This window comes from Aquimarina discodermiae, from assembly GCF_040786235.1.
GTDB lineage: Bacteria > Bacteroidota > Bacteroidia > Flavobacteriales > Flavobacteriaceae > Aquimarina.
Genome location: NZ_JBFMKP010000008.1, coordinates 57,672 through 115,342, shown reverse-complemented (window position 1 = coordinate 115,342; position 57,671 = coordinate 57,672). Strand labels below are relative to the sequence as shown.

The 57,671-nt window shown below is 34.2% G+C and carries 31 protein-coding genes and 1 tRNA gene (2 of these 32 cut by a window edge); 22 read left to right on the top strand and 10 right to left on the bottom strand.

The features are described from left to right. Window positions 1–247, top strand: the end of a protein-coding gene (locus ABW636_RS06940; protein ID WP_367589236.1) for a T9SS type A sorting domain-containing protein. 3,467 nt of this gene lie to the left of the window's left edge; the window shows 247 of its 3,714 coding nt (coding positions 3,468–3,714); its start codon lies beyond the left edge, outside the window; its stop codon occupies window positions 245–247. 933 nt (window positions 248–1,180) lie between these two features. Here ABW636_RS06940 and ABW636_RS06935 read toward each other — a convergent pair. The 4 genes from ABW636_RS06935 to ABW636_RS06920 all read right to left on the bottom strand — a co-directional run bounded on the left by ABW636_RS06935 (window position 1,181) and on the right by ABW636_RS06920 (window position 14,362). Further along, window positions 1,181–6,205: an Ig-like domain-containing protein gene (locus tag ABW636_RS06935; protein WP_367589235.1), complete on the bottom strand. Its 5,025-nt coding sequence runs from the start codon at window positions 6,203–6,205 to the stop codon at window positions 1,181–1,183. 503 nt (window positions 6,206–6,708) lie between these two features. Then, entirely contained in the window at window positions 6,709–8,895 is a 2,187-nt protein-coding gene (locus ABW636_RS06930) for a polysaccharide lyase (protein WP_367589234.1), read from the bottom strand. Between the two features lie 157 nt (window positions 8,896–9,052). Further along, window positions 9,053–10,858, bottom strand: a complete 1,806-nt coding sequence (locus ABW636_RS06925; protein WP_367589233.1) for a polysaccharide lyase — start codon at window positions 10,856–10,858, stop codon at window positions 9,053–9,055. A 105-nt stretch (window positions 10,859–10,963) separates the two neighbouring features. Next, the gene (locus ABW636_RS06920) at window positions 10,964–14,362 is read right to left on the bottom strand and encodes a cellulase family glycosylhydrolase (RefSeq protein WP_367589232.1); all 3,399 of its coding nucleotides are present in this window, start codon (window positions 14,360–14,362) and stop codon (window positions 10,964–10,966) included. Between the two features lie 591 nt (window positions 14,363–14,953). On the opposite strand from ABW636_RS06920, the gene ABW636_RS06915 reads away from it, so the two are divergent. Next, window positions 14,954–18,994 (top strand): hybrid sensor histidine kinase/response regulator, encoded by a 4,041-nt coding sequence (locus ABW636_RS06915; RefSeq protein ID WP_367589231.1) that lies wholly within the window; start codon window positions 14,954–14,956, stop codon window positions 18,992–18,994. 186 nt (window positions 18,995–19,180) lie between these two features. Here the strand turns inward: ABW636_RS06915 and ABW636_RS06910 are convergent. Continuing rightward, window positions 19,181–19,262, bottom strand: a tRNA-Leu gene (locus ABW636_RS06910). Window positions 19,263–19,409: 147 nt separating this feature from the next. On the opposite strand from ABW636_RS06910, the gene ABW636_RS06905 reads away from it, so the two are divergent. The 6 genes from ABW636_RS06905 to ABW636_RS06880 all read left to right on the top strand — a co-directional run bounded on the left by ABW636_RS06905 (window position 19,410) and on the right by ABW636_RS06880 (window position 25,239). Then, on the top strand, window positions 19,410–20,351 hold the full coding sequence (locus ABW636_RS06905; RefSeq protein ID WP_367589230.1) for a ribose-phosphate pyrophosphokinase: 942 nt from the start codon (window positions 19,410–19,412) through the stop codon (window positions 20,349–20,351). Between the two features lie 23 nt (window positions 20,352–20,374). Beyond that, on the top strand, window positions 20,375–21,001 hold the full coding sequence (locus tag ABW636_RS06900) for a 50S ribosomal protein L25/general stress protein Ctc (protein ID WP_367589229.1): 627 nt from the start codon (window positions 20,375–20,377) through the stop codon (window positions 20,999–21,001). Between the two features lie 371 nt (window positions 21,002–21,372). Further along, a complete protein-coding gene (gene pth / locus ABW636_RS06895) occupies window positions 21,373–21,996 on the top strand; it encodes an aminoacyl-tRNA hydrolase (RefSeq protein ID WP_445012681.1) in 624 nt (207 codons plus the stop codon). Between the two features lie 169 nt (window positions 21,997–22,165). After that, on the top strand, window positions 22,166–23,098 hold the full coding sequence (locus tag ABW636_RS06890; RefSeq protein WP_367589227.1) for a bifunctional riboflavin kinase/FAD synthetase: 933 nt from the start codon (window positions 22,166–22,168) through the stop codon (window positions 23,096–23,098). Further along, the gene (locus ABW636_RS06885) at window positions 23,095–24,432 is read left to right on the top strand and encodes an HTTM domain-containing protein (protein ID WP_367589226.1); all 1,338 of its coding nucleotides are present in this window, start codon (window positions 23,095–23,097) and stop codon (window positions 24,430–24,432) included. The genes ABW636_RS06890 and ABW636_RS06885 overlap by 4 nt, the downstream gene beginning before the upstream one ends. Window positions 24,433–24,570: 138 nt before the next feature. After that, a complete protein-coding gene (locus ABW636_RS06880; protein WP_367589225.1) occupies window positions 24,571–25,239 on the top strand; it encodes a lipocalin family protein in 669 nt (222 codons plus the stop codon). 172 nt (window positions 25,240–25,411) lie between these two features. On the opposite strand, the gene ABW636_RS06875 is transcribed toward ABW636_RS06880, so the two are convergent. From ABW636_RS06875 to ABW636_RS06865, 3 genes are read right to left on the bottom strand one after another with little or no spacing between them, the layout of a single operon-like run. After that, window positions 25,412–25,798, bottom strand: coding sequence for a YchJ family protein (locus tag ABW636_RS06875; protein WP_367589224.1), 387 nt, complete (start codon window positions 25,796–25,798; stop codon window positions 25,412–25,414). Next, entirely contained in the window at window positions 25,795–25,956 is a 162-nt protein-coding gene (locus tag ABW636_RS06870) for a hypothetical protein (RefSeq protein WP_367589223.1), read from the bottom strand. Before ABW636_RS06870 ends, ABW636_RS06875 begins: the two co-directional genes overlap by 4 nt. Before the next feature lie 40 nt (window positions 25,957–25,996). Beyond that, the gene (locus tag ABW636_RS06865) at window positions 25,997–26,614 is read right to left on the bottom strand and encodes a DUF2293 domain-containing protein (protein ID WP_367589222.1); all 618 of its coding nucleotides are present in this window, start codon (window positions 26,612–26,614) and stop codon (window positions 25,997–25,999) included. A 363-nt stretch (window positions 26,615–26,977) separates the two neighbouring features. On the opposite strand from ABW636_RS06865, the gene ABW636_RS06860 reads away from it, so the two are divergent. From ABW636_RS06860 to mgtE, 7 genes are all read left to right on the top strand, one after another. Next, window positions 26,978–27,154, top strand: coding sequence for a hypothetical protein (locus ABW636_RS06860; protein WP_367589221.1), 177 nt, complete (start codon window positions 26,978–26,980; stop codon window positions 27,152–27,154). Between the two features lie 190 nt (window positions 27,155–27,344). After that, window positions 27,345–27,518 (top strand): hypothetical protein, encoded by a 174-nt coding sequence (locus ABW636_RS06855; protein ID WP_367589220.1) that lies wholly within the window; start codon window positions 27,345–27,347, stop codon window positions 27,516–27,518. Window positions 27,519–27,851: 333 nt separating this feature from the next. Beyond that, the gene (serS, locus tag ABW636_RS06850) at window positions 27,852–29,123 is read left to right on the top strand and encodes a serine--tRNA ligase (protein ID WP_367589219.1); all 1,272 of its coding nucleotides are present in this window, start codon (window positions 27,852–27,854) and stop codon (window positions 29,121–29,123) included. Window positions 29,124–29,474: 351 nt separating this feature from the next. Then, window positions 29,475–31,268: a tetratricopeptide repeat protein gene (locus ABW636_RS06845; RefSeq protein ID WP_367589218.1), complete on the top strand. Its 1,794-nt coding sequence runs from the start codon at window positions 29,475–29,477 to the stop codon at window positions 31,266–31,268. Between the two features lie 127 nt (window positions 31,269–31,395). Then, entirely contained in the window at window positions 31,396–31,710 is a 315-nt protein-coding gene (locus ABW636_RS06840; protein WP_367589217.1) for a DUF4286 family protein, read from the top strand. Then, a complete protein-coding gene (rsmA, locus tag ABW636_RS06835) occupies window positions 31,703–32,563 on the top strand; it encodes a 16S rRNA (adenine(1518)-N(6)/adenine(1519)-N(6))-dimethyltransferase RsmA (RefSeq protein ID WP_367589216.1) in 861 nt (286 codons plus the stop codon). The genes ABW636_RS06840 and rsmA overlap by 8 nt, the downstream gene beginning before the upstream one ends. A gap of 133 nt (window positions 32,564–32,696) precedes the next feature. Further along, window positions 32,697–34,052: a magnesium transporter gene (gene mgtE / locus ABW636_RS06830; RefSeq protein ID WP_367589215.1), complete on the top strand. Its 1,356-nt coding sequence runs from the start codon at window positions 32,697–32,699 to the stop codon at window positions 34,050–34,052. A 75-nt stretch (window positions 34,053–34,127) separates the two neighbouring features. Here the strand turns inward: mgtE and ABW636_RS06825 are convergent, their stop codons facing one another. Next, window positions 34,128–34,319, bottom strand: coding sequence for a hypothetical protein (locus ABW636_RS06825; RefSeq protein WP_367589214.1), 192 nt, complete (start codon window positions 34,317–34,319; stop codon window positions 34,128–34,130). Between the two features lie 56 nt (window positions 34,320–34,375). Here ABW636_RS06825 and ABW636_RS06820 point away from each other — a divergent pair, with 56 nt between their 5' ends. The 3 genes from ABW636_RS06820 (at window position 34,376) to ABW636_RS06810 (ending at window position 38,471) form a co-directional block, all read left to right on the top strand. Continuing rightward, a complete protein-coding gene (locus ABW636_RS06820) occupies window positions 34,376–34,813 on the top strand; it encodes an acyl-CoA thioesterase (RefSeq protein WP_367589213.1) in 438 nt (145 codons plus the stop codon). 16 nt (window positions 34,814–34,829) lie between these two features. Next, a complete protein-coding gene (locus tag ABW636_RS06815) occupies window positions 34,830–35,195 on the top strand; it encodes a cupin domain-containing protein (RefSeq protein WP_367589212.1) in 366 nt (121 codons plus the stop codon). Between the two features lie 660 nt (window positions 35,196–35,855). Then, window positions 35,856–38,471, top strand: a complete 2,616-nt coding sequence (locus ABW636_RS06810; RefSeq protein ID WP_367589211.1) for a M4 family metallopeptidase — start codon at window positions 35,856–35,858, stop codon at window positions 38,469–38,471. Between the two features lie 1,366 nt (window positions 38,472–39,837). On the opposite strand, the gene ABW636_RS06805 is transcribed toward ABW636_RS06810, so the two are convergent. After that, window positions 39,838–47,535: a BspA family leucine-rich repeat surface protein gene (locus ABW636_RS06805; RefSeq protein WP_367589210.1), complete on the bottom strand. Its 7,698-nt coding sequence runs from the start codon at window positions 47,533–47,535 to the stop codon at window positions 39,838–39,840. 187 nt (window positions 47,536–47,722) lie between these two features. Here ABW636_RS06805 and ABW636_RS06800 point away from each other — a divergent pair, with 187 nt between their 5' ends. The 4 genes from ABW636_RS06800 to ABW636_RS06785 form a co-directional block, all read left to right on the top strand. Continuing rightward, window positions 47,723–49,399, top strand: coding sequence for a 7TM diverse intracellular signaling domain-containing protein (locus tag ABW636_RS06800; RefSeq protein WP_367589209.1), 1,677 nt, complete (start codon window positions 47,723–47,725; stop codon window positions 49,397–49,399). Window positions 49,400–49,702: 303 nt separating this feature from the next. Continuing rightward, entirely contained in the window at window positions 49,703–55,387 is a 5,685-nt protein-coding gene (locus ABW636_RS06795) for an immunoglobulin-like domain-containing protein (RefSeq protein ID WP_367589208.1), read from the top strand. A gap of 394 nt (window positions 55,388–55,781) precedes the next feature. Next, complete coding sequence (locus ABW636_RS06790; RefSeq protein WP_367589207.1) at window positions 55,782–56,426, top strand: hypothetical protein; 645 nt, start codon at window positions 55,782–55,784, stop codon at window positions 56,424–56,426. 342 nt (window positions 56,427–56,768) lie between these two features. Beyond that, window positions 56,769–57,671, top strand: partial view of a DUF8740 domain-containing protein gene (locus ABW636_RS06785; RefSeq protein WP_367589206.1) — the 5' portion only. Its footprint extends 258 nt past the window's final position; the window shows 903 of its 1,161 coding nt (coding positions 1–903); it begins with the start codon at window positions 56,769–56,771; the stop codon falls past the right edge of the window.

Below are 57,671 nucleotides of genomic sequence, written 5' to 3'. Positions count from 1 at the left end.
CGCTACGGTACATCCTAATCCTTCTCAAGATCAGTTTGTTTTCAATTTTGGGCTTAACGATTTGCCGAAATCAGGAGGAAAAACTACAGTTAAGATTTATAACAGTGTGGGAAGATTAGTACAGGTCAATTCTGATGTTAATTTAAGAGATGGTTTTGTTTGGGATGCTTCAAACTTTGCTTCTGGATTCTATTTTGCAAAATTCTCTGGTGATATGACCGGTGTAATTAAGCTATCTAAACAATAGTAGTGTATACTAAAGCCCTGCACTTTAGTGCAGGGCTTTATACGATTTTTGGATGAGAATTTCGCATAAATAATTACAATGATTTTTTGCTAGATTGATGAATCGAATTAAGCTATGCTAACAAACATTATAATGAACTGGTTTAAACTTTTTTCAATTCGCTATAAAAATGCCCTTTTTCACCCAATTTTCATATTTTTCTTACTTCGTAGCACTGCTATGAAGTGCAAAAAACATTTCAATTACCAAAAAATCATCGTTTTTCGCATGAATCAAAAAAGTTTAAACCAGTTCAATAAGGAGTATAGCTTTTTTCTAAAAATAGTTCCTGTTTATTTATGGGTATTCAGAATTAAATAGATATAGCTAATTAAGATTTATGTAATCTCAATAACTTTATATATTTCGAGTTATTGGGGTTATTTTTTATTTAAATATACAAATCAATTATATAATGTCATCCCAAATCAGGTTTGTGGTCTTTTTTTCTGTATGGTACAGATTTTAATAAGATGCTGAATCGAGTTCAGCATGAACAAATACTATAGATTTAATTATATAACAATTTTTATTACACTTGAAATCTTCATAACGAAGTTCTAATGTATAGTACGGGTTAAAAAACAAAAGAGGCTGCCTGAAAAAGCAGCCTCTTTTGTTGAATTTTTTGTTGTTAAACATTTACATTGTTCATAGTAACTACAATCAAAAAAGCTACCCTGAAAATATTTGTTAGCATCCTATCTGGATGAATTTTATAAATGAAACTCTATTTTAAAAAACTGTGTAGCAATGCCGTCAAAATAGATAGTTGAACTAATCCCGCTTTTTCAGCGGGATATCTTTTACTACCTCGAAGCGAGCTTCGGAACTTTAAAAATTATTTTTGTTGAATGTCTCACGGGTTTGCCTCGAGGATTATTTATCTCATTTTTACTTTTTAACAAACAATAATGATTTTTTAAACCTCACTGCTTTTATTTGCAAAATATAAGATCCAGATGGTAGCTCTGAAACTTCTAGAAGTTCCGTTTCATTTTTACTCTTTATCTCTTTTATCACAACTCCATTCAGATTTATTATTTGCAGCGTTTTTAGTTTTGAAGGCATCCCTGATACCATGAATGAAGAGGATAAAATCGGATTTGGAAATACTTTGATTTGTACCCAATCATTTTTTGATCTTTCATGATTACAAAGAGGTGCTTTGACAGAATTGCTGAAGTAAATAGTGAAGTTTTCATTTTTAGAAACTAATGCAAGATTGTCTCCATCTTTTGTCACCCAGTACGATCCATCTAATTTTTCAAAACCAGTATTGCTTAACATAATTTCTGGTTGTGGCTTCTGTAACTGGAAAGTCATGGAGTTTTTAAAATTTACATACCAGCCTGGAGATCCATTATTAGTATGAATGGCAAATTGATATAGTCCATTGTTCTGCGGAGCCCAATCAATTGTGAACTTTTTGAAATTGCTCAGTTTAGGCCCGCCCGTTCCTAACACATGCACGTTATTATAAGTTACTTGAGTCAGAGGGCTAAGAGCACTATTTGATGGTGTTCCAAATCCGCAATGGTTAGTAGTGTCTTTATTATTTTTGACTATCACAGTTCTTGATACTTCTTTAGACAACCCTTCTTCATCAAAAGCTATTGCTCTTATGGTGTATGTCCCGACTTTTGTAGGTGTCCAAATTGTACTAAAAGGTCTTGTATGATTTTGCTTAAAGAGAGCACCATTTATATTGAAATTGACGTAGTCTAAATTCCCGTCAGGATCAAAAGCATTTGCAGTTAGGGTAATGACTTGTCCTAAAGTAAATTCTTGATTCTCCTGAGATGGATGTATCAAAGAGATACTTGGTTTCTGATTGCTAGTTCTACCAGTAACAGTTATTATAAATGATGTACTGGCTTTTGCTCCATCATTGTCTGTTGCGACTGCTTTTAAAATATAAGTTCCTATAGCAAGATTTAATAATGCAGTATCATTTTGACCAGAATTTGCTGTACCCCATTCATAAGGAGCTACGTTTTCTTGTCTTACTAATACATTATTAATATATAGTTTCACATTTGTTATGGTTCCGTCAGGGTCTGAAGCATTAACCACTACACCCAAATTATCACCTTCAATAAATTGACTGTTATTGGGTTTTTGGAAACTAATAATAGGTGCGACTGGTTCGGTTCCATTTACTGTAATGATTTTTGTTTTAGTAACTGGTGCCCCTTGGTTATTTGTTGCAACAGCTTTTAATACATAAGTTCCTGCTGCTAAATTTAATAAGGCGTTGTCTTCTAGAGATGTATTTGCTGTACCCCATTCATAAGGAGCTACGTTTTCTTGCCTTACGAATACATCATTAATATATAGTTTAACATTTGTCACGGTTTTATCAGGATCTAAAACATTAACCACTACACCCAAATTATCTCCTTCAATAAACTGACTGTTATTGGGTTTTTGGAAACTAACAATAGGAGCCACTGGTTCGGTTTTTTCTACTCTAATGATTTTTGTTTTAGTAACTGATGCTCCTTGGTTATTTGTTGCAACAGCTTTTAATACATAAGTTCCTGCTGCTAAGTTTAATAAGGCGGCATCTTCTTGAGTTGTACTTGCTGTACCCCATTCATAGGGGGCTCCGTTTTCTTGTCTTACTAATATATCATTTAGGTACAATTTAATATTGGCGACATTTCCACTGCTAACGGTAACTACAACCCCTAGACTGTCACCTTCTTCTATTACCGTATTAGTAGGTCTGGTAAATACAAATTCTGGTATTTGATTACATGGTTCATCAGATGCATCTGGACCATGAATATAATCAATAAACGTGTGCCTTGGTGCAGATGTATCTGGTGGAAAGTCTAATCGAATTTTTGTGATTGTTTTCTGCATCCAAGTGCTGATATTACTCATGTCAAATACAAGTTCTTCGAAAACATTTGTGCTTTGTGGGGTTACCGTTACCGATCGATTTGCTGCAAAATCTGGTTGATCTGTTGTTGCCCAGAATACCTGAAAAGCACCGGCAGCTTCAGATTTAGCCCTAATCTTTAATTGTGGCACTTGATTTCCCTGAAATTTTAGACCACTTCTTACAATATACGGATCATTAGAATTATCTGCTCTTATCAACCAATATACTTCATTGTTTGTATTTGCTGCAGCGGTATTAAACTGTTGAAAATTTTCTGAAGTTTTATGAAACCCAAAATTAAGATCAGAAGCATTGTTTGGGTCACTACAGGTATCGATTTCTACAATGTCTGGTCTTCCATCGCCATCATTATCAGCCGCAGTAACTCCATTAAGGTCATTGGTTGTGCAAGGCAGGGTTGTAGGCTGAAAACTTCCGTTGTGGTTCCAGTTTAATGTAATATTTACTCTGGTGTCGCCGTCGGCAGCTCTAAATTTTATATATACATCACCGTTTCCTGCAATAAAATAGGCATTATTCGTGGCATTTTCTACCGCCGCAATAGAATTCAAACGTGGAACCCCATTTACTCTAAAATTACCAAGTTTTCCTAAACCTTTAAAACGTGCATATCCAAGATCGCCAGCATCCCCTCTGTTCCATATGAGTAGTATACTTTTATTTGCTGGTGCTTTATCGAAATAATAAGTATAAAGAAAACCTTCGTTGACAATCATTGGGAATTTGTAGGTTCCCGATGAGCTATTTCCAGACTCGTAAAAGCAAACATCCTCTGTTCCAGGTTTAGAACGAACTACAGATAACCGGACTCCGCTTGAATTAATTCCGGCAAACCATAGTCCTGCAAAGTAATAATCTGAACGAGCAGCATTTCTCCAGGAAGGATCTCTGTACTCATGTCCATCTCTAAGAAAAGCAATATCTCTAATTATGGTAGTATGGGCCTTACCTGTTAATCCACCATCATAATCTTTAAAAAACTGTCCTATTTTTCTTGAACGTGTAGCATCTGTATTAGGTAATGGGAAAAATCTAAATGGGAAAGATTCAGAAAAACCTTTGGTTGTTCCTCTAAAGGTTGGGTTGAAATTCTCTGTAGCTCCTCCTCCTGTAATCTGTTTAATCATCTCGGTATTTGATCGGTTCCATCCTTCAAAATGACAATCGATATGTCTGCCGGGGCCATCATAAAATCTAAAAAATTCACGTACGCCATTAAAAACACCAAGTTCTGTATCTGCATTAAAAAGACTGTTCTCTATGGTAAGATCACCAGCAAGCATAGAACCTGTTTTGTTATCACTGAAAACACAATTGTAAAAAACGGTGTTTTTATTTGTACCACCAACGCCTAGTCCACAGTATAAAGCTTGATCATTTCCATAAAACAATCCGTCTTTTATAAGTTGTCTGTTATTTACATCCCATCCAAAATTAGTTTTTATAGAATGATCTGGATTTAATTGATCAAATACATCCCAACCCGTCATACAGGTATGTGCTACAAAACCTTCAAATCGCCCTAATGGTTGTTTGGTAGGATCCTGACCTTGAAAATACGGTAAATCTCCAGATTTAAAGAGTGGTTTTTTGGGAAAAGCAAACCAGAAACCTGTTCCTTCAGTTCCTGCTGCAACATTATTTTCAAAATAATTATTCGGATTAGTTATCCAATAAGAAGCTGGTGTTCGGTTTTGGGGAGCATTAAACTGGTTATCAGAAGGGGTTAGTTCTTCACCAGATTTTGGTCGTCTTGTTACAAATACCACGTTGTTTTTGATCGTATTAAAACGTTCACCACCATCTTCTAAGAAAATACCATGGCCGATATGATCATAGGCAAAAACGCCATCTACTGTTACATAATCTGTGCCATGAATGGTAACGGCTCTATTAAAAGATTTATGTACACTACTGTTTCTTAGATAACTGCCTTGTGCTTTATCTTCGTTTAAATGCCAATGAAACGGATATCTTCCCAAAATTGCTTTCTGTCCCATTTTATACAATTCGATGTGTTCTGCATGAGCAATAGAGTTTTTCATTAGCATAATATGTCCTCCAAATCCTGTCTGTTCATTATTCCCATCCATTTTACCTTGGATCTTGATATAATGCGATAATAAACCTACTTCTCCCTGTATATTCACATCCCAGGTTTTTCTATCTCGTGCTCTGGTATATGATTTTGTTCCTCCTATATGTTTATAATTTAATGGAGATTTTAGGGTAAGTGTTCTTTTATTACTACTAATAGCTATAATCTCGGTTACATCCACATTGTTCCAGGATTTTGTCTGGCCACTGGCTAAACCTGTAGCAGTTAATGCAATTTTATCTCCTACTTCCCAATCAACAGCCTCTTTTAAGGTGATTTGAGTTGCACCAACATTAGCTGTATTAGAAAGATTGGTCCAACTCATTTTTTTCTTTCCGTGAAGCTCTAAACGACCTCCGCCCATTACCATAATAGCTTTATAGGATGCAGGAGCATTGTTTATTTTATTACCGGTAAGTGTAATTTGGCATCTAATACCACTAGGGGACTTATTAGCAAAATATGGCTGGTCTTCAGTCCCGATTTCCATATTACCGCCATTAGACACCATAATACTACGTGCCTCTAAGTCGATCCAAGTATTTTCTGCTTGCCAATTTACTGCACTCAGCTTTCCTTGTACAGTAATATTATTTGCCCTGCACACACCAACCATAATTAAGTTAATTCCTGGTGGGACAATGACATCATCGTTTACTGTTGGTTTTGTACCATTGGGCCAGGTAGATGCGTTGGTCCATAAACCTGAAGTAATGGGTCTAATCGTAGCAAAGCTCTTATAAGGGGCACAATCATATGAAGAAGTGACCTTGGGTGTAGGAACAGTATTGGTAGCAAAAAGTCTACCAACGCAAAACATTAGGACTATTAGTATCACTACCGTTACGAAACTATTTCGTTTTGAAATACGTTGTAATGCTATTATTGATTTTGTTAGTTTTTTCATGATTTTTGTGTGTTAACGATTTGATATTTATGTGTCAATTATTTGTGTAATAATCTGATTTATTCAGGATACAATAGCTTCTCCTGATGGGGTTTAGACTAAAAAACCGTCAATTCGAGTAATTTTTCGTGGTAACCTCTCGACAACGCTCGAGATGATGTAGAGAAAAATTGTATCGGTCTTTCGACAGTGCCTGTCCTGAGTTTATCGAAGGGTTCAAGATGACAAAGTTTTCAGAACAAAAATCCGAGCCACCTTAAGCCTGTCGAAGGACAAGACTCTTAACAAAATTTCATGCCAAATAAACCATAAAACACTACTAGTTTTGTTGCTCTTTTCTTCCCTTATTTCATTGTAAAAAACTTACGTTACTATAGCCATGCAAGAATTTTACAGTTTTATAAGAAAAGAAAGCAACCAAAGATCTTATGTCGCATTTTATAATTCGTTTGGTATCGAACTGACGCATTTCAGATGAATCAAAATTCAGATTAAAACTATAATTATTGCTTTGTGAAATACAATGATTTGTTTATTCCATTGCTTGTTATTTTTAAAATATAATTACCTGTTTTTAATGTTCCCACTGGTAAGTTATAGGTGTTCATTCCTTTTGCTGTTTTAGATAAAACTCTGCTTCCAATCAAACTAAATACTTGTATAGACACTCCTTGATTTTTAAGTCCTTTGATGGACAAAACATCATTTTTAATCGGATTAGGGTACAGTACTATATCTTGAAAATCATCTTTTGAGACAGGAGGAGCACATTGTGGAGCCTGAGTGGCGTTACTAAAATAAAGTTTGAAATCCTGATTTTTAGACACTAAAACCAAGTTATCACCATCTTGTGATACCCAATATGATCCATCTAATCCATCGAATCCAGTATTAACTAAAGTCACCTCGGGCTGTGCATCTTTTAATTGGTAATTCATTGTTTCAGAGAAGTTTACATACCAATTTGGAACTCCATTCTTCGTGATGATTGCAAATTTATATAGGCCATTATAGGTAGGGTTCCAATTAATGGAGAATCGTCTTAAGTTATCAAGACTGGGACCACCTTGTCCTAAAACATGGGCATAAGTATATGATACATTATTCATTGCAGAAATACCATTCGCAATTGGTGTTCCGAAGGAACAGTTCTCGTCGTTGCCACCTCCGTCATTACTTTTTACGGTTAAGGTAAATGTACTTTCACTTGTATTACCATCATTATCAGTTGCTACTGCTCTGAAAGTATAGATTCCTTCAGAAAGCCCATTAACTTCTTGTGGATTGGGTGATCCGACATGTCCCCATGTGTATGGAGCGATACTTTCTTGTCTTACTAAGGTTTTATTGATATATAATTTGATATTGTTTATCGTTCCATCATCATCTGTAGCATTGGCTTCAACTTCTATATCATATCCTTCTTGTACCGTTAAGTTTCCAGAAGGACTTATAAAAGAAACAACAGGATTTGTAGTTTTACCTCCTACTTTCAAAGTAAAAGTTGTTTCGGCTTTTGCTCCATCATTATCGGTAGCTTCGATTTTTATGATATGGTTACCTACAGACAGGCCTAGTAATTCGCCTATGTTGTCTCCATTACCCCAGGTATAAGGAGCTACATTTTCCTGTCGAACCAGGGTTTCATCAACATATAGCTTTACATTACTTACAGAACCATCGCTATCGGCAGCATTTGCGGTTACTTCAAAACTTGTGTATCCTTCTTGAACTGTTGTATTGCCTAATGGACTAGTAATCGATACTGTAGGAGATTGATTGCCTCCTCCACCAGAACCAGAGCAATTGGTCCATACCTTAAAATCATCAAAATATGCGTAGTCATTTTGAGGAGAATGCCATACTGGATCTGTGCGATTACCTCCTCTATAGGTATGCATAACAATAGAATTAATTTTAACACTTCCTTTTCCTGATAATCGAAATAATACATCGTCTTGATCTAGTAATTTTTGACCATTAACATACATTTTTAAAATACCATTTCTTCGACCTGGTGTGTTTAGTTTGATATATTGTTTTATGGTATACCATTTATTTTTTTGAAGGGTTAAATTCCCAAGTCGAGTATTACCTCCACAACGTGTTTGTCTATTTGGTAAATAGTCATAGAGAATAAGATATGGTGCTTGTGTGTGTGTTCTATTGGATCTCCACATTAAGCGAGCAGAGAATGCATTCTTAATTGTGTTTTGATTTTGAGTGCAACCAGCGGGTTGTGCTCCATTTGACGTAGAAGCTCCACCAAGCCCTGGAAGTTTTCCTCCAGTGGCCCAAACAAAGTCGTTGGCAAATTTTACCCTATACTCAAGGGTGGCTTCTTCAACACCATTAAAACTGTTGTCAAATACAAATCCTCCACTTCTACCACTAGCATCATTTTTAGTGTATTCTGCACGTAACTCTCCGTTAATTACTCGATTTCTTTGTGGGAAATGGTTACTTAGTCCTCTAACATTACCCCCAGAGGTTCGACCTGCAATTCTTGGAAAATCATTATTCGCTAGACTACGAGTGTATTGTTTATTTTGTCCATTATATTGATTAAAATTTTGATCGAAGATTAATCTATTGTTATTGCAGTTTTGTGCTTTGGCTCCAGAAATTATAAATAGTATGAGTACTATCATAATTCGCCAGCTATTGATAACTAAATGCTTTGTTTTCATAGTGAGTTTATGTTAAAATTCTGAGTGTTTCTTTTATATAGTTTATTGCTAAAAAATTGTTTTCTTCTAGATATTATTTTATAATGGTTTTCAATTATCGAGTTGACGACAAGACAGTTTTATAGATTATGTAAGTCATTTTAATAACCTTTGGGAGCTATTCGTTTTTTACAAATTTTGTCTTGAGTGCTTCTTGATGATGAGCATGAACTTTTAAGAAATAAATACCATTAGGTAATTCATTCACGTTCACATCGAGGTGCGATTGTTTTGCTGAAAGCGACTTGGAAAGAATGATATTTCCGCCAAGTGAATATACATCTAATTGATATGCCGATACTGGTAAATGTTTTATGGAAAGGACATCTTTTACTGGATTTTCATTTATCAAGAGCTTTTGTGAATTATGAACGGAAATAACTTTTTGGTTTTTTCCTTGCATACAAACAGGAGGTTGAGAAGAATTACTAAAACAAATTAATGTTTGACTATTCTTAGATTTTAGAACTAACTCGCTATTATTCATGGTAACCCAATAACTACCATCTAACCCCTCAAAACCTGTGTTTCTAAGAGTGATCTCTGGATTGGCTGCTTTAAGTTGAAAGACTGCTGTTTTACTAAAATCTGCATACCAATTAGGAGTGCCATCATTGGTTTGAAAAGCAAACTTAAATAAGGCATTGTACTTAGGATTCCATTTGGCCGAAAAATTCACAAAGTTTCTTAAAAACCGAGGACTCTTGGCACCTGTTATATGTGCATACTTATATAGTACATTATCTAGAGGCTGAAGCCCTTTGGTATCTGGAAATACAAATAAGCAATTGTCGTTGGTTTTAACCGTAAGTCTGAAGGTAGCTTCTTCACTTTTACCCTTGTTATTAGTTGCTACTGCTTTAATAATATATTTACCACTTAAAAGACCATTCAATTCTTTGGGGTTGGGTGATTCTTGATGACCCCAGGTATAAGGATATCTTCGTTCTCTTCTTACAAAATTATCATTAATATATAATTTAACTTCTCTGATAGAACCCTTATTATCCTTTGCGTCAACTTCAACTTCTAGATCATAACCTTCTTCGACTGTAAGATCTTTGGACGGTGTTTTAAATGAAACGCTAAATGTCGGATTATTATCTTCTCCAGAATCATTTCCTATTCTGGTTTTTGATACTATAAAATCATCAAAATAAGCATACAAATCTTTAGTAGGTTTGTAATCATTGCTACTTCCTCCAAAAAAAGTAGATAAATAGATGTTATTTATGCCGATATCACTTTGACCATTTTGACGATAATCTTCGTTATTGGTTATATCTATAGCCAATTTTCCGTTGAGCCAGCCCCGCATAATCCCATCTCTTTTTCCAGGAGTATTCAATTTGTGATATACTTCTATGTGGTTCCATGTACCTTTTTTCAATTTTGCCTGATCTGGTTGTGGTCCTCCTGGCTCTTCATAAGGATCTAATAAACTCCAATTTACAGATGCCCTCCAGCCATTCCATGTTGGTCTAGTTTCAAAATGATTATAAAATTCTAAAAGTCCATCTTTTCTCCACATCAAACGAAGAGACATGTTTTTGTTTTTTGTTTGATAGGCCAAACCCGGTAATTTAGCTCCTGCTCTAAATTCAAAATCTTCTGGTATATATACGTTATAACTAAAGTATAGTTCATCAAAAGATTCATAGCTATCCCAATAGACTTTGGTATGCATACCGCTATCATTGGTTTTTACTTTTCCCTTAGGATAGTTAACTTTTAAAACGTTTCCTCTATCTCGAAATTCAGTAATAAAAACTCGACCTTCATCTGCTCCTTTACAAAAATGAGCTCCAAGCGCTTCTTTAATTTCTTCCTCATTGTATTGTCCTACGGGCAAATGATCAAAGTTGTTTTGATATATTCTATTCTGCTGAGCAGAAAAAGTAATGGTTACGAATAATAAAACCATTGACATTAGGTTTCTTTGTGTGAAAAGAGTCATGTTTTGAATGTTAGGAATATTGTAATGGGGCAAATATATTTCACCCCCTTTTTTTAAGATATTCGGCAGATTTTATTTCTTTAAGAGACGTGTCACCTTTTTGTATATACGCCCTTTAATGACAATTAGATACAGCCCAACTTCTAGAGAAGAAACATCAACAGAAATTTCTTTATCAGGAACTAACTTATTAATTATAGTACGCCCATGAACATCCAAAATCTCAAGAGTAGTTTTTGACTGTTCTATATTAGAAATCGTAACTATATCACCATCAACTGGATTAGGAAATACTTTTATATTACTGGCGTTACTTTTTGGTGCTAAAACTCCTATTTTATTAGAACAATTTGGTGCCGTTGTCGAGTTATTAAAATACAATGTAAATTTTCCTGTTTTAGAAACCATCACGAAGTTATCGCCATCTTTTGTTACCCAATAGTCACCATCTAATCCTGTAAAACCAGAATTAGAGATGGAGACATTGGGATTGTTTGTGTTGAAACTATAATTCATAGAATTTCTTAAGTTTACATAGTAATTGGGAACACCATTATTGGTATTAAAGGCAAATTGATATAATCCATTTTGAGAAGGGTTCCAATTAATCCTAAATCTTCTAAAATTGCTTAAATCGGGTCCATTAGTTCCTAATACATGAACATTACCATAAGAAGCTTTGTCCAAGGCGGGTAAGCTATTAGATAATGGTGTTCCAAAACTACAGGTATTTGGATTGGGGTCAGGATCACTTTCTTTAGTAATTTTAAACCAATTAATATTCCAACTCGGTCCTGTAGCAAAAAGACGAATAGTTTGATTTCCTCTGGATAACTCTACTGTAGTATCAATAGTTATCCAGTTTTGCCAATTACCAGTATTTGGGATTGCTGTTTTACCTTTGGAAGTATTATTTACTCTAAAATCTACTTCACCATTACCAAATTTACTTGCAACTCTATACTCAATTTTATATAATCCTGATTCGGGTATATTCAATCTATAATCTATATAATCTCCAACATCAATCCAACCTACATTAATACCTCCTCCGACGTCTGATGTTTGTTCGGTTCTAACACCTTGCATACCGCAGTAATCTTCTGCCTGGATAAGCGGTGTGAATGAGTTTGCACTGCCAGTGCACTCCTGAACTGGCTCTTCTTCTACCACAATATTTACTTCTAAAGAGTATTTATCAGCTCCATCATCATCAATAGCTTTTGCTTTTAAAGTGTAATTTCCTGTAGCAACATTATTAATTGTATACTCATAAGGAGATGAGGTGTCTTCTCCAATTTTTATATCGTTTCTAAAAAATTCAACTTTGACCACATTACCATCAGCATCAGAAGCATTTGCTTTTATTACAATGTTAGAACCAACTGTAAAGTTATCTCTATTAGAAGGAGAAGTGATACGAACGTCAGGAACTTCATTTTCTTCACCTCCCTGACAAGGAATAATATTCCAACTTGGACAAGATTGCGTTACATAATTTAAGGTTCCATCAATTATCGGAAAATCAGAGCTATTGGGATTTCTGGTATTATTCCATACATGAATTTCTGAAGGGTTTCCTTGTTTTTTTCTTGCAGTCTGAATTTGTGACCCTCTTCCTTCAAGATAAAATGTATTATCAAAAATTGCATTTCTATACCCAGTGTTATATCCAGTACCTCTATCCAAGAAATCAATACCAGCTTTAATAATGGTAGATCCATCAAGATTAAAGGTGTTGTTATATACAAATGCGTATGATCCCTTAAGGTCTATAAAGGCATCTGCGCTATTTTCTCCTGATATTCCTTTGGCAGAAAATGTACAATTTCTGATGATGGTATTTTTAGTGCCTTCTTTTACATCTACACCTTCTGCAGTTACATTTGGGCCAATTACACAGCCTTCTATCGTATTATTATTACAATCCCTATTATAGTCATCGTGTTGACCTTTGTCAGATCCTACATAAAGTCCTTCTCCAATACCTGGTTTTTTAAGACCCGTATTATATACTTTACAATCCTTAACCAAATTATAGCTGGAACCATCTCTTAAGTGAATTCCTTCTTCTCCAAGTTCTCTGACTATTACATTTTTAATAACTCCATGATTCGCATTATCAAAGACCAAACCTTTTGATCCTTCTGCTAAAATAAGATCCTCTATTTTCCAATAATCTCCTAAGATTCTCATCACATAACCATCGTATCTTCCATTAGGACCTTTAAGGATAGCTGGATTTGAGGGATTTTTACTTCTTATAACAATTGGTTTACCAGAAGTTCCATCTTTATCAGAGAAAAATCGAGCAGCTCTTCCGTTTGCCACAATTTTATCTGGAGCAGTATAAGTTCCTGGAGCTATAATAATTTCATCTCCAGGCTTTGCATTTTTCATTGCATTTAGAATACAATCAACAGTATTGCAATTAATCGTTCCGTTTGGGTTAGGATCCACGATATCATCTGACCAATTTTTGATAATATTTTTAATGAATTCACCCGTGTCTGTAAGTTGATTATTTACTAAACCAGATATTCCTGCACCACTTTTTACCGATGAAGCTCCTTCATTTTTATCACTGATTGCCCAATTTGCGTGGCTTATGTCATTTTCTTTAAAAAAACTCATCCACTTTTCTGTTTCAGAAATATCAGAAACTCCGTTACCATCTGCATTTACAGATCCCCATTCTGTAGCAAATAAGGCTATGCCATTATCCATAGCTCTTTTTGCTTTATCACGTAATCCTTGACTATGTGTCCCTGCATAAAAATGTAATGTGTAAGCAGTATTCGCATCATCAATAGGGTCATTTGATGCAATATCTACATCTTGCGACCAAGTGGAAGATCCAACTATTATCAAGTTATCCGGATCTTTTGATCGAATAGCTGATATCACCACATTTGCATAAGATTTTATTTCTGACCAAGATTGACGAATGGGTTCATTATAGATTTCATAAATAATATTGTCTTTATCGCCATATAAATCAGCCATTTCTGTAAAAAAAGTAATTGCCTCTGCCTGATATTTCTCAGCTTCATGCGTATGCCAATCGATAATCACGTACATACCATTAACTATAGCAGCATCTATTACTTTTCTAATTTTGGTTTTTTGAGCCTCTGGGCTATCGACATATCCGGTTCCTTCATCCCAACTTTCTTTGACTCCCATAGCTACTCTAATAATAGCACTATTCCAGTCAGAAGCAAGGTGATTTACCACAGTGGTATTATAAAAATCAGAAGTGTCACCTGCATTGCTCCAGAATAAACTATTGCCTGCAAGACTTGTGGGGATATTGTTTTTATTAACTATTTTGTTACCATTAACTCTTAGCTTACCATTTTTTTCTACGGGTGATTGAGCAAAAATAGCACAGTAGGATAGTAAAAAAACAAAGATTAATTGTTGAGTAACAGGTTTTAATGAAAGGTGTTTTACTTTTATTTTCATCATGTTGTGAGTTTATGATTAATTATAAAATGATTTATGAGCCCTACAAATAGTATCATTCAATTACATGAAATATTTTTGTATAGTTATAAGCATCCTTTTAGGAATTAGTAATGCAATAGCATAAGACTAATATTACATAAATAAGAAATATAGCAATCACCTTATAGATCAGGAAAGAGGAAGTTGAATCTTCTGGGTGGTGCAGCAAATAAATTTGTGCTATAAATGAATTTTTACAGACTTTGAGGTTTTCATAGTTTTCATAAGATTAGTGTTTTACGTTGTTGTTTATTTCTCTTAACTTTTCTGTTTTATACTATCAATATTTGAAATCTTACAAGGGGGTATTTGTAAATAATTTCCTGAGAACAATGTTATGTATTAAAAAGGTTATAAAAGTCCGATTCATGTAGTGTTTTTGTACAACTAATTGATTATCATGGTTTTTCTTGATGGTTTTTTAGTGGTTTTGTTTTTTTTGTTAAATTAATTTTGTAACAAAAAATGGCACAACCGTATTTCGTTTTATCATAATAATCTCTCAGATTAACGTTATATTTATAGTTGATCAATTATATACATACTCCAAATATGAAAAGAGCAATTATACTATTTGTGTTTTTTATACATCTTTTTGCTTTTTCTCAAGAATCTAATTTTAATAACTTTATTCATTTCTCTGTCTCTGAGGGGTTATCACAAAGTACTGTGATAGCTATAAAACAAGATCAGTTTGGTCAAATGTGGATTGGTACCCGAGATGGGCTTAATAAATATGATGGTGAAAAAATCACCGTGTATCGAAATATTTCATCAGACTCTACCTCTTTAAGTAATAATGATGTTTTATCCATACAAGAAGATAATAAAGGGTTTATTTGGATAGGAACTCATAATGGTTTAAATCGTTTTGATCCTAGAACCGAAACGTTCACTAGATTTTTGTATTCTTCAGAGAAAAATACCGTATCACATTCCTCTATTCGTGCCATAAAACAAATGAATGATCAAACATTATGGATTGCTTCTTCTAATGGGCTCTACATTTATGATCAAAAGAAAGAAAAATTAATAGACTATAGAAAAGATAATTCTTCTGGATTGATCGACAGTTTTATTATTGAAATTTTTCAAGATAAAAACGATATAGTGTGGATAGGAACCTCCTCGGGAATTCATAAAGTGATTGGCACCGATATATACCATTTAAAATTTGAAAGCCATATTGCTTCTTATCCTATATTTATTCAAGCAATCAACGAAGATGTTAATGGTAATTTATTGATTGGTACAAAACGTAATAGCTTATTCTTATTTAATAAAAAGAATAAAAATTTTATACCCTATAACCATCAAAAAAAAGATAAAATACCAAGTTCTGATATTCGAAGATTAGTATACGACCACAATGGTAATTTATGGATAGGGACTTATAATGGGTTATATATAAAAAAGACGAATCATAAAATAATTAAAATCGTTAATCAACCCGGTAATCCAAAAAGTTTAAGTAAAAATAGTATCAAAGAAATCTATACAGATGGTAATGGTTCTGTATGGATAGGTACATATTATGGAGGGGTAAATTTGTGGGACATTTATAATAATAATTTCCATACATTATATAAAATAAAGGGAGATCAAGCTTATCAACTAGAGATAGTAAGTTCATTCGTTGAAGATGCTAAAGGTAAACTTTACATAGGAACAGAAGGTAATGGAGTAAATGTTATTCATAAAAATGGTGAAACTTTTGAGGAGTTAACCGAAGCATTAAATACTAAATTATCTGGCGTCAATGTCAAATCACTACTACTGGATAGGCAAAACTTATGGATTGGAACACTAAAAAACGGGATCAAATGTTTTAATATTGCTACCAAATCTTTCTATTCATTAACTCACAAAGAACTACATACGTTATTATCTGACCAAGGTGTTTATTCAATTACAAAAATTGGTAATAATCTTATTATAGGGACTTTTGGTAAAGGAGTTATTGTTTATGACACGGTATCTCAAAAAATTAGTCGAATTGATCATAAGTTATGGAAAAAGAAATCCTTAACCAATAATAGTGTTCGATGTGTTTTTTCTGATAACAATGACAATTTATGGATTGGTACCGATAAAGGTTTAAATAAGGTTTCAAAAGATCAAATCAATGCTGATTATCCTCTTGTAGAAAGGTTTCTATTCGAAAGTAAAAAAGCATATGGACATAATATTACATGTATTTATCAAGACCATCATGGTCAAATTTTTATAGGAACCAAAGAGCGAGGTATTCTTAAACTAAACAATAATACTTTTGAAGAAGTTAATTTAAACTTATTAAATAGAAACCTTATAACTGCATATAGTATCGTTGAAGATAATGGAGATAATCTTTGGATAAGTAGTAATTTGGGAATGGTAAAATATAATCCTAAAACCAAAAAATCTATTATATACAATCAAACTGAAGGTTTTTTAAGAAATGAGTTTATCGGTAATTCTTATTTAAAAGCAAGTAACGGGAACTTGTATTTTGGGAGCGTCAAAGGGGTTACATTCTTTAACCCTATAGAGTTACAAAAAAATGATTATGAGTCCCGTGTAATTTTAACTGGATTAAAAATCAATGGTAAAAATCTTGACAAAAGTATTTCGTTTATGGATAAAATTGTGTTAGAGCACAATGAATCTTCATTTTCTTTGAATTTTGCAATTCCTAATTATCTAAATGCTGCTAATAATCGATATGCTTATCGACTTGTTGGGTTAAATAGTGATTGGAAATTTACCAAAAACCCTGAAGCTAGTTATACTATCCAAAAACCAGGTTCATATACTTTTGAAGTTAAAGATGCTAATAATAACGAAGCGTGGATTGAAAAGCCAACTAGATTAACCATACTAGTAAAAGCTGCTCTATGGAAAACGCCTCTTGCTTATCTCAGTTATTTTTTGATTGTTTTATTAATATTATACCAAATATTTACAAATGTAAAAGCAAAAATAATCCTTTCGGGGAAACTAAAATCTGAGCGTATAGCAAAAAGTAAACAGGAAGAAATTAATACATCTAAATTGGATTTTTTTACTAATATATCACATGATTTCCGAACTCCTTTAACGCTAATACTGGCTCCGCTACAGCAACTGATTGATAATTATACAGGTAATAAAGAAACTTATAAAAAATTACTCATTATAGAGCGTAATGCAAGCCAACTGCTCAAGCTTACTAATCAATTACTGGATTTTAGAACATTTGAGAATAAGCATTCTAAATTGCAGGCCAAAAAAGAGAACCTAGTCCCTTTTTTAAAAGAAGTATATCATTCTTTTGAAGAGTATGCCAGTATCGGAAATTATTCTTATTCTTTTGAAAGTAGTGATAATGAAATTTATATATTTTATGATCATAATAAACTAGAAAAGGTATTCTACAATATTTTGTCTAATGCTTTTAAATATACCCCAAAAGGAGGTGATGTAAAAGTGAAAATCTATCAAAAAGATCAAAACGTTCTAATCGAAATCTCTGATAATGGTAAAGGAGTCGATCCAGAATTCATAAGCAAAATTTTTGAAAAGTATTATGAGACTGCGAGTAAAATAGAGTATCAAAAACATTTTAATCAGGGGAGTGGGATAGGACTATACATAGCTAAAAAAGCAATAGAATTGCATAAAGGTGAGATTTATGTAGAAAGCAAGCAAGGTAATGGAACCAAGTTTATAGTCGAGTTAAAATTAGGAAAAAGCCATTTGAATGGCTATGAAATTGTTCAAGGGGATTCTATTCAAAAAGAGATTATTTCTTACAAAAATCAATTTAATTTTAAGGAGCGTTTTGAAAGGGTTGAGTTTGATAGCATCCAAAAAAGCGAAGACAGACCTACATTACTGATTGTTGAAGATAATGATGAGTTTAGAGGTTTTGTAGTGGATTTTTTGAAAAAAGACTATTCAGTACTACAGGCAAGCAATGGCAAAGAAGGCTTGAAAAAAGCATTAAGAACTCAACCAGATTTGATTGTAAGTGATGTAATCATGCCAATTATGGAAGGAACTGTTCTTTGTTCGAAACTTAAAAACGATAATCGAACCAGTCATATCCCAATCATTTTACTAACTTCAAAATCATCGGTAGCATATAAGTTTGAAGGATTGGAATCTGGCGCAGATGCTTATATCGAAAAACCATTTAATGTTAAAGAGTTTATTCTGATCATAAAAAACTTAATAGGTACTTCAAAACAATTAAAACAAAAAGCAAGTAAGACGGATGTTCAATCCAACGATATATTGTCATTAGAAGAAAAGTTATTGGAAAAAGCTATTAGAATTGTAGAAAATAATGTTAACAATGCTGATTTTGATATTCCTTATTTTTGTTCAGAATTAGGACTAAGTAGGACAATGTTATTTGTAAAAATTAAAGAATGGACTAATCTTACTCCCAAAGAATTTATAATTTCAATTAGAATGAAAAAAGCTAGTCAGCTTTTAGAACTTGGCGATCATAGTGTGTCCGAAGTTGGTTACAAAGTTGGTTTTAAAAACCCTAAATATTTTTCAAAGACATTTAAAAAATATTATAATAAAACTCCTTCTCAGTATGTCGAACAATTTTGGTCGTAATAATCACCAATAAAATATTGAGAACTTTGCATATGCTTTATTACCGCTGCTTCTTGTAGCACAAAACAAACTGGATACTTGATTAAACGAAAGAATCTCTATTTACTATAATTTCTTCATTATCAAATAATTTTAAAGAAAATAAAAACGAGATACCATCTAATAAAAAAGATGTATCTCGTTTAGTACTCGAGGTGGGAATCGAACCCACACTCCCGAAAGAACCGGATTTTGAATCCGGCGCGTCTACCAATTCCGCCACTCGAGCATAACAGGACGGCAAAATTAAAAAAATATTTGATTAGAACCAGCAAATAAGTAATAAAATAAGGGGGAGAGTTGAAATAAATTTATAAATTTGCACCTTGTTTTTAAGAAATTATATTTAACTCATTATAAAACAACATTTTACCCTATGCCAAATGTAGTTACAGAAGCAAAATTTTTTGCATGCACACAAAGTACCGAACTAGCAGAAAAAATAGTATCAGCCTATGGTGCTAAATTGGGTAATGTAATTACATCGACCTATAGCGATGGTGAGTTTCAGCCTTCTTTCGAAGAGTCGGTAAGAGGATCAAGAGTATTTATTATTGGCTCGACACATCCAAACTCTGATCACCTTATGGAAATGTTGTTGATGTTAGATGCTGCCAAAAGAGCTTCTGCAAGACATATTACAGCAGTATTACCCTATTATGGTTGGGCAAGACAGGATAGAAAAGATAAACCAAGAGTTCCTATTGCGGCAAAATTAATTGCTAAAATGTTGGAAACTGCAGGAGCAACCAGAATTATAACCATGGACCTTCATGCAGATCAGATACAAGGATTCTTCGAGAAACCTGTAGATCACTTGTTTGCATCTACGATATTTTTACCCTATTTGCAATCATTAAATCTGGATAATCTTACGATTGCTTCACCAGATATGGGAGGTTCTAAAAGAGCTTATGCTTATTCTAAAGCGTTAAGTAGTGACGTCGTGATTTGTTATAAACAAAGAGCTAAGGCCAATGTGATTTCTCATATGGAACTTATAGGAGATGTAACTGGTAAAAATGTAGTATTGGTAGATGATATGGTAGATACTGCAGGGACATTGACCAAAGCAGCAGACTTGATGATGGAAAGAGGAGCTAAGAGTGTAAGAGCTATTTGTACGCATCCAATCTTATCGGGTACTGCTTATGAAAGACTAGAAAATTCAAAATTAGAAGAATTGATCGTGACCGATTCGATTCCGCTAAAACAAAAAAGCGAAAAAATTAGAGTGGTAAGTTGTGCAGATTTATTTGCAGACGTTATGAAAAGCGTTCATCAAAATCAATCTATCAGTTCTAAATTCGTTATGTAAATTACTAATTTAATATATTTAAAATGAAATCATTAACAATCAATGCATCTCAAAGAGAAAGCGTAGGCAAGAAAGCAACAAAAGCCTTACGTAATGCTGGACAGGTACCTTGTGTTATTTACGGTGGAGACACTATTGTACACTTTGCAGCGCCAGAAATTGCTTTCAAGAACTTAGTGTATACTCCAGACGTTCATACCGTGGTAATCGCGTTGGATAATGGTAAAAATATCAATGTTATTCTACAGGATATTCAATTTCACCCTGTAACAGATAGAATTTTACATATTGATTTTGTTGAAATCTTTGATGACAAGCCAATTACCATGGAAATTCCTTTCAAAACAACAGGAAACTCTCGTGGTGTTCGTAATGGTGGTGTGTTACGTTTTAACTTAAGACGTATCAAAGTAAAAGGTTTAGCATCAAAATTACCAGATGTGATCGAAGGAGATATTACCAACCTTAAAATCGGTAATAAATTATATGTTACCAATGTAGCAAGTGATGATTTCACTATTCTACACCCAGATAACACTGTAATCTGTATGGTTAAAACATCTCGTACTGCGGTTGCAGATGACGACGAGGAAGAAGAAGAAGAAACTGCAGCAGCAGAAGGAGCAGAAGCTCCGGCAGCAGAAGCTTAATTTTGAAGTTTTTATAGAATACAAAAGCATTCCGTTCTTATTCGGAATGCTTTTTTTATTTTTACAAGCATTATAGGGTGTGATGTAATACGATTTATGCATAAGAAATTCGTATAAAGAGTTTGAATTATTTTATGCTAGATTAAGGCATAAAATTAAAGAATAGCCTTAGCTATTGTTGAATTTTATAACGCAGATATAGTGCAAAAGAAACTAACTATATGCGAAAGTTTTATGCGTAAATCGTATAATACCAATTCTTAAATGAAATTAGGGTAAACTGAATTGAATAAAAAGAAACAATTATAGTAGGTAATTTTATTTGAGAAATGGTATGAGGTTTATTCTCATTGCAAAATATTAGAAATTATATGCTTTCTGTTTTTAGAAAATTATTTTCAAAAGAAGAAGAATCAAAAGAAGATTTAATGAAAAAATTTTTGGTTGTTGGTCTGGGTAACATTGGCCCCAAATATCATAATACACGACATAATATAGGTTTTAGGATATTAGACGCGCTTGCAAAAGAAGAAGATCTTAGTTTCGAAACTAAGAAATTGGGGGATATGGCAACCTATAAACATAAAGGAAGAACGATTTTGTTACTTAAACCTAGTACTTATATGAATTTAAGCGGAAAGGCAGTACGATACTGGTTAGAGAAAGAAAAGGTGCCTTTAGAAAATTTATTAGTCGTTACAGATGATATCAATCTACCATACGGATCTATAAGACTAAAAGCGAAAGGCAGTGCAGGAGGACATAATGGTCTTAAGGATATCGAAGCGCAATTGCAAACGTCTAAATATAATAGATTTCGGTTTGGAGTAGGGGCAGATTTTGGAAAAGGCAGACAGGTAGATTATGTTTTGGGAGAATGGACCCTGGAGGAAGAAAGCATCATGCAAGAACGTTTAGAGAAGGGAATTTCTCTGATCAAATCCTTTGCCACTGCTGGATTAGCGAATACTATGAATACCTTTAACGGAAAATAAAGAAAGTATCCAAACAATTTTTTTATTTTTACACATACCTTAAAGCATACTTCTATAATTAAGCGAGACCAATTAAATTGATACCAACCAACATACCCACTAGAACGTTCACCATAATCCATGCGAAAGAACCTTGTCTGATGATTGAATATAAACCAAGTTGCAGCAGATGAAACGTTATACAGATGCCAAAACATACGATAACCAGATTCCATCGGTAGTTACTATTGGTACTTTTGATGGCGTGCATATCGGACATAAAAAAATAATAGAAAGACTTGTAGAAAATGCAAAAAGAAATGATCTGGAATCGGTTATTCTTACTTTTTTTCCACATCCAAGGATTGTATTGCAACAAGATTCTGATATTAAACTAATCACTACGTTGGATGAACGAATACAAATATTAGAAGAAACCGGTTTGTCGAGTTTGGTGATTCATCCATTTACCAAAGAATTTTCGAGATTGACTGCAGAAGATTATATTCAGGAAATGTTGGTGGACAATCTTAATACCAGACATGTGATTATAGGGTATGATCATCGTTTTGGCCGTAACCGTAATTCTGATATTACAAGCTTGGCCCTGTTTGGTCAACGACATAATTTTACAGTAGAAGAAATTTCTAAGCAGGACATCGATGATGTAGCAGTAAGCTCTACAAAAATAAGAGAAGCACTTTTTGATGGAAATATAGATAAAGCCAATGCATATCTTGGGTATGAGTTTATGCTAACTGGTACCGTGGTGCAAGGAAAAAAATTAGGACGTAAGTTAAGTTATCCTACCGCCAATTTGTATATAGAAGAATCCTATAAGCTTATTCCGAAGAACGGGGTATACATCGTAAAATCTCTTATAGATACCAAAACCTATTATGGGATGATGAATATAGGAACAAACCCAACCGTAAATGGTACTCAGCAATCGATAGAAACTCATTTTTTTGATACTTCGTTTAATCTGTATGATAAAAAAATACAGATTAAAATGTTAAAACGTATTCGTGATGAAAAAAAGTTTGAATCTCTGGAGCAGTTACAAAATGCCATGCAACAAGATGAAGAATTCTCTAGAGAATTTATAAACTCTTTATTATGATCAATCGTTGGTTGTTTACTCAAATAGATAATAGTGCTCTGATTATTTTTAGAGTTTTTTTTGGCTTTTTGATTGCAGCAGAAGGTATAGGTGCTATTCTTACAGGATGGGTAGGGCGTACCCTTGTCGAACCAAAGTTTACCTTCAATTTTATTGGTTTAGATTTTTTACAACCACTGCCAGGTAATGGAATGTATTTTTACTTTGCTATTATGGGATCCTTGGGACTATTGGTAATGGTTGGCTATAAATACCGATGGAGTATGATAGGGTATACCTTGATGTGGGCAGGAGTGTATTTTATGCAAAAATCATCGTATAACAATCACTATTATTTGTTATTACTTCTGTGTATTATAATGTCGATTTTACCTGCCGGTAATTATTTTTCTATTGATGTAAAAAAAAATCCAGCACTTAAAAGAATAGCAATGCCCAGGTGGTGTCTGTTGATTATTATTGCACAGTTATGGATTGTATATACCTATGCTTCTGTAGCCAAATTATATCCTGATTGGTTGGACTTTACAGTTGCTAAAAACCTAATGAGCGGAAAAGCAGATTTGCCTATAATAGGAGAGTTGCTTCAAGAGCATTGGGCGCATGTAAGTATTGCTTATTTTGGAATTTTATTCGATTTGCTTATTGTTCCTCTTTTATTGTGGAAACGAACTCGATTATTTGCTTTTGGAGTGAGCATTTTTTTTCATTTATTTAATTCGGCAGTTTTTCAAATAGGAATATTCCCTTATATGTCTTTGGCATTTAGTGTATTTTTCTTTTCAAAAGAAACCATTCATCGCCTATTTATGAAAAAGAAGGAGTTCTATGATAAGAAAGAAATAATTGTTTCTGATTATAAAAAAATAGCACTTCCTATAGCTATCATATGGTTTGTAATACAAATAGCATTACCAGTGCGTCATTGGTTTATACCAGGAGATGTTTTATGGACAGAAGAAGGGCATAAACTAAGTTGGAGAATGATGTTAAGAGGGCGATCTGGGAGTACCAATTTTTATGTGGTGAATAAAGATGATCCCGATGCACGTAGATCCTATATTAAGAAAAGTGATTATCTAACCAAAAAACAATTACGTATGGTGTCGGCTCGACCAGACGGAATATGGCAGTTTGCGCAATACCTAAAGAAAGAATACGCTGCTAGGGGCACTGATATTGCTGTGTATGTAGATAGTAGAGTGTCTGTTAATGGTAAGCCTTACAAACAGCTTATAGACCCTAAAGTTGATTTGACAAGTGTGCCCTGGAATCATTTTACCACCAATCCCTGGGTTATAAAATATAGTGACGACCAACAAAGCTCAGAATAATACTACTGCTTATTATGAAGTAAATTTTGATTTTGAAAAAGTTCAGAAAGCTTAGCCAAAGTTTAACATTTGTTTGTGTATTAGGTTTTTAAATAGCCTTAATTTTATAGGGTAGCAACCAATTTAATTCGTATACACATGAAAAGTGTCATTTACCTTGTCGCTTTTGGATTATTTATCACTTTCTTTGCGGCTTGCGAAAAAGAAACTATCGATTCAGATTCTCTAGAAAGCATAGCAACCGTTCCTTCCAAAGATATTCAAGCTATCTTAAATGAAGCCATTTCTCAAACTTCGATTAGAAAACAAAAAAGTACCCCTGTACAAACAGTAGATTTTGTTGAATTGTCAAGGTATACCGGCCGATGGTATGAGTTGGCTAATTTTCCTTCGTTTTTTAGCCAAAATTGCTCCTGTACAACTGCAGATTATGCTGTTATTCCTGAAGGTATAAGTGTTTTTAATAATTGTACATTAACCACCACAGGGGAGTTTAGTGCTATCAATGGTACTGCTGTTGTGGTAGACGAACAAACTAATTCAAAACTAAATGTGTTCTTTGGTCCTGTGCCAGGAGATTACTGGATTATTGATCTGGTTGGTTTTGATGAAGACGAGCCCTATGATTTCTCTGTGGTAAGCGGTCCTGATAGAGATAGCTTATTTTTATTAAGTAGAACTCCCGAAATTACAACTATTAAGCAAAAAGTAGCATTATTCAAAATTTTTGTGAATCTGATTTTACAAGGTTACGATTTAACTAAATTAGAGATTACTTATCAAGGTCAAGATTGCGTATACCCTTAGGTTAAATAGCGAATATGATTTTATAGTTTATTATCAAAATCAATCTTGTAGCCGGGATCCTGATCCAAATAAAACACTTTGCAGTTACCTTATATGGTATTGGGGCTTGCGTAATCATTAATAAAGAAATAGGATTATAATCGAGTACTGTAGATAATAAAAATGTGTATGGTTATGCTTCTCTAAGATATACCCAATAGCCATTCTCACGTACAAATTTTGAGTTTTCATGAATCATTTGTAAACCTTGCTCATCATAATAAAACGCTTTAAACTCTACCGTTCCTTCACTATCACTTATAGCTCCGTTAGTGGTCGATATGACCTCTAGTTTTATCCACTGTACTGCTTTTGCCCACTTGATGATCGCTTTTTTTTCTTTAAGAGGCCTTGTAGAAGTGTGATGACTTTTCATTAGATAATCTCCTTTTGACAAAACATAGGCACTATATCGAGAACGCATCAATGCTTCGGCTGTTGTTGCAAGGTTGATATCTTGATGTACTTTGGCGCAGCAGTCGTTATATGATCTTTTATTTCCGCAGTAGCAGGTATTCATGGTAACTTTTGTTGTTGTTCATTGGCTTTTTTTATGATCGCTTTTAAGCGTTCTGCTCTTGCCTCTTTTTCTTTTCTTAATTTGTTCTTTTTACGATTCATCAATTTGGCATGCTTGGCCTTATTCACTGTATTTTTTTCTTTTCCTTTTTTAGGCATAAGTTTACTATTTATGATTAGATAAAGGGTTAAAAAGAGACTACCCTCTCCATTGTTTCAATAGATAATTAATGTCATATCGCACTTCGGATCTGATCTCTTTTTTACTTTTACCTTTTCCGAATTGAGTATCATAATTCGTTTCGGTATGGCGTATATGAGCTTCTACTGCCAGATCGATCATTTTGGGATCAAATTGCTTGGCATTGGCTGTACGGCCGACTCTTCCACTATGCTTTTCACAAGCATGTTGGGCGATATGAAATTCTCTGTTGGTAGGACAATGCGGGTATCTTTTTCTAATCGCATGTGCAAAAGCAATTTTATATTCACGGTCTTTTACCTCACGTACCAATGCTGCTTTTTTGTTTTTTTGATCTCGTATAGCCTGATCTTTCTGACATTCGATTTTAGCTTTTTCTATAGCAATTTCTTCTACCAGTTGTCCTTGACGTTCGTAACGTTTTCTACGTTGATTCCAACCTAAGACCACACCACAAAGAGTAGAGTGTTTTTTGGATCGTCTGGTCATTGCAGCATCACCAGGAGGAAGCATTACATAACCTACAAAAGGAGAGCAGCTAAAACAAGTGCCTCGGTGATTCTCACTTTCTGCTACAAAAGATTTTCCCTTGGGTATATGTTTGCCACACTTCATACATCGAAGCTTTTCTTTTTTGGTAAGAAAGATATTTTGTGAGGTGGTTGCCACTCTGTATAGTTTAAAATTGATGCAAAAATAAGATATATAACATTTATTTCTGATGTGTTAAAGTTATTTATAGATATCTCTATGTAAAATAGTACCTCTCTATAATAATGCTTTTTGTTTTTGGAGTATTCGTATATGCTATCATAATTATTAAGCAGGCCATTTTTTGTATAAACTATATATATCGGGATTCCAGAATTCCGAGAACGTTATATTGATAAATTATGGGTAAATATTTAATATTGAGTTGGTTCTGAGGTGTGTTAACTTTGGAAACTCTTATTTATTAACCATTAAATTATTCTAAACATGAAAAAAACACTTTTAAATCTAGGAAAACCAATTAGCAAAACGCAACAAAAAGGTATCCAAGGGGGTGCCCCAGAAGATTGTCTTACAGACTCTGATTGCGGAGGAAATATGGTGTGTTGTCATATACCCTATTTTGCAAGAAAAATTTGTACTTGGGGACAATTTTGTGCGTAAATTGTTTTTAATACCCTATTCTGATTGTCAGTGTAAAGAGCTGGTTTTTGTATGAGCTCTATGTATCTGGATTCCAGAATTTCGACAACATCATATTGATTAACTGGGTGTAAATGGTTAATATTGAGTAAGTTCTAAATTCAGATAGTTTTGAGAACTCTTATTTATTAACATTTAAATTATTCTAAACATGAAAAAAACACTTTTAAACCTAGGAAAACCATTGAGCAAAGTACAACAAAGAAGTATTCAGGGCGGCGGACCAAAAAGTTGTGTTACGGACTCTGATTGTGGAGGAGGTATGGCTTGTTGCTACCATGAATATTTTGGAAGAGAAGTTTGCTTATGGGCACAGTTCTGTTAGTTTGTAGCCACAGATCATAACATTAGAACAATATTCTAAACAGTCATACCAATAAAGTATGACTGTTTTTTTTATGGAAAAGAAAAAGTGTTTTTTGATATAATTGGGTGAGCCAAAATGATTTGATTTATGACAGCCTAAATGATCAAAATAACTCAAAAAAATAAACCTTAAAAACCAAAGCTTTTCTTTAAATTAGCTCCCTCATTGCGATAGGGATAGTAGTGGCATCCTTTTTTTGTGAACGAGACCCTTCCACAGAGCTTGTCGAAAGGCTTAGGGTGACAAAAAAAGATATAACGAATAGCCCGGGAATCGCCCAAAAAATAAACCATGTTAGTAGTACAAAACATCGTAGCAAACAAAGAAGCGTATATCAACGCTTTGAAAAAACGAAATTTTGATGCCGCTCCCGTATTAGAAGAGGTGATCAAATTAGACGAAAATCGTCGAGCTACACAGGCTAAATTAGACAACACTCTGGCCGACTCTAATAAGTTTTCTAAAGAGATAGGACTCTTATTTAAAAATGGAGAACAGCAAAAAGCAAATTTGCTAAAAGAGAAAACGGCACAACTTAAAGAAAGTTCCAAGGAGTTGTCGGTAGAGCTAACTACTATACAAGAAAAATTGGTTGAGATATTATATACGATACCGAATATACCACATGATTCTGTGCCAGATGGGCAAAGTGATGCCGATAATGAAGAAATATATCAAGAAGGAGATATTCCTGTGTTGGAAGAAGGAGCGTTGCCACATTGGGAGCTTGCCAAAAAATACGATATTATTGATTTTGAGTTGGGTGTAAAAATTACTGGCGCTGGGTTCCCTGTTTATAAAGGTAAAGGTGCTCGATTACAACGTGCATTAATTAATTATTTTTTAGATAAAAATACAGATGCAGGGTATAAAGAGTTTCAGGTACCGCATTTGGTAAATGAAGCTTCTGGATATGGTACAGGGCAGTTACCAGATAAAGAAGGGCAGATGTATCATGTGACGGGTGATGATTTATACTTGATCCCAACAGCAGAAGTTCCTGTAACCAATATGTTTAGAGACGAGTTGCTACAAGAAAGCGATTTGCCCATAACTTGCACAGGATATACACCGTGTTTTAGACGTGAAGCAGGATCTTATGGGGCACATGTACGTGGGTTAAATCGTTTACACCAGTTTGATAAGGTAGAAATTGTACGTATCGAAAAACCTGAGAATTCGTATGAGGCTCTGGATGGTATGGTGGCGCATGTAAAAGAAATTTTAAAAGAACTGAATTTACCATATCGTATCTTACGTCTTTGTGGTGGAGATATTGGGTTTACATCAGCACTTACCTATGATTTTGAAGTGTTTTCTACAGCTCAGGATCGTTGGTTAGAGATTAGCTCGGTTTCTAATTTTGAATCTTTTCAAGCCAATCGTTTAAAACTACGTTTTAAAGATAATAATGGTAAAAATCAATTGGCACATACACTAAACGGAAGTTCTCTGGCATTGCCAAGAGTACTTGCTGGTATCTTAGAAAATTGCCAAACCCCACAAGGAATTAAAATACCAGAAGTATTGGTGCCTTATTGTGGGTTCGAGTATATTGATTAAAAAAAAGAATATTAGTTATAGTAAAAAAGGGATCTGTACAGATCCCTTTTTTTGTTTGTAAAAAGAAGCTTTTCTGAATTTGGTTAATGTTATTAGCGTAGATACTATTTATCTAAGTTTAATAGTTATTTTTATAAGAATCAATCAATTACAACTCATGGTCAGGTCGAGCGCAGTCGAGACCTACTAATTAGACTAAAAAATACCTCTCGACGGCGTTTGAGGAGACAGAAAAAATAGAATTACTTGTAGCTTGTCAAAAGAAAAGTGTTTAATATTCGAAATCAGACTATTAACCTCTTTGTAACTTTGCTACATTAAAGTTATCTTTACAAAAAAAACTTGCTAAAAATGCGCTTGATCTTATTATATATTACTTTGTTGGTTGCTTTTTCGACAATGGCTCAGTCAGAGCAGTTGGCCAAAAATTATATACAACAGGGGCAATATGAAAAAGCGATATCGGTTTATAAAAAACTTTATGACAGGAACCCAAATCGTATGGGGTATGCATTGGGTCTGGTAGAGGCATACCAGCAATTAGAACAGTTTGATAAAGCAGAAGAAATATTAACGAATAGGTTAAAGAACACCCCTAATAATGCACAGATTCTGGTAGAGCTTGGGCATCATTATGATGTGCAGGGAAATTCAGAAAAAGCACGTACGTATTATGATAAAGCAATAGATGCATATACAAAAAGTAATATTAATCATGCATATTCGTTGGCCCAAACGTTTGAAAAGTACAGCTTATTGGATGAAGCCGCAATCATTTATGAAAAAGGAATGAGGGATAACCCTGGTGCCAATTTTAATGTACAGCTGGCTAAGATTTATGGCGAACAGGGTAAATTACCTAAAATGTTCGATAGCTATCTGTCACTTTTACAAACGCAACCAAGCTATATTAATATTGTACAACGCAATTTTGGAGAATATATAACAGAAGACTCTGCTAACGAAGCGAATGTTATTTTTAGAAAACTATTAGTAAAAAAATTACAGCAAGAACCTAATATCTTATACAACGAAATGTTAAGTTGGTTGTTTGTGCAACAAAAGGAGTTTAAAAAGGCATTTATTCAACAAAAAGCAATTTATAAACGTAAAGAAGATGGTAGAGGACCGGTTAGTATAATTGATCTGGCGAGAATTGCTATTTCTGAAAAGGATATCAAATCGGCTACAGAAATTTTAAACTATATATTAGAAACTCCGGCATCAAAAGATATGAAACTTACCGCTCATAAGATCATCCTGAAGTCTAAGGTAGATAGTGCTTCAGAAAAAGAATATAAAGGGGTAGTAGATCAATATAACGAAGTTTTTGAAGAGTATGGGAAAACACAGCAGACAATAGGGTTGCAAGTAGATTATGCTCATTTTTTGGCTTTTAAGATGGATCAAAAAAAAGAGTCTATTACTTTCTTAAAAGAGATGCTAGGAAGAGGTAGGTTGTCAAGGTTTCAGAAATCTAGAATAAAAATGAAGATTGCAGATATTTTGGTGCTAGATCAGAAGTTTAATCAGGCATTGATTTATTATACACAGGTACAGAATGCACTAAAAAATAATTTTCTTGCGCAGGATGCTCGCTTTAAGGTTGCCAAGACAAGTTATTATAAAGGAGATTTTGCCTGGGCACAGACTCAATTAGATGTTTTAAAATCATCTACTTCGCAATTGATAGCTAATGATGCAATGGAGTTAAGTCTTATAATCAGTGATAATTCTTTAGAAGATTCTACACAAACGGCTTTAAAGATTTTTGCAAAAGCAGATCTGCTGGCTTTTCAGAATAAAAATGAAGAAGCGATTGCGATGTATGAAAAGATATTGACAGAGCATAAAGGCGAAAAAATTGAGGACGAAACTTTTTTAAGACAAGCCAGATTATTCGAAAAAGAAGAACAATTCGAAAAAGCAAAGGTAAACTACTTAAAAATTATCGAATTTTATAAAGATGATATCCTAATTGATGATGCCTATTATTGGTTGGCTGCATTGTATACCAGTCGATTAGGGCAGCCAGAAAAAGCAAAAGAACTGTACGAAAAGATTATTTTTAATCATGCAGATAGTATCTACTTTGTAGATGCCCGAAAAAAGTATCGAACCTTACGAGGTGATGCAATTAACTAGTGATCTATAATAAATTGAAATCACTTCAATAAAGCTACTAAGTTTATTTTGTAATAACCATCCATTTAGCTACTGTTCTTTGTAACTTTGCAGGCTTATACTTTAATATGTAACTCTAAGATAAACTATGTATATATATAACGTTACCATCAACATAGAAGAAACGATTCATGACGAATGGATACATTGGATGCAGCAAGAGCATATTCCAGAGATGCTTGCTACGGGTAAGTTTAGTAAAGCATTATTATCAAAAGTGTTGGTAGAAGAAGAAATGGGAGGGGTTACGTACTCGGTGCAATACACGACTAGCAGTAAAAAAATGCTACAGCGATATTATGACGAAAATGCAGAGGAATTAAGAGCAAAATCGAATCGTTTTTCTGGTAAATTTGTTGCATTTCGTACAGAGTTAGAAATTGTAAATGAGCAGAATGGCTAAGTCAAAAGGCAAAAAAAAGTACGCTACTGATTATAAAAAAAGCCCTGTAGAAAAAACAGCGGTTCGAGCAAAAAAGCATTTGGGGCAACATTTTTTAAAAGATGAAAATATTGCCAGAAAGATAGGAGATACGCTTACATTACAAGGATACAAAAATGTAATCGAAATTGGTCCCGGGATGGGAGTGCTTACCAAATATATTCTTCAGAAAGAAGTAGATGTTGTTGCTATGGATTTGGATAGCGAATCTATAGAATATTTAAATACTAGTTTTCAGTTAGAACATCACGATGTTTTAAGTAGAAATACCAAATTTAAAGTGCTCGAAGCAGATTTTCTTAAGTTTGATTTGAATACCGTTTTTGGCCAGGAGCAATTTGCTATAACAGGTAATTTTCCTTATAATATCTCAACACAAATCGTTTTTAAAACATTAGAAAACAGAGATCGTATACCAGAGTTTACCGGTATGTTTCAGAAAGAAGTAGCACAGCGTATTTGTGAACGCGAAGGAAGCAAAGCATATGGAATTCTTTCGGTACTGGCACAGGCATTTTATGATGCAGAATATTTATTCACAGTTCCTCCAGATGTGTTTAATCCGCCTCCCAAAGTAGATAGCGGGGTATTACGATTAATTCGTAAAGAGAATTATGAATTGCCGTGTGACGAAAAATTATTCTTTAATGTGGTAAAAACAGCTTTTGGACAACGTAGAAAAACCTTAAGGAATAGCCTTAAAGTTTTTCAGTTAAATGAAGAAATCAAGGCGTTAGAACTCCTAAATAAACGTCCAGAACAACTATCAGTAACTCAATTTCTAGAATTAACATTGCTGCTGCAAAAACAATAAAAGACACTTATTTTCATCTATAATTTTACAGGCTTATAAATAATGGATGAGGTTTAACACCAGCGTAAAGTCCAATTAAATTCTTTGGTTATCTTTGTGGGCGTCTGCACATAGAATATAAAAGATCAAGGCTATGCAATTTGAAGTTTCAAATGAAATAATAGAACAGGTAAAACACCTTGTCGAAACGGCTGGTGATACCCGTCTTCGAGAAATGCTTAGCGAAATTCATTTTGCAGATATCGCAGAGATCATAGGTGCGTTACATTTATCTGAAGCTACTTACCTTATAAAACTTTTGGATAGTGAAAAAACTTCTGAGGCACTTATGGAGCTTGAAGAAGATTTTAGAGAGCGTATCCTCGAAAACTTATCGGCAAAAGAAATCGCAGAAGAGCTGGAGGAGATGGACAGTGATGATGCGGCAGATGTCATTGCAGAGCTTCCAGATGAACGGGTAGAGCAAGTTATTGCGCAAATAGAGGATGAAAAGCGGGCAGAGGATATCAAAGAGCTACTTACCTATGATGAGGATACCGCCGGAGGATTAATGGCCAAAGAGTTGGTTAAGGTAAATGAAACGTGGACTGTTGCCGGTTGTGTACGTGAGATGAGACGACAAGCAGAAAATGTAACGAGAGTCCATTCGATCTATGTGGTTGATAAAGATGAAAAGCTAAAAGGAAGATTATCCTTAAAAGACTTGCTTACAGCACCTGCCAAAGCACATATTAGTGATGTCTATATTCGTAAGGTAGATTATGTAGATGTAAATACAGAAGGAGAGGAAGTGGCTCGTATTATGCAAAAATATGACCTTGAGGCGATTCCCGTAATAGATCCAGAAGGTGTATTGGTGGGTAGAGTTACCATCGATGATATTGTAGATTTTATAAAAGATGAAGCCGAAAAAGATTATCAGCTAGCAGCAGGTATTTCACAGGATGTCGAGGCAGATGATAATGTTTGGGAGTTGACCAGAGCGCGATTACCATGGTTGGTATTGGGGTTATTTGGTGGTTTAGGAAGTGTATTTATTATGGAAGGTTTCGAAGATATCATGATGAATCCAGCGTATAGAAGTTTGTTTTTCTATACTCCTTTGATTGCTGCGATGGCCGGAAATGTTGGAGTACAATCCTCGGCGATAATTGTACAAGGGTTGGCTAATAATGTAGTAAAGGGAAGTTTGTTAAATAGATTATTAAAAGAAGTAGGACTAAGTCTTATAAATGGATCTGCACTCGCCTTATTGGTGATCGTTTTTGGATTTTTTATGGGATATGATATTTCATTTAGTCTAACCATCGCTATTGCGTTAATGAGTGTTATTATTGTAGCAGCCCTGATAGGTACTTTTGTCCCTATAATCCTTGATAAAAGAGGTATTGATCCTGCAATTGCAACAGGTCCCTTTATTACCACCAGCAATGATATTTTTGGTATATTTTTATTTTTTATTATTGCAAAAATGATGTTGGGGTTCTAATAGTGATAATTTCATAAAAAAACCTCCCATATCTAAGTAGAAATATAGGAGGTAATACAAGAATAAGTTGTTTTTTTACATTACTTCCTCACAAGTGTATACCTGTAAGCAGGCAAAGTAAATTCTACAATACTTAGGCCCGGTAACGGTACCACTGCATGAGCACCCACATAAAGAAAGATCTACTTTGGCTTGACCCTTGATTTTTTGTTGACTACTTTTAGAAAGTACTTTAACTCCGCTAATGTTTAAAAAATTGGTTTTCATGTAATATAGTTTTAGATTTATAAAAATAAAACTAGAGTAAATTATACTAGTAAAAAATGCTTTTAACTTTTTGTTTAATATCTTTTCCTGATGATCCTGTGAGTTCCTCAATCTTTTCAAAGCAATTTATTGTTCCAAAATCAGCCATTGATCATATGGATCATGTTAATAATGTGGTATACTTACAATGGGTGCAAGATGTTGCTCAAGAACATTGGGAGAGCAAAACCAATGAGGAAATAAGAAACAAGTATGTATGGGTAGCACTTAATCATTATATCGAATACCACCATCCTGCCAAAGAAAATGATGAAATACGAATAGAAACCTGGATAGAAAGTTATAAAGGAGCTAAAAGTGAACGGCACACCAAAATGATCAATACTACTACACAAAAAATAGTAGTTTCTGCTAGAACAACTTGGTGCTTGTTGCATAAAGAAACGTTAAGACCTGTTAGAATCAATACCGAAATAAGTACTTTGTTTTCTTAATTTGAAATATGGTACTATGAAAGCAATCAATATCAATGAAAAACTGTCTAAGTTTGATAAACAATGGCACCCTCATCGTATTGCCATGGTTGATGATAATCAGGTATATCTAGCCAAATTATGCGGTGATTTTATCTGGCATAAACATGAGGATGAAGATGAGTTATTTCAGGTAGTAAAAGGAACTTTGTATATGAAGTTTAGAGATAGAACCGTGGTTGTAAAAGCTGGAGAATTAATTGTTGTACCCAAAGGAGTAGAACATTGTCCTTCTACCAAAGATAATGAAGAGGTGCATGTATTACTTTTTGAAAAGCAAAGTACACAGCATACAGGAACAATACATAGCGAAAGAACGGTATCAAAATTTATTGATATTTAGTAGATTGTTGGTTTGAATACTTTCTAATATAGAATTTTCAGATTAAAGAAGATGCTAGGATTGATCAATTGACAAATGAAGATCTGCCTCTCAAAAAGATTCTGAATTATAAGGTTAAACTAGTGCTTAAAAATACTATTGTAGCGTTTCTCAAAAAATATAGATCGGTATATATTTTTAGATACATCAAAGAACTTTCGACCAAGTAGACTGCCAATGTATTATTACTATCTGTTTTAATGTCAAAGTGAGATTTTTTGGGGTAAAAGTGATACTAAATAGTAAGATGAGTACCTATGTAGAGAAAAATGAACTTTTCGAATTTTATGCTACTAGATGTAACCGCTTAACTCATAAAATTATGGATGCAATTTTGTAATTGATTGAAAATGATCTATTCTATATAACTTTATAGTCTTATCATTCTTTATATGTATTAATTGCTAAAAAAAATAAAAATCCTTATAACCAGTAATTTGCTGAAATTCAATTAGTTATACATGATTTGTTTTTCAGTACCTGAGATTAAATTATATTTAGTTGTTTTAAACGAGTAAGTTATGTGTGGTTGTCTCGACTGATGCTATCATATAAAATCAAAACTGAAGCGTTTATTATAGTTACCCCTCATCTTTATTATTAATTTAAACACTATTAAAGGTGAAAAACACAATCAAAACTTATGTTTTTCTTTTGGCAGCTTCGGGGCTTACTTTTTCAAGCCTTGTTGCACAGCAAAAAGATCAAAATTCAACCACATTTGTACAACCCAAAAGTATTATAGAGTTAAACACTAGTACTACTAGTCAATCCAAACGTTATCAAAACCAAGTAACCAATAACAAGTCTTTGTTTGAAACACATCTAAAACTTGCCAATGGCAATACCCATGTACTTATCGAGACAGAAACCGATGCGTTGGGCTTTACCCACGAAAAATGCAAACAAGTATACAGGGGTATCGACGTAGAGTATGGTGTTGCCTCGATAAGCCGTAAAAATGGGCGAGCCGTATCGATACACGGGGAGTATTATAATGTAAATAATGTGGCAATACGCCCTACTATTACTGCTAATCACGCTTTACAAAAAGCCATTGCCCGTGTAGGTGCCAAAAAATATTTATGGGAAGATACTGTTGCTGCCAAAAACTCTGGGTATAGCAAACCCAAGGGTAAGCTATTGATCCTACCCGATTTGAATTTTAAAAATGCACAAGGTGCAGTAACCCGGTTTAATTTGGCGTACCGATTTGATATACAGGCCACCTCACCCGATATTTATGCTGATGTATATGTAGATGCACATACAGGTGCTATTTTATTGTATACGAATAAAATGATGCATGCCCATTCACATACCAAAAATATGATGTCTACGACTTGTTCTACGGCATCTACTATAGGTAGTAACACCTCGATACTAAAAAAGCCAGTCAAGACCACTGCAATGGTCATGGCCAGGGGTGCCGCCGATACCCGATATAGTGGACGTAGAAGTATTAATACCGCCGAAGCCCCCATTATTGGACTACAAGGTTTTGTACTGCATGATACTACCCGTGGTGGTGGTATACATACCTATAATGCCAATAGCCAAAGAGACCGTGCCTCGAGAACAGAGTTTGTTGACAATGATAATAACTGGACAGCTGCAGAATACGACAATGATGAAAAAGACAATGCCGCTCTGGATGTGCATTGGGGGTTGGCAGAAACCTTTGATTACTTTTCTGAAGTACACCGTAGAAACGGTCATGATAATCGTGGCGGGGTACTTAATGCCTATGCACATTATGGTAATCAAGAATTTACTGCTGTTGCTTTTCACCCAAATACGTTGGTTTTTGGGGATGGAGATAGGATCCAAACGCGCACCAAGAGGATAGATGCTCGTGGTTCTCTAGATATTGTAGCCCACGAATATGGGCATTTAGTATTTAGTCACGAGGTAGGTGGTGTTTCCAGAAATTTTGAAAGTAATGCAATAGACGAAGGGGTTTCTAATATTTGGGGACATATGGTAGAACATTATGTAAAAGGAAATGGAAATGATACCAACCCAAATAATACCGTATGGATTTCTGAAGAAGAAAATAGTATGTCTAATGGTCAAATAGGCGTACAATCTGCAATGAACCCAAAAGCCTATAATAATCCAGATACCTATGGAGGTACACATTGGGAAGGAGCAAGTACTCATGCTCAGGGACAAGTAATAGCACATTGGTTTTATCTATTATCGGTAGGTAGTCGTGCTACCGATGGGATAAATGATAACGGGCATCGATTCAATATCAGGGGGATCGGCATTAATAAAGCATCCAAGATTATATATCGTTCTATAAGCCAGTACTTTACTGTTAATGTGGACTATTTTAGTGCCAAATTAGCAACTCAAAGGGCCGCAAGAGATTTGTTTGGAACAGCAAGTACAGAAGCACAAGCCGTAACCGCTGCCTGGAATGCCGTTGGGGTAGATATTTCACAAATAGAATATTGTACAATTGAAACCGGATTTGCAGGGACTTTTTCCATAACTAATGTTACTATTGGAGATATTAACAATACCAGTCCAAGTGACCCTGATAGAGATGATGGATATAGTGATTTCACAAATATCAATACTAATCTTACAAAAGGAAGACAAACCAATTTCTCTATAACTGCTACAATTACTTCTGGAGAGCAGGTTTTAATTGATGAGCTCCAAGAAGAAGGGAATGCCGATTTTAATTACAATATCTGGATTGATTATAATAAGAATGGAACTTTTGAGTCTAATGAAAGGGTCTATTTTCAAAATAGAGGAACAGATTTGGAGGAAGAAACGGGTAGTTTTAGGGTCCCTAATAATGCCAGAGAAGGCCTAACAAGAATGCGTGTATCAGCAACATTAGGTAGTATAAATTCTTGTGGAGAAAATCCGTTCATTAATGATGATGGTTTTGTTTTTGACGGAGAAGTAGAAGATTATATAGTTAATATTGTTTCTGCCAATGCTGGCAGAACTGCTGCTAAGGCAGATAATAATGCAGATATTACTATAGCACCCAATCCGTTTACGAATCATTTTACTATAGATACAGCAACGATGCAAGGGGATACATTAGTGGCCAAAATATTTGATATGAGTGGTAAATTATTACTATCTCAAAACTATAAAAAGGCACCTAAGCAAATTACCCTGGGAGACCGTATCCAAACCGCTGGCTCTTATTTTGTACAACTAAGAACAGAAAAGGAAGCTAAAACTCTGCAAGTGCTTAAGCTATAATATAACTTTACTACTGCCTATGCCAACTCTGGATATAGGCAGTAGTGTTTTTTGATGATTCATTTTATAATTTTTGAATGTCCGAAATGCGTAATAACTCATTATTACTAACTTGTTTTAGGTTCTTGTTATAAGTTAATACCATTTCTTAAATGATTTTACCATTAACTGAATCAAAAAGAAACAATTTTAGTAGGTAATATCATTTAAGAAATGGTATAATACTTATGAATGTAATAAACCTCAAATCCCGTTGGAAAAAGCGGGATTAGTGAAACTCTGTTTTGAAAAGTTGCGTAGCAATGCCTTCAAAACAGAGTTTCACTAATAAATTCGGAATGACATTGAAAATATCAGTAGTACACAAAACAGATAATCATATATAGCTTTATGTGACTTTTACATATTTTCCTGCCCTTACTTATGTGTATTTATCAATCTAGTAAAAAATCCTCGAAATTATTTTCACGAGATTTTAATACATAAATTTTGTGCCGTACAATTTTTGATAGTATATCCTATTCTTTATAATATCTCTAAAATAAAGAGTTAATTCATTGTTAATCTATGGGTTAAAATTTTTAAAACCTATTTATTTTATTTGTTAATTGTTGTATTTTTAATGTTCATCAAAATAAATCATAGTCATGAAGATTACTATTTCTGGATTAAAAAAGATAACCAAAAAGCAACAGAAAACAATAATTGGTGGTGATTGGACATATATTCCAAATATTACTAGATATTCGGATTGTCAAGCTCATTGCTCACCATTCAAATTTCTTCACGAAAATAATAGTTGTTACTGTTATTACTAATACCAATTTCTTAGAAATTACTGTTAATAGAGTTTTGTAAACTGGGTGTTCCTATAGTTATATAGTTACATCTATAGTATTCGTCATGCTGAACTTGATTCAGCATGTAAGTTAACAGGTGTGCAGCCTATAAATATTAGATTCCAAATCTAGTTTGGGATGACATTATAAACTGATTTAGGAGGTGATAACGAATATTGTTAATCTATAGGGTTTGTGATTTTTGATACTAGAAAGTCAAGGTGTCATCGACAATAGCTTAAAAATATGAAAATTGGGTAAAAAAGGGCATTTTTATAGCGAATTGAAAAAAGTTTAAACCAGTTCTACATCCTTTTTTCTTGTTGTATTGTGAATGATACGATTTTCGAATAAAATTTTCGTATTTAATCACATTCTTTTTCTACTATATTTTCTTCATAAAATTAAGCAATAGCTATACTTCGGTATAGCTCAGTACAAATGGTTATTCTTTAATTTGATTCATCAATCTAGCGAAAAATTGTTGCAATTATTTATACAAAATTCTCATCCAAAAATCGTATGAATTACTCTTTTACCACTTTAAAAGTATCCTTTTCGTTTATTGTAATAAAATAGATTCCTTGTGGTAACGAACTCATTGGTAAAGTAACCTTGCTAGCATCTAAGGTATATATTCCCGAAGAAATGTGAACGCCAATTGCATTGTATAGAGATACTTGTAGATTATTTAGTCCTGTATTTGGAACCGAAATAATAACATGATCATGAGCAGGGTTAGGAGCAATTACAAATTCATTAATCAAGTTTACATTGGTGGTGGTGAGTTTACCTTCGCATGCAATGCTTGATATGACTTCGATATGATCACCATGTTGTACATCTATATCAAAAGTAGCAATATCAAATATTCCTTTTTCTTCATTATTAATCATTACTGTATATGGAGCAGTACCACTAGCGATTACAATGTTTACTTTTGAGTTTCCTGCCTGTGTAATTAGTTCGGTTTTTCCTTCTAAGTTTTCACCACCTTCAATCACTGCTTCAAAACACTGCTCGCAATTGGTAATCCCATTAACTCCTATACAAACCGAATAAGTGCCCGGTGCCAAATTATCAACTGTTAAGGTAGAAGTAAAGTCATAATCTACTCCATTAATAGTAGTTGTATAATCCAAAGCAGTAGCGGCATTGACAGTAATCATTCCATTATTGGTGTCAACGCAGGTTTCACTAGCGGTAGTTATTGTAAAATTATTTGCAGATAAACTTAAGAGAGGGCAGGGCTCTTCTATATTGACAGTTCTAATTACCGGGGTTGCAACACCACCAGAAGGTGTGGTCGCAGTATAAGTAACTGTATAAGTACCCAATTGATTCGTATTTACAGTAGATGCATCAATCACCAGAGTAGCACCATAAGTAACGGTGGCCCCTAGTTCGACATAAATATCTCCTTGCTCTATAATTTGAGGATTATCACCCAATAAAGTAATTACAGGCGTAGGGCAATTGTGTCCTCCATCATTAATGGTCCAGTTATAAGTTGAGCTTGTCAACGTATTTCTTGCCGCTTCGGCCAAACAATATGAAGCATCGGCATTTAATGTCATATCTGCAGGAATTGCAGTTTCACCTGCTTCTAAAGTTGCCCAACCAATTAATGTTTTGTCATAGTTTTCTTGGGTCATTCCTGAGCCTGTAAAGAAATCATCGAAACCTTCTACATTACTAATATCCCAACTTGATAAATCTTGGTTGAATGATGAAGCTCCGTAAAACATGTATCTAATATCATAAACATCACTCATATTCCAATTGCTCAAATCTTGATTAAATGAACTTGCTTCTTCAAGAAAGCTTGTCATATATCCAACTTCATTTAATGTCCAATTACCAATAGGTTGATTAAAAGCTTTTGCACGTAAAAACATACCTTCCATATCATCTACTTTAGACATGTCCCAATTAGAAATATCTTGATTAAAACTAGTAGCATTTCTAAAGGTATAAACTGCTCTAGTAAGTTTTGTAAATGTCCAATCTGAAATATTTTCATTAAAAATCGTACATTCATTAAACATACTTGAAATTATAGAAATGTTAGACATATCCCAATTCCCGATTTGATCTTTTAAATCTTCAAAATTGGTACAACCTTGAAACATTGAGCTAGTAGAGTCTATTAAAGATAAATCTGGTACGTCATCGGCATTTAACTTTAAATTCACACAGTTTGAAAAGCTATTGATTAGCCTTCGCCATTGTTGTGTTCCCCATTGCTCAATAGTTTGTAATTTTGAACTTGAACCACTTAGGTTAAAAACCAATGCAGGAAATTCTCCTGTAATTTTTACCTCATAAGTATCTCCTGTTGTGTAGGTATGTGATGCTTCAGCTGTAAGTCCATACTCAACAGTTCCATCACCCCAATCTATAGTGTAATTATATGTGTATGAATTTCTAATAGGTATTGTTATTTCATCTCCATCAGCTACTAACCAGGTAGTAATAAAAGCATCTCCTGGGCAATTTCTACCGCCATCATTTATTTCCCAATTATAAGTTGGACTTGTCAACGTATTTCTTGCTGATTCCCCTAAACAATAGGTAGCATCGGCATTTAATATCATATCTGCAGGAATTGCAGTTTCACCTGCTTCTAAGGTTGCCCATCCTATTAGGGTTTTATCATAATTTTCTGTAGACATTGCTGTCCTAGTAAAGAAGTTGTCCAGAGCCTCTACATTACTAATATCCCAACTGGATAGATCTTGATTAAAAGAGGTTGCTCCCTCAAACATGTTTCCAGCTTCATACACATTACTAAAATCCCAATTGCTTAAATCCTGATTAAATGATGTTGCTCCTTTAAACATTCTATCGATATAATCCACAGTGCCTAGCGTCCATTTACCAATGGGTTGGTTAAAGGAAGTAGCATCTTTAAACATGGCATCAAATTCGTCTACTTTGCTTACATCCCAATTTGATATATCCTGATTAAAAGTAGCCGCAGCTTCAAAGGCGTTATAAGCATCAGTCAAACTAGTAAAAGTCCATCCTCCAATATTTTCATTAAACAATGTGCAACTATTAAACATAGAAGCGATAGATTCAATAGTTGTCATATCCCATGAGTTGATGGTATCTTTTAGATCTTCTAGGTTTGTACAATCCCTAAACATACTTGACATACTTGTTACTTGGGATAAATCCGGCGTATCATCAGCATTCAATTTTAGATTATAACAACCACTAAAAGCACTTTCCATAGAAGTCCACTGTTGTGTACCCCATTGATCTACAGCTATAATTTTATCTCTGGCTGCAGAATTTCCATTAATATATAGCCTTGGAAAATCTCCTGTAATCTTTACGGTATAAATATCAGCCACTGCATACTCATGGCTGGCATCTCCAGTAAAACCGGTTTCTATAGCTCCATCTCCCCAATCTACTATATAGTTATATCCAACACCATTTGTTGGGATGGTAATACTTTCATTACTAGCAGTAGTTTGCCAAGTAGTGATAAAGAAGTCTTCAGGACAAGAATTTCCTAAGTCATTAATGGTCCAATTATATGTGGTATTCGTTAATGTATTTACAGCATCTACACTTAAACAATGTGCTACATCTGCATCTAAAGTTAAACGAGTAGGTATTTGAGTTTCGCTATCTTCCAAAGTTGCCCAACCGATTAAAGTTTTGTCATAATTTTCTTGAGACATTGCCGTACCTGTGAAAATATTATCCAACACTTCTACATTACTGATATCCCATGCTGATAAATCCTGATCGAAAGCTGTTGCACCATTAAACATATCAGAAGCTACATACACATTACTAAAATCCCAATTACTTAAATCCTGATTAAAAGAGGTGGCTCCGGCAAAAATGTTATTGATATAATCCACAACTCCCAATGTCCAATTACCAATAGGCTGGTTAAAGGAAGTTCCATCTTCAAACATGGAAGCAAGACTATTTACTTTACTCATATCCCAATTAGAGATATCTTGATTAAAGGCTGTAGCTCCAGAAAATGTTGAATTAGCTGATTCTAATTTGGTGAATGTCCATGATGATATATCTTCATCAAAAACAATACAATCTTTAAACATGTTCGAAATTGATGTAATATCAGTCATATCCCAATTTCCGATCTGACCTTTTAAATCTTCAAAATTGGTACAACCACTAAACATATTCCATAATCGCGTTACTTGGGATAAATCTGGTGTATCATCGGCATTTAATTTTAGATTAGTACATCCTTGAAAGGCACTTTCCATAGAAATCCATTGTTGTGTACCCCATTGATTCACTTCTACAATTTTGTCTTTATCTACTGAATTTTTGAAATATATTCTAGGGAAAGATCCGCTAATTGTTACTATATAGGTTCCTGCGGAGGTATAGTTGTGAGATATTTCTTTGTTTACATTAACATCGCTGGTACCATCACCCCAATCGATCGTAAAAACGTAGCTATAATCTCTATCAGTAGGAATTGTAATTTTATCATTATCTTCTACCAACCAAGTTGTAACAAACATATCTTCTGGACAAGCCTTCCCTCCATCGATAATGGTCCAACGATAAGGATCATCTATTAATATATTTCTCCCTTCTTCTGAACAGTATCTCAATCCATGAGCACCAAATATAATAAGATCTGGAACATCATCAATTCCGTCATTTAAATCACCACTAGAATCTGTTGCCCAACCTTTTAAAATAGCTTCGTAATTTTCTACAGACATACCTGAGCTGTCAAGCATATTAGACATTGTATTGGCACTGCTAATATCCCAACCTGATAGGTCTTGATTGAATTTAACAGCTCCAGAAAATGTAAAATCGAACCTATCAACTTTACTAACATCCCATTTGTTTAATGGCTGATTGAAAGAACGAGCAAAAAGAAACATAAAAGCCATATTTACATCTCCAGAAACAAATTCACCTATATTCCAATTACTGATATCTTGATTAAATACAGTGTTTCCATTAAACATCCCTGAGAAGTTTTCCACATTTCCTACATTCCAAGATCCTATGTTTTCATTGAACGTTCTTGTACTACTAAACATATTTCGCATAGTGGTTATGGTACTTACATCCCAATATTGCATCATATCTTTTAGATCTTCAAAATTGGTACACTTGCTAAACATATCTTCTAAAGAAGTTAACTGAGATAAATCTGGAACATCATCAGCATTGAGTTTTAGATTAGGACAATCTTCAAAACCACTTACCATAGAGACCCATTGCTGTGTACCCCATTGCTCAATGGTTTGCAATCTTGGTTTGGCCTGAGAAGCATTATCAAAATAAGGCTGTGGAAAATCTCCGTAAATTTTTACTGTATAGGTTCCTGCAGCAGCATATTCGTGGTTTACTGTGCTTGTTAAATTTCTAGAAATCGTACCATCTCCCCAATCCACACTGAAATTATAAGCAACACTAGAGACAGTAGGTATCCTAATATATTCATTTGCTGCTGTAGTTTCCCAAGTGGTAATAAAAAAATCTGTATCTGCACAACCAAATCCTCCATCCGTGATTCTCCAATTTAACCCACTGTTATCAGCTAATATATTTCTAGCAGCTTCACCTAAACAATAGGTAAGATTAGACGCTCCTAAATGTAATCCACTTGGTGTATTACTGTTCTCTGCCCAGCCGATTAAGGTAGCGTCATAATTAGTAATAGAAAGTCCGCTATTAACTAACATGCCTGAAATATCTGTTACTTTCTCTAGATTCCAAGCACCTAGATTTTGATCAAAATTTTCGGTGCCTATTAACATACTATTCATATTAATGGTCCCAACAACATGTTCACCTATATTCCAACCGCTAATATTTTGATTAAAACGGGTTACTCCTATGAGCATTGAATTAAAATCAGTAACGTTACCGACATCCCAAGTGCTGATATTTCCATTGAAATTTCTAGCATTAGTAAACATCAATCCCATATTTGTGATATTGGAGGTATCCCAATTTGAAAAATCTGGTGATTGTAAATTCACACAATTTCGAAACATTTGATTTAAAGAAGTCACATTGGATAAGTCTGGGACGTCCGTTGCAACTATTTCTAGATTAGTACAGCCATAGAATGCGTTGCTAAAAGAGTTCCAAGTAATAGTTCCCCATTGTTCTATGGTTCTAAGCTTTCTTGCATTATTTAAATTATTTGATGATGTAAACCGTGGGAAATCACCTGTTATTTTTACAGTATGCATTCCTACAGTAGTATAAAGATGACTTGCATCTCCTATAAAACCGGTTTCGATGGTACCATCTCCCCAGTCTACCGTATAATTGTACTCATCACCTGATGTGGCAATGGTAATACTTTCATCTGCGGCTGTAGTTTCCCAAGTGGTAATAAAAAAATCTGTAGAGGTACACTTTGCTCCTCCATCAGTGATGATCCAATTATTAGGTGCTAAGGTTAGTGTACTTCTTGCATCTTCAGCAAAACAATATTGTGCATCTCCAGCTCCTAAAGTAACATTCGAAGAAAGTGATTCTCCGCTTTCTAAAGTAGCCCAACCTATAAGGGTTTTATCATAGTTTTCATCAGATAAACTATTTACACCACCAAAAATATCTGTTAAATCAAGTATGCTACTAAGGTTCCAATCTCCTAAACTTTGATTAAATGCCTTCGCATCTACAAAAACAGCTGCAGCAGATTCTAGATTACCGGTATTCCATTGATCTAAAGGATAATTAAAGTTTTCGCATGCCTGAAACATATTGTTAATACTTTTTACATTACTCACATCCCAAGTATTAATATTTTCATTCATATCAGCACTTCTGAACATATTATCCATTAGTAAGATAGTACTTGTATTCCAATTTGCTAAATTTCCACCATTATCAATACAAGCTCCGTTCTCGAACATACTTACCATAGAAGTAGCATTACTTAGGTCAGGAGCATCAGTTGCGTTTATATCTAACCAAGAACACCCTTTAAAAGCACTTTCCATAGAAGTCCATTTATTACTTCCCCATTGTTCGATAGTTCGTATTTTTCTACGGTCTGCATTTCCATTAAAACGCATACGATTAAAGCTTCCCAAAACACGAATGGTGTACGTACCAGCATTAATATAGGTATGATAGGCTTCTTCTGTTTCATTAGTAATGATCCCATCACCCCAATCTACCGTAAAATCAAGTCCAGTATCTGGGATAGGAAGTGATATTTCTTCATTATTAGTATTAATTCTCCAGGTAGTAATAAAAGCTTCTGTTACATCACAAGCAGCACCATCATCAGTAATGTTCCAATTGAATCCAGTAGGATCTGTTAATGTAGTTCTTGCTGATTCTCCTAAACAATATTTTAATCCACTTGCTCCCAAATCAATTCCTGTTGGTATATCATCAATTCCGTCGCTCAAATCTCCACTAGCATCTGTCGCCCAACCCAATAATGTTGCATCATAATTTTGTTGCGATAACCCTGAGTTATTTAACATATTACTCATGTTAGTTACTTTACTGATATCCCAATTGCCTAATGATTGATTGAAATTGGTAGCGTTATTGAACATCAATAACATGTTTCTGGTACCATTACTATTTTCTCCAATATTCCAATTACTAATATCTTGATTAAAGGAAGTTGCTCCTGAAAACATTTGCACAAAGCCATTACATTTACCTACATCCCAATTTTTTATGGTTTCACTATTGAATGCAATAGCATTTTGGAAAGCACCTCCAAAAGCTACAATGCCGCTAGTATCCCAGTTTGAAAAATCTAAAGTTTCAGAGGTCCCCAAACTAGTACAGCCATTGAATACCCTTACAAGATATATAACATTACTTAAGTCAGGAGCATCTGAAGCTGTAACATCTAAGTTTGTACATCCCGAAAATGCATCGAGGAAATTTGTCCATGCAATAGTTCCCCATTGCTCAACTGTTAGAATTTTGTCTTTATCTCCTGAATTAGCAAAGTAAATTCTTGGGAAATCCCCAGTGATGGTAACCGTATGTATTCCTGTATCAACATAAGGGTGACTAGCATCTCCAATAAAACCAGTTTCTATTGTTCCATCTCCCCAATCCACTGTATAATTATATCCAGATCCAGTTGTAGGGATGGTAATACTTTCATTTGCGGTTGTTGTTTCCCAAGTAGTAATAAATTCGTTTTGGGCATGTACAATTCCTAAACACAAAAGGTTTAGAAATAACAAATAGTAGTTTTTTTTCATTTTGGATTGGGGTATTGATTGAATTGCAAAAATAAATCTCCTGTAAACAATTTCGTATCTTACAGCTTAGTTTTATTGTAGTTACGCGATTTGTACCCTAATTTGTACCCTCCTTAATCAGCTATTTGACTTCAGTTTTATAGTTTTGTAAGGAGTACCAATTATTTTTTGAATCAACAATAGGCTTTTGAAAACTATTTACTTTCATTTATCAGTAGTATTTTTTTATGTATTATTATCTATTGCATCTTTCGCACAAGAAATTTCAAATGAGGATATATATGAAACCATTTTTACTGATTCAATTACTTCAAAAAGTATCCTAGGCAACTATTTTTATGTTGCTGAAGATGTTACTTTACAAATGGGAATTGAAGAGGCCGTAAACCTAGACTATAAAAAATCAGAAAAGGAAAGGATCAATCTTGGTTTTACAAATACCAATGTTTGGTTAAAATTTAAAATAAAAAACAATACTCCAGAACATTTTAGCAAATTACTAAGAATCCAAAAACCACTATTAGATTCTGTTAGTTTGTATTATAAAGAACATAAAAAATGGAAAGTTTACCATACAGGAGTTATGGTTAATGAAGCTGACAAACCTATTAGAGGTACTTCATTACATTTTCCTTTAGATTTAACACCAGAACAAACCCAAACCTATTATATTAAAACCTATAGTCAATACGGAAAATCATATGCTGTATCTATAATTAATGAAGAAGACTATTTGAACAACGAGCAAAACGAATTATTAGCAATGGCCTTAATTATTGGCGCATTGGTAATCATTGTATTTTATAATATATTGTTAGGTATAGGCTTACGTGATAATGTGTATTTTTTGTATGCTGGAACTATTTTAGGTGGGTTATTGGTACAAATTACGGTTAGAGGGTTTATGAAAAAGTTTTTATTGGATGAAATGCCTTTTCTCCAAGAATGGTGTACACCTATTTTTTTAACTTTTGGTACGGTAATAACAGCACAGTTTTGTATTCATTTTTTGGAAACAAAAAAGTATAGTAGGTCTGCACATTGGCTACTCAATGGCATTTTTTATTATGAACTTTTGGCGCTAGCTTACGTAATGATACGACAAAAGTTTTTTGGACACCCTCCTAATAACAGTCCTGTTGCTATGGGATTATTGTTATGTAGCTTTTTGGCGCTTTATGCTGGTATTAAAACTTATATTGGAGGTAATTCTTTTGCCAAATACCTAGTTATTGCTTGGGCGACTTATTGTACCAGTGTAATTATTTATACCTTGACTGTGTTTGTGATTTTACCTGAAAATTTTTTTACACTTAATGCTTATATGATTGGTTCTATTTTAGAAGCTATTTTATTATCATTGGCTGTCGCAGATCGTTACAATACTTTAGAAAAAGAAAAATTTAATTTAGTGGCTCAGTTAATTTCTATGGAAAAAGACATTTCCTTAAAAAGTAAAGAAGTTATGGCTTTACAAATGGAAAGTGTAAAACAACTACGTTCTAAATTAAAGATTGCTCAAAGTTTAGAACAAATAGTTAACAACGATACTGATGTAAATGTAAATTCAATTTTGGCTGATATTAGATCTAGCAAAATAGAAGATAAAAAAGCATTAATTTTTAAACAAAAAATAGCGAATTACAATAGTAATTTTGTTACTCAACTCTCCTCAAAGTTTCCAGAACTATCTAAAACAGATATTGAAATTGCAAGTTTTTCTAAACTAAAACTTACCAGAAAAGAAATCGCTGAACTAAGAGGAACAACTATCCATGCTGTAAAATCTGCAAAATCTCGTTTAAAAAAGAAATTAAATTTATCAGCTATGGATAGTCTAGAGGATTTCTTAGAAAGTTTTTAAGGTTATACTTATAAAACAAACAAAACCTTCCGTCTCTAGCTAATCAACTATACATAAATACTGATTTTCAAATAATTATTGCTTTTACATGAGGTTTTTTTGTAAATGTACCCTGACTTGTACCCTACTTATTTTAGCCTTGCTTTAGGCTTCTCTTTAACTTTGCACTTCGTCATTAGAGGTTATAGTTAACTACATATTTTAAAGTTTTTATTGTAATTAGCTCTACTAGTTTTACTAAAAATCTTGTCTTGATGATAAAAAATTTAATTACTATTTCTACACCTATTCAATTCACCCCTTATGAAACATAAATTACTATTTACTTTTTTTTGTTTTTTACTATTCTCAAAGCTATCATATTCACAAACCTATGTAGATATAGATGCTACAGGTAATAACGATGGAACGAGTTGGACAAATGCTTACAATAATATACAAGACGCTTTAGATGCAGTTGCTGAGGATGGCGAAATTTGGGTAGCCGAAGGGACCTATCTACCAACAAACTCTCCCAATAGTAGTGCTAATACCAGAAACTTTTCTTTTCATTTAGATAAAAATTTAAAAATATATGGTGGTTTTACAGGTACTGAAACTAACTTAAGCGAGAGGATCTCAGGACATCCAACTATTTTAAGTGGTGATTTAGGTACTGTAAATGATACTACCGATAATGCATACCATGTATTAATAACGGCCGATTTGGACACTTCTACCATCATTGATGGATTTACGATAACTGGAGCATTTGCTGACGGAAATAACATTACTTACAGTGGTAACACTTATAACGGGTATTTCGGTGGTGGAATGTATAATATAAGTTCTTCTCCAACAATACAAAATATAACTTTTTCCAATAATAGTGTTGTTAAGGGAGGAGGAGCTATCTATAATAGAGGCTCCTCTTCTCCTATTTTAAATAATGTAAACATTACAAATAACACCGCATTTTCTTTTGCAGATGTATGGGGAGGAGGAGGAATAGCTAACTTTCTATCTTCATCACCAATATTAAATAATGTTACCTTTTATAATAATCTTACATATGGTGGAGGAGCAGGAATGCTAAACAAATCTTCTTCGTCTCCAATATTAAATAACGTTACTTTTTATAACAACACTGCAAATAGTCGTGGAGTAGGTGGAATAAGTAATTATTCTTCTACTGTTACTTTAAATAATACTGTTTTCTATAACAACACTAACAATAATGGTATTAGCGATGTTAATAATTCAAGTACCGCTTCAGGAAACAACAATGCCAGTGATGGCACAAATGCACCTAGCGTAACTGTTACTTTAACTGCAGATCCTTTTGCTAATTCATCTGATATTGATGGTGCTGATGATATTTTAGGTACTCCTGATGACGGGTTAGCTCCTGCATCAACAAGTCCATTGATTAATGCAGGTAACAATACCTACAATTCGACAACAACTGATATAGCTGGTAGTGCTAGAGTATCCGAAACGACCATAGATATTGGTGCTTACGAGTTTGCTCCTCCTACTTTTCTTTATGTAGATATAGACGCTACAGGAAATAACGATGGAACGAGTTGGACAGATGCTTATACCAATTTACAAGACGCAATTGATGCTATTGCAGAAGATGGTGAGATTTGGGTAGCCGAAGGAACCTATTTACCAACAAACGCACCCAATGGTAGTGCTAACACCAGAGATTATGCTTTCCATTTAGACAAAAATTTAAAAATATATGGTGGTTTTATAGGTACTGAAACTAACCTTAATGAAAGAACCATAGGACATCCAACCATTTTAAGTGGTGATTTAGGTACTGCAGGCAACAATAGCGACAATACATATCACGTTTTAGTTACAGCGAATTTAGACACTACTACCATTATTGATAGACTTACAGTAACTGAAGGAAATGCTAATGGTACAAGTAGTATAAGTTTTAGCGGGAGAAGCTGCTTTAGATTTTCTGGAGGTGGTATATCTAACTATAATTCTTCTCCAAATTTAGTTAATATAACCATTACTAGCAATATCGCAAATATTGAAGGGGGTGGAATATTCAATTGGACTTCATCTCCAATTTTAAATAATATACACGTTTATAACAACACCGCAAAGTACGCTGGAGGAGGAATGCTTAACGGTTCTTCTTCGTCTCCTATATTAAATAATGTTAATTTTTATAACAATGTTTCAAATAATTTTGGAGGAGGGATGCTAAACAGCTCATCTTCATCTCCAGTATTAAATAATGTTACTTTTTACAACAATACTGCAAATGATACTGGAGGAGGGATCTCTAATATTAATTCATCTTCTCCAACTATAAACAACACGGTATTTTACAATAACATTGATAGCAATGGTATTAATGATATTTTCAATAACTTTGGTAGTGCTTCAGGAAATAACAATGCTAGTGATGGAACAAATGCACCTAATATAACCGTTACCCTAACCACAGACCCCTTTGTAAATTCAGGAGATATAGATGGGGCTGATGATATTTTAGGAACTGCTGATGATGGGTTAATTCCCGCATCAATAAGTCCATTGGTTAATGCAGGTAATAACACCTTTAATTCATCAACAAATGATATAGCTGGTAATGCCAGAGTGTCTGATGACACTATTGATATTGGAGCTTATGAAACTACTATTAATTCCTTATTATTTATAGAAGACCAAACAGTGGGTACCAATGCCAATTTTTGTGGAGCTACATTAGCAGACTATACAAATGTACCTACCATAAGTTCAGCTACCATAACACAAACGCCAGTTGCTGGAACTAATATTAATTTTGGTACTAATACTGTAACCTTAACTGCTATGGATACTAATGGAGATACGGCTACATTCTCTTTTAATGTTATTGTAGAAGACAAAATTGCTCCAACTGTAATTACTCAAGATATCACGGTTCAATTAGACGCTTCAGGAAACGCAAGTATTACGGCTGCTCAAATCGATAATGGTTCTTCTGATAACTGCGGAGTGCAATCTGTAAGTTTAGATATCACTAGTTTTGATTGTACAAAAATAGGAGCGAATACAGTAAGCTTAACGGTAACAGATGTAAACGGAAATTCAGATAGTAAAACCACTACGGTAACGGTAGAAGACAAAGTAATTCCAACAGTAGTAACTCAAGATATCATGGTACAATTAGACGGTTCAGGAAACGTAAGCATTACGGCTGCTCAAATCGATAATGGTTCTTCTGATAATTGTGGAGTGCAATCTGTAAGCTTAGATACAACTAATTTTGATTGTACAAAAATAGGAGCGAATACAGTAAGCCTAACGGTAACAGATGTAAATGGAAATTCAGATAGTAAAACTGCTACAGTAACGGTAGAAGATAAAATTGCCCCAACTGTGATTACTCAAGATATCACGGTTCAATTAGACGGTTCAGGAAACGCAAGTATTACGGCTGCTCAAATCGACAATGGTTCTTCTGATAATTGTGGAGTGCAATCAATAAGCTTAGATACAACTAATTTTGATTGTACAAAAATAGGAGCGAATACAGTAAGCCTAACTGTAACGGATGTAAATGGAAATTCAGATAGTAAAACCGCTACGGTAACGGTAGAAGATAAAATTGCTCCAACTGTGATTACTCAAGATATCACGGTACAATTAGACGGTTCAGGAAACGCAAGTATTACGGCTGCTCAAATCGACAATGGTTCTTCTGATAATTGTGGAGTGCAATCAATAAGCTTAGATACAACTAATTTTGATTGTACAAAAATAGGAGCGAATACAGTAAGCCTAACTGTAACGGATGTAAATGGAAATTCAGATAGTAAAACTGCTACGGTAACGGTAGAAGATAAAATTGCTCCAACTGTGATTACTCAAGATATCACGGTTCAATTAGACGGTTCAGGAAATGCAAGTATTACGGCTGCTCAAATCGACAATGGTTCTTCTGATAATTGTGGAGTGCAATCAATAAGCTTAGATACAACTAATTTTGATTGTACAAAAATAGGAGCGAATATAGTAAGCTTAATGGTAACGGATGTAAATGGAAATTCAGATAGTAAAACTGCTACGGTAACGGTAGAAGATAAAATTGCTCCAACTGTGATTACTCAAGATATCACGGTTCAATTAGACGGTTCAGGAAACGCAAGTATTACGGCTGCTCAAATCGATAATGGTTCTTCTGATAATTGCGGAGTGCGATCTGTAAGTTTAGATATCACTAGTTTTGATTGTACAAAAATAGGAGCGAATACAGTAAGCCTAACGGTAACAGATGTAAATGGAAATTCAGATAGTAAAACTGCTACGGTAACGGTAGAAGATAAAATTGCTCCAACTGTAATTACTCAAGATATCACGGTACAATTAGACGGTTCAGGAAACGCAAGTATTACGGCTGCTCAAATCGACAATGGTTCTTCAGATAACTGTGGGATTCAATCGATGAGTATAGATACAACTGCTTTTGATTGTACTATGGTCGGAACAAATACAGTGAGTTTAACGGTAACGGATGTTAATGGTAATTCAGATACTCAAACAGCAACGGTAACCATAGAAGATAAGGTTGTGCCAAGTGTAATCACGCAAGATATTACAGTGCAAATAGGTGCTTTAGGAAGTGCAAGTATAACACCTGCTCAAATCGATAATGGTTCTACAGATAACTGTGGAATCCAATCGATGAGTTTAGATAGTACTTCTTTTGATTGTACTCATGTTGGAGCAAATACAGTTACTTTAACCGTAACAGATGTCAATGGAAATACAGATACTAATACCGCTACAGTCACAGTAGAAGATAACATTGCACCAAGCGTAGTTACTCAAGATATCACTGTACAGTTAAATGCTTCAGGAAATACAAGTATCACACCTGCTCAAATTGACAATGGTTCTTCAGATAACTGTGGGATTCAATCGATGAGTTTGGATGTAACGTCATTTGATTGTACTCATGTTGGAATAAATACAGTGACCTTAACAGTAACCGATGTTAATGGCAATTCAGATACTAATACTGCTATGGTAACCGTTGAAGATAATGTTGCTCCTATGGTGAATTGTGTAGCACCATTTACGTTACCATTAGATGCTACTGGCAATGCTGTTATTACTATTTCTGATATCGATGCGGGTAGTACTGATAATTGTGGTGTGGCTTCAACGAGTATAGATAAAACTACGTTTGATTGTACTAATATTGGAGGTAATATAGTAACTTTTACCGTTACCGATATTTCAGGAAATATAAATACTTGTTCGACTACCGTGACAATCGTAGATACGATTGCACCCGTAGCAAATTGTGTAGCACCTTTTACAGTACCTCTGGATGCTACGGGTACAGCTGTACTTTCTCCTCAGGATATCAATTTTGAATCTATAGATGAATGTAATCTGGCAAGTTTGCAAATAGATCGACAACTATTCACACTCGATGACCTAGGTGAACAAATGATAACATTGACTGTCACTGATCATGGAGGAAATACCAGTAGTTGCACCACTATAATTACTGTAGTAGATGTAACTCCACCAGTCATTACATTAGTAGGAGATGATCCTCAAATTATTTCTTTGGGAGACCCTTATACAGAATTAGGAGCTACCACAGACGATGGATCTTCGGTTAGTATAGATACCTCAGCATATCAGAGTGAATTAGGAGAATACATCATTCGATATAGTGCTACCGATCCTTCTGGAAATAGAGCCGAAGTAACAAGAAGAGTAATTGTAGAAGAGCGAGATGAGTTTGTTTTTGAAATTTACCCTAATCCGGCAATAGATCATTTCTTAATTATAGGATCAAAGGATATGTATTTCTTTGAAATCTATGATATGGCTGGCAGAAAAATACAAAGTTATCCTAAAGAGTTTGTAGGGCAGCGTATCCCTGTAGATCAATATCCACCCGGTATGTATTGGGTAAAAGGGTATTTCTTGTCTAAAGACTCAAGATATGAGCAGATTATGATAAAAGGGAGATAAAATAAGCAATACATAGAGTTATGAATATACGGGGCATAATCTATGATAACTTGAAGCTGTCTTTTTAGGCAGCTTCATTTGGTATTGTACCATTTATGTTCGACATCATAATCGATAAATTTAAGTCATAATTGGTATAGCTTAGTATTACATCAATACAATATCTAATCACTTTATTGCAAGTAGTAGCTACTTAGCAACATTATTAATTTACATTATTACAATACCTACCGGTAACAAAACAATATGTGGTGACATTAATACAATGAGTAGTTACATAACAACAATATGTAAGTACAACATTGCAATATGCATTTACATAGATACAATCTTTATTTGCAAGCCTGCAATGTCAAGTTACACAATTACAAATTAATTTTTAAAATCACACATTATGGATCAAAGGCAAATTAACAGATTAGAGATGTATCAGGCGGTACAAAGTTTTATGGATACCCATACCGATATTTGGAATGGAGTTCCTGTATTGGTTACGTTCAAAAATCAATTTGACGAGCAATTGATAAAAATAAGAGAAAATCAAGACAGTCAGGAAGCTGCCAAAACCTACTTAGGAACAAATAAAACAACACAAAAACGATTTGTTTCAGAAAAAGCAGATATACTAAATGATGCCTTAGAAGCATATGCTGCAGTAGAAGATAAAGTAGAACTAGAGCAAAAAGCAGCAAAAAGTTTTTCAGATTTATACAGATTGCGCAATCAAGATTTTATAATTATTGTTAATGAAACCATCCTTTTGCTAGAAGAACATCTTAACGATCTTCAGGATTACGGCGTAACAGCCGATCAAATCACAGATTTAAAAAATAGTTTTGATCGCTTTTTGGTACTCAATGGGCAACCTAGACAATATCGTATTGCAGAAAAACAGGCCACCAAAAGTATTTCAGAGCTTTTTGACCAAACCTCTACTCTGTTAGCTACCAAAGTAGATAAAGTAATGAAAAGATTTAAGCGTACTCACACTTCATTTTATAGTGGGTATCAAGCGGCAAGAATTATTGTAGGAAAATAATAACGTTTGTTTACTAATACCATTTACACTTTAAATCTACCGGAATAAAATGTTCTTTTTTTACCTCAGTTTCATAATAAAAATAAACCGTAGCCCTGCTATGCTTGATTTTTCTTCTTAACTGAAACAAAAAAATCTTAATTTTCTTTTCCAGTAAATTCAAAATATAAATGGTATAATATAATTATAGCGAGTTTATATCATCCTCTTTCATGTGTATATGAAAGAGGATTTTTTTTATAAATAAAATAGGGTATCCAAAAACTTAACTGTATATGATATGATGCAATGTATAAACAACGTATCAGAATAGTAAAATATAAATAATTAAGCAGCCCTATTATGGTTCAAAATTACCCTAGTTTAGTAAATAAAGGACGACTAAAATATCTAAGATGGATTCTGTGTATGGTAGTAGTTATCCTATCACAACAAAGTTATGCTCAACAATCGTTTAATTATCAGGTGGTCATTAGAGATGCCTCTGGAAATGTGATCACCAATCAATCTATAGGAGTAGAAATTATCCTATTGCAAGGAAGCGCTACTGGTACCAATGTATATGAAGAAACCCATACGATAACCTCAAATGGGCAAGGTGTCATTGCATTGGCAGTAGGTGCAGAAACGACTGTAGATAGCTTTATGAATATTGATTGGAGTACACAAGATTATTGGCTTCAGGTAGGAATCGATACCACAGGAGGAACAAATTATACTACCCTTGGTGTTTCGCAATTGCAATCAGTACCTTATGCCAATTATGCAATCAATGGTCCAGATGCTGATCCTACCAATGAGATCGAATTGCCAACGGGAGGAACGACTGGTCAGGTTTTAGTAACCGATGGTTCTGGTAACTATAGTTGGATAACCGATAAAGTTGATGATGTTGATACCGATGCTACCAACGAGATCGAATTGCCAGCGGGCGGTACGAACGGTCAGGTTTTAGTTACTGATGGCTTAGGAAACTATAGTTGGATAACTGATAAGGTAGACGATGGCGACACTGATGCTACTAATGAGATAGAATTGCCAACGGGAGGAACGACTGGTCAGGTTTTAGTAACTGATGGTTCTGGTAACTATAGTTGGGTAACTGATAATGTCAATGATGCTGATGCTGACGCTACCAATGAGATTGAATTACCTACGGGAGGTACGAACGGTCAGGTTTTAGTAACCGATGGATCTGGTAACTATAGTTGGGTAAGTGATACGCAAGGAGGATTTAGTACTACA

What these genes read in the sequence shown, in the direction of transcription:
- ABW636_RS06935 (WP_367589235.1), bottom strand. Translation starts at nt 6,205, where the DNA reads ATGAAAAAACTAACAAAATCAATAATAGCATTACAACGTATTTCAAAA.
- ABW636_RS06930 (WP_367589234.1), bottom strand. Translation starts at nt 8,895, where the DNA reads ATGAAAACAAAGCATTTAGTTATCAATAGCTGGCGAATTATGATAGTA.
- ABW636_RS06925 (WP_367589233.1), bottom strand. Translation starts at nt 10,858, where the DNA reads ATGGTTTTATTATTCGTAACCATTACTTTTTCTGCTCAGCAGAATAGA.
- ABW636_RS06920 (WP_367589232.1), bottom strand. Translation starts at nt 14,362, where the DNA reads ATGATGAAAATAAAAGTAAAACACCTTTCATTAAAACCTGTTACTCAA.
- ABW636_RS06915 (WP_367589231.1), top strand. Translation starts at nt 14,954, where the DNA reads ATGAAAAGAGCAATTATACTATTTGTGTTTTTTATACATCTTTTTGCT.
- ABW636_RS06905 (WP_367589230.1), top strand. Translation starts at nt 19,410, where the DNA reads ATGCCAAATGTAGTTACAGAAGCAAAATTTTTTGCATGCACACAAAGT.
- ABW636_RS06900 (WP_367589229.1), top strand. Translation starts at nt 20,375, where the DNA reads ATGAAATCATTAACAATCAATGCATCTCAAAGAGAAAGCGTAGGCAAG.
- pth (WP_445012681.1), top strand. Translation starts at nt 21,373, where the DNA reads ATGCTTTCTGTTTTTAGAAAATTATTTTCAAAAGAAGAAGAATCAAAA.
- ABW636_RS06890 (WP_367589227.1), top strand. Translation starts at nt 22,166, where the DNA reads ATGAAACGTTATACAGATGCCAAAACATACGATAACCAGATTCCATCG.
- ABW636_RS06885 (WP_367589226.1), top strand. Translation starts at nt 23,095, where the DNA reads ATGATCAATCGTTGGTTGTTTACTCAAATAGATAATAGTGCTCTGATT.
- ABW636_RS06880 (WP_367589225.1), top strand. Translation starts at nt 24,571, where the DNA reads ATGAAAAGTGTCATTTACCTTGTCGCTTTTGGATTATTTATCACTTTC.
- ABW636_RS06875 (WP_367589224.1), bottom strand. Translation starts at nt 25,798, where the DNA reads ATGAATACCTGCTACTGCGGAAATAAAAGATCATATAACGACTGCTGC.
- ABW636_RS06870 (WP_367589223.1), bottom strand. Translation starts at nt 25,956, where the DNA reads ATGCCTAAAAAAGGAAAAGAAAAAAATACAGTGAATAAGGCCAAGCAT.
- ABW636_RS06865 (WP_367589222.1), bottom strand. Translation starts at nt 26,614, where the DNA reads ATGAAGTGTGGCAAACATATACCCAAGGGAAAATCTTTTGTAGCAGAA.
- ABW636_RS06860 (WP_367589221.1), top strand. Translation starts at nt 26,978, where the DNA reads ATGAAAAAAACACTTTTAAATCTAGGAAAACCAATTAGCAAAACGCAA.
- ABW636_RS06855 (WP_367589220.1), top strand. Translation starts at nt 27,345, where the DNA reads ATGAAAAAAACACTTTTAAACCTAGGAAAACCATTGAGCAAAGTACAA.
- serS (WP_367589219.1), top strand. Translation starts at nt 27,852, where the DNA reads ATGTTAGTAGTACAAAACATCGTAGCAAACAAAGAAGCGTATATCAAC.
- ABW636_RS06845 (WP_367589218.1), top strand. Translation starts at nt 29,475, where the DNA reads ATGCGCTTGATCTTATTATATATTACTTTGTTGGTTGCTTTTTCGACA.
- ABW636_RS06840 (WP_367589217.1), top strand. Translation starts at nt 31,396, where the DNA reads ATGTATATATATAACGTTACCATCAACATAGAAGAAACGATTCATGAC.
- rsmA (WP_367589216.1), top strand. Translation starts at nt 31,703, where the DNA reads ATGGCTAAGTCAAAAGGCAAAAAAAAGTACGCTACTGATTATAAAAAA.
- mgtE (WP_367589215.1), top strand. Translation starts at nt 32,697, where the DNA reads ATGCAATTTGAAGTTTCAAATGAAATAATAGAACAGGTAAAACACCTT.
- ABW636_RS06825 (WP_367589214.1), bottom strand. Translation starts at nt 34,319, where the DNA reads ATGAAAACCAATTTTTTAAACATTAGCGGAGTTAAAGTACTTTCTAAA.
- ABW636_RS06820 (WP_367589213.1), top strand. Translation starts at nt 34,376, where the DNA reads ATGCTTTTAACTTTTTGTTTAATATCTTTTCCTGATGATCCTGTGAGT.
- ABW636_RS06815 (WP_367589212.1), top strand. Translation starts at nt 34,830, where the DNA reads ATGAAAGCAATCAATATCAATGAAAAACTGTCTAAGTTTGATAAACAA.
- ABW636_RS06805 (WP_367589210.1), bottom strand. Translation starts at nt 47,535, where the DNA reads ATGAAAAAAAACTACTATTTGTTATTTCTAAACCTTTTGTGTTTAGGA.
- ABW636_RS06795 (WP_367589208.1), top strand. Translation starts at nt 49,703, where the DNA reads ATGAAACATAAATTACTATTTACTTTTTTTTGTTTTTTACTATTCTCA.
- ABW636_RS06790 (WP_367589207.1), top strand. Translation starts at nt 55,782, where the DNA reads ATGGATCAAAGGCAAATTAACAGATTAGAGATGTATCAGGCGGTACAA.